Annotated in this window: 53 protein-coding genes, 1 other RNA gene and 3 pseudogenes (1 of these 57 only partly in view); 26 read left to right on the top strand and 31 right to left on the bottom strand. The window is 66.0% G+C overall.

The features are described from left to right. The 5 genes from OC184_RS05705 to OC184_RS05685 form a co-directional block, all read right to left on the bottom strand. Positions 1-18, bottom strand: partial view of an ABC transporter ATP-binding protein gene (locus OC184_RS05705; protein WP_265506219.1) — the beginning only. 1,710 nt of this gene lie to the left of the window's left edge; the window shows 18 of its 1,728 coding nt (coding positions 1-18); the start codon lies at positions 16-18; the stop codon falls past the left edge of the window. Next, positions 15-1,118, bottom strand: coding sequence for an ABC transporter permease (locus OC184_RS05700; protein WP_265506218.1), 1,104 nt, complete (start codon positions 1,116-1,118; stop codon positions 15-17). The genes OC184_RS05705 and OC184_RS05700 overlap by 4 nt, the downstream gene beginning before the upstream one ends. After that, positions 1,118-2,197, bottom strand: coding sequence for a microcin C ABC transporter permease YejB (locus OC184_RS05695; protein WP_265506217.1), 1,080 nt, complete (start codon positions 2,195-2,197; stop codon positions 1,118-1,120). Before OC184_RS05695 ends, OC184_RS05700 begins: the two co-directional genes overlap by 1 nt. Before the next feature lie 97 nt (positions 2,198-2,294). Beyond that, positions 2,295-4,181, bottom strand: coding sequence for an extracellular solute-binding protein (locus OC184_RS05690; RefSeq protein WP_265506216.1), 1,887 nt, complete (start codon positions 4,179-4,181; stop codon positions 2,295-2,297). Between the two features lie 152 nt (positions 4,182-4,333). Continuing rightward, a complete protein-coding gene (locus OC184_RS05685) occupies positions 4,334-4,876 on the bottom strand; it encodes a c-type cytochrome (protein WP_265506215.1) in 543 nt (180 codons plus the stop codon). A 121-nt stretch (positions 4,877-4,997) separates the two neighbouring features. On the opposite strand from OC184_RS05685, the gene OC184_RS05680 reads away from it, so the two are divergent. Further along, the gene (locus tag OC184_RS05680) at positions 4,998-5,855 is read left to right on the top strand and encodes a prephenate dehydratase (RefSeq protein ID WP_265506214.1); all 858 of its coding nucleotides are present in this window, start codon (positions 4,998-5,000) and stop codon (positions 5,853-5,855) included. A 4-nt stretch (positions 5,856-5,859) separates the two neighbouring features. Here OC184_RS05680 and OC184_RS05675 read toward each other — a convergent pair whose 3' ends face one another. Beyond that, positions 5,860-6,420 (bottom strand): hypothetical protein, encoded by a 561-nt coding sequence (locus OC184_RS05675; RefSeq protein WP_265506213.1) that lies wholly within the window; start codon positions 6,418-6,420, stop codon positions 5,860-5,862. A gap of 286 nt (positions 6,421-6,706) precedes the next feature. On the opposite strand from OC184_RS05675, the gene OC184_RS05670 reads away from it, so the two are divergent. The 5 genes from OC184_RS05670 (at position 6,707) to recR (ending at position 11,489) form a co-directional block, all read left to right on the top strand. Beyond that, positions 6,707-8,518 (top strand): bifunctional 2',3'-cyclic-nucleotide 2'-phosphodiesterase/3'-nucleotidase, encoded by a 1,812-nt coding sequence (locus tag OC184_RS05670; RefSeq protein WP_265506212.1) that lies wholly within the window; start codon positions 6,707-6,709, stop codon positions 8,516-8,518. A 62-nt stretch (positions 8,519-8,580) separates the two neighbouring features. Next, an RNA gene (gene ffs / locus OC184_RS05665) (signal recognition particle sRNA small type) lies at positions 8,581-8,677 on the top strand. Between the two features lie 75 nt (positions 8,678-8,752). After that, the gene (locus OC184_RS05660) at positions 8,753-10,537 is read left to right on the top strand and encodes a DNA polymerase III subunit gamma/tau (RefSeq protein WP_265506240.1); all 1,785 of its coding nucleotides are present in this window, start codon (positions 8,753-8,755) and stop codon (positions 10,535-10,537) included. 3 nt (positions 10,538-10,540) lie between these two features. Next, the gene (locus tag OC184_RS05655) at positions 10,541-10,885 is read left to right on the top strand and encodes a YbaB/EbfC family nucleoid-associated protein (protein WP_265506211.1); all 345 of its coding nucleotides are present in this window, start codon (positions 10,541-10,543) and stop codon (positions 10,883-10,885) included. A 4-nt stretch (positions 10,886-10,889) separates the two neighbouring features. Beyond that, positions 10,890-11,489, top strand: coding sequence for a recombination mediator RecR (recR, locus tag OC184_RS05650; RefSeq protein WP_265506210.1), 600 nt, complete (start codon positions 10,890-10,892; stop codon positions 11,487-11,489). A 96-nt stretch (positions 11,490-11,585) separates the two neighbouring features. On the opposite strand, the gene OC184_RS05645 is transcribed toward recR, so the two are convergent. The 4 genes from OC184_RS05645 to OC184_RS05630 form a co-directional block, all read right to left on the bottom strand. Next, on the bottom strand, positions 11,586-12,038 hold the full coding sequence (locus OC184_RS05645; RefSeq protein WP_265506209.1) for an Hsp20 family protein: 453 nt from the start codon (positions 12,036-12,038) through the stop codon (positions 11,586-11,588). Between the two features lie 126 nt (positions 12,039-12,164). After that, positions 12,165-13,463, bottom strand: a complete 1,299-nt coding sequence (gene glcF / locus OC184_RS05640; RefSeq protein ID WP_265506208.1) for a glycolate oxidase subunit GlcF — start codon at positions 13,461-13,463, stop codon at positions 12,165-12,167. Continuing rightward, positions 13,463-14,497: an FAD-binding protein gene (locus OC184_RS05635; RefSeq protein ID WP_265506207.1), complete on the bottom strand. Its 1,035-nt coding sequence runs from the start codon at positions 14,495-14,497 to the stop codon at positions 13,463-13,465. The genes glcF and OC184_RS05635 overlap by 1 nt, the downstream gene beginning before the upstream one ends. Further along, entirely contained in the window at positions 14,487-15,947 is a 1,461-nt protein-coding gene (locus OC184_RS05630; protein ID WP_378926470.1) for an FAD-linked oxidase C-terminal domain-containing protein, read from the bottom strand. The genes OC184_RS05635 and OC184_RS05630 overlap by 11 nt, the downstream gene beginning before the upstream one ends. Before the next feature lie 79 nt (positions 15,948-16,026). Between OC184_RS05630 and OC184_RS05625 the strand changes: the two genes are divergently transcribed. Further along, positions 16,027-16,791: a DUF599 domain-containing protein gene (locus OC184_RS05625; RefSeq protein WP_265506206.1), complete on the top strand. Its 765-nt coding sequence runs from the start codon at positions 16,027-16,029 to the stop codon at positions 16,789-16,791. Here the strand turns inward: OC184_RS05625 and OC184_RS05620 are convergent. Together OC184_RS05620 and OC184_RS05615 are read right to left on the bottom strand one after the other, a co-directional pair. Next, positions 16,709-17,896, bottom strand: a complete 1,188-nt coding sequence (locus OC184_RS05620) for an MFS transporter (protein WP_265506205.1) — start codon at positions 17,894-17,896, stop codon at positions 16,709-16,711. The genes OC184_RS05625 and OC184_RS05620 overlap by 83 nt on opposite strands. A gap of 96 nt (positions 17,897-17,992) precedes the next feature. Then, positions 17,993-18,391: a hypothetical protein gene (locus OC184_RS05615; RefSeq protein ID WP_265506204.1), complete on the bottom strand. Its 399-nt coding sequence runs from the start codon at positions 18,389-18,391 to the stop codon at positions 17,993-17,995. Between the two features lie 54 nt (positions 18,392-18,445). Here OC184_RS05615 and OC184_RS05610 point away from each other — a divergent pair, with 54 nt between their 5' ends. Continuing rightward, complete coding sequence (locus OC184_RS05610; protein WP_265506203.1) at positions 18,446-19,231, top strand: alpha/beta fold hydrolase; 786 nt, start codon at positions 18,446-18,448, stop codon at positions 19,229-19,231. Positions 19,232-19,245: 14 nt separating this feature from the next. Here the strand turns inward: OC184_RS05610 and OC184_RS05605 are convergent, their stop codons facing one another. The 4 genes from OC184_RS05605 to OC184_RS05590 form a co-directional block, all read right to left on the bottom strand. Then, positions 19,246-19,545 (bottom strand): hypothetical protein, encoded by a 300-nt coding sequence (locus OC184_RS05605; RefSeq protein ID WP_265506202.1) that lies wholly within the window; start codon positions 19,543-19,545, stop codon positions 19,246-19,248. Between the two features lie 43 nt (positions 19,546-19,588). Next, a complete protein-coding gene (locus tag OC184_RS05600; protein ID WP_265506201.1) occupies positions 19,589-19,948 on the bottom strand; it encodes a cell division protein ZapA in 360 nt (119 codons plus the stop codon). A 1-nt stretch (position 19,949) separates the two neighbouring features. After that, positions 19,950-20,438, bottom strand: a complete 489-nt coding sequence (locus OC184_RS05595; protein ID WP_265506200.1) for a hypothetical protein — start codon at positions 20,436-20,438, stop codon at positions 19,950-19,952. Positions 20,439-20,542: 104 nt separating this feature from the next. Further along, entirely contained in the window at positions 20,543-22,327 is a 1,785-nt protein-coding gene (locus OC184_RS05590; protein WP_265506199.1) for a BCCT family transporter, read from the bottom strand. Between the two features lie 202 nt (positions 22,328-22,529). Here OC184_RS05590 and OC184_RS05585 point away from each other — a divergent pair, with 202 nt between their 5' ends. The 5 genes from OC184_RS05585 to ade all read left to right on the top strand — a co-directional run bounded on the left by OC184_RS05585 (position 22,530) and on the right by ade (position 27,947). Continuing rightward, positions 22,530-23,186, top strand: coding sequence for a potassium channel family protein (locus OC184_RS05585; RefSeq protein ID WP_265506198.1), 657 nt, complete (start codon positions 22,530-22,532; stop codon positions 23,184-23,186). A 41-nt stretch (positions 23,187-23,227) separates the two neighbouring features. Next, entirely contained in the window at positions 23,228-24,562 is a 1,335-nt protein-coding gene (locus OC184_RS05580) for a TrkH family potassium uptake protein (protein ID WP_378926131.1), read from the top strand. Between the two features lie 45 nt (positions 24,563-24,607). Beyond that, positions 24,608-25,195 carry an imidazoleglycerol-phosphate dehydratase HisB gene (gene hisB / locus OC184_RS05575; protein ID WP_265506197.1) on the top strand — a complete coding sequence of 196 codons (588 nt, stop codon included), beginning with the start codon at positions 24,608-24,610 and terminating at the stop codon, positions 25,193-25,195. Beyond that, positions 25,195-25,824: an imidazole glycerol phosphate synthase subunit HisH gene (gene hisH, locus OC184_RS05570; RefSeq protein WP_265506196.1), complete on the top strand. Its 630-nt coding sequence runs from the start codon at positions 25,195-25,197 to the stop codon at positions 25,822-25,824. Before hisB ends, hisH begins: the two co-directional genes overlap by 1 nt. A 431-nt stretch (positions 25,825-26,255) precedes the next feature. Continuing rightward, positions 26,256-27,947, top strand: coding sequence for an adenine deaminase (gene ade, locus OC184_RS05565; RefSeq protein ID WP_265506195.1), 1,692 nt, complete (start codon positions 26,256-26,258; stop codon positions 27,945-27,947). Positions 27,948-27,954: 7 nt separating this feature from the next. Here the strand turns inward: ade and OC184_RS05560 are convergent, their stop codons facing one another. Further along, positions 27,955-28,545 carry a (d)CMP kinase gene (locus tag OC184_RS05560; RefSeq protein WP_265506194.1) on the bottom strand — a complete coding sequence of 197 codons (591 nt, stop codon included), beginning with the start codon at positions 28,543-28,545 and terminating at the stop codon, positions 27,955-27,957. A 293-nt stretch (positions 28,546-28,838) separates the two neighbouring features. Here OC184_RS05560 and OC184_RS05555 point away from each other — a divergent pair, with 293 nt between their 5' ends. Next, on the top strand, positions 28,839-29,609 hold the full coding sequence (locus tag OC184_RS05555) for a helix-turn-helix transcriptional regulator (RefSeq protein WP_265506193.1): 771 nt from the start codon (positions 28,839-28,841) through the stop codon (positions 29,607-29,609). Between the two features lie 484 nt (positions 29,610-30,093). Here OC184_RS05555 and tsf read toward each other — a convergent pair whose 3' ends face one another. Both tsf and rpsB read right to left on the bottom strand, forming a co-directional pair. Next, a complete protein-coding gene (gene tsf, locus OC184_RS05550) occupies positions 30,094-30,972 on the bottom strand; it encodes a translation elongation factor Ts (protein WP_265506192.1) in 879 nt (292 codons plus the stop codon). Positions 30,973-31,056: 84 nt separating this feature from the next. Next, positions 31,057-31,836 (bottom strand): 30S ribosomal protein S2, encoded by a 780-nt coding sequence (gene rpsB / locus OC184_RS05545; protein ID WP_265506191.1) that lies wholly within the window; start codon positions 31,834-31,836, stop codon positions 31,057-31,059. A 248-nt stretch (positions 31,837-32,084) separates the two neighbouring features. Between rpsB and eda the strand changes: the two genes are divergently transcribed. Together eda and OC184_RS05535 are read left to right on the top strand one after the other, a co-directional pair. After that, positions 32,085-32,729, top strand: a complete 645-nt coding sequence (eda, locus tag OC184_RS05540; RefSeq protein WP_265506190.1) for a bifunctional 4-hydroxy-2-oxoglutarate aldolase/2-dehydro-3-deoxy-phosphogluconate aldolase — start codon at positions 32,085-32,087, stop codon at positions 32,727-32,729. An 11-nt stretch (positions 32,730-32,740) separates the two neighbouring features. Continuing rightward, entirely contained in the window at positions 32,741-33,955 is a 1,215-nt protein-coding gene (locus OC184_RS05535) for an MFS transporter (protein WP_265506189.1), read from the top strand. 65 nt (positions 33,956-34,020) lie between these two features. On the opposite strand, the gene xseA is transcribed toward OC184_RS05535, so the two are convergent. Beyond that, positions 34,021-35,589, bottom strand: coding sequence for an exodeoxyribonuclease VII large subunit (gene xseA, locus OC184_RS05530; RefSeq protein WP_265506188.1), 1,569 nt, complete (start codon positions 35,587-35,589; stop codon positions 34,021-34,023). A 62-nt stretch (positions 35,590-35,651) separates the two neighbouring features. Between xseA and purD the strand changes: the two genes are divergently transcribed. Then, the gene (purD, locus tag OC184_RS05525) at positions 35,652-36,908 is read left to right on the top strand and encodes a phosphoribosylamine--glycine ligase (protein WP_265506187.1); all 1,257 of its coding nucleotides are present in this window, start codon (positions 35,652-35,654) and stop codon (positions 36,906-36,908) included. A 52-nt stretch (positions 36,909-36,960) separates the two neighbouring features. Here the strand turns inward: purD and OC184_RS05520 are convergent, their stop codons facing one another. Beyond that, the gene (locus OC184_RS05520; RefSeq protein WP_265506186.1) at positions 36,961-37,980 is read right to left on the bottom strand and encodes a ribose-phosphate pyrophosphokinase; all 1,020 of its coding nucleotides are present in this window, start codon (positions 37,978-37,980) and stop codon (positions 36,961-36,963) included. 84 nt (positions 37,981-38,064) lie between these two features. On the opposite strand from OC184_RS05520, the gene OC184_RS05515 reads away from it, so the two are divergent. Then, positions 38,065-38,658, top strand: a complete 594-nt coding sequence (locus OC184_RS05515; RefSeq protein ID WP_265506185.1) for a 2-hydroxychromene-2-carboxylate isomerase — start codon at positions 38,065-38,067, stop codon at positions 38,656-38,658. Then, positions 38,655-39,431: an alpha/beta fold hydrolase gene (locus OC184_RS05510; RefSeq protein ID WP_265506184.1), complete on the top strand. Its 777-nt coding sequence runs from the start codon at positions 38,655-38,657 to the stop codon at positions 39,429-39,431. The genes OC184_RS05515 and OC184_RS05510 overlap by 4 nt, the downstream gene beginning before the upstream one ends. On the opposite strand, the gene OC184_RS05505 is transcribed toward OC184_RS05510, so the two are convergent. From OC184_RS05505 to OC184_RS05475, 7 genes are all read right to left on the bottom strand, one after another. Further along, positions 39,428-39,775 (bottom strand): H-type lectin domain-containing protein, encoded by a 348-nt coding sequence (locus OC184_RS05505; protein WP_265506183.1) that lies wholly within the window; start codon positions 39,773-39,775, stop codon positions 39,428-39,430. The two genes, OC184_RS05510 and OC184_RS05505, sit on opposite strands and share 4 nt — an antisense overlap. Positions 39,776-39,871: 96 nt before the next feature. Next, complete coding sequence (locus OC184_RS05500; RefSeq protein WP_265506182.1) at positions 39,872-40,321, bottom strand: F0F1 ATP synthase subunit epsilon; 450 nt, start codon at positions 40,319-40,321, stop codon at positions 39,872-39,874. Positions 40,322-40,330: 9 nt separating this feature from the next. Beyond that, positions 40,331-41,755 carry a F0F1 ATP synthase subunit beta gene (atpD, locus tag OC184_RS05495; protein ID WP_265506181.1) on the bottom strand — a complete coding sequence of 475 codons (1,425 nt, stop codon included), beginning with the start codon at positions 41,753-41,755 and terminating at the stop codon, positions 40,331-40,333. 23 nt (positions 41,756-41,778) lie between these two features. Further along, entirely contained in the window at positions 41,779-42,648 is an 870-nt protein-coding gene (locus tag OC184_RS05490; protein ID WP_265506180.1) for a F0F1 ATP synthase subunit gamma, read from the bottom strand. Between the two features lie 12 nt (positions 42,649-42,660). Then, the gene (gene atpA / locus OC184_RS05485; protein ID WP_265506179.1) at positions 42,661-44,196 is read right to left on the bottom strand and encodes a F0F1 ATP synthase subunit alpha; all 1,536 of its coding nucleotides are present in this window, start codon (positions 44,194-44,196) and stop codon (positions 42,661-42,663) included. Further along, positions 44,196-44,762, bottom strand: a complete 567-nt coding sequence (locus OC184_RS05480) for a F0F1 ATP synthase subunit delta (RefSeq protein WP_265506178.1) — start codon at positions 44,760-44,762, stop codon at positions 44,196-44,198. Before OC184_RS05480 ends, atpA begins: the two co-directional genes overlap by 1 nt. A 266-nt stretch (positions 44,763-45,028) precedes the next feature. Next, on the bottom strand, positions 45,029-45,820 hold the full coding sequence (locus tag OC184_RS05475; RefSeq protein WP_265506177.1) for a class I SAM-dependent methyltransferase: 792 nt from the start codon (positions 45,818-45,820) through the stop codon (positions 45,029-45,031). 57 nt (positions 45,821-45,877) lie between these two features. On the opposite strand from OC184_RS05475, the gene gloB reads away from it, so the two are divergent. Both gloB and clpA read left to right on the top strand, forming a co-directional pair. Next, positions 45,878-46,624: a hydroxyacylglutathione hydrolase gene (gloB, locus tag OC184_RS05470; protein WP_265506176.1), complete on the top strand. Its 747-nt coding sequence runs from the start codon at positions 45,878-45,880 to the stop codon at positions 46,622-46,624. A gap of 221 nt (positions 46,625-46,845) precedes the next feature. Continuing rightward, complete coding sequence (gene clpA / locus OC184_RS05465; RefSeq protein WP_265506175.1) at positions 46,846-49,167, top strand: ATP-dependent Clp protease ATP-binding subunit ClpA; 2,322 nt, start codon at positions 46,846-46,848, stop codon at positions 49,165-49,167. Positions 49,168-49,355: 188 nt separating this feature from the next. Here clpA and OC184_RS05460 read toward each other — a convergent pair. Then, positions 49,356-49,774 (bottom strand): annotated as a pseudogene (locus OC184_RS05460) (hypothetical protein); the annotation flags it as partial. Between the two features lie 111 nt (positions 49,775-49,885). Between OC184_RS05460 and OC184_RS05455 the strand changes: the two are divergent. Further along, positions 49,886-50,239, top strand: a pseudogene (locus OC184_RS05455) (integrase core domain-containing protein); the annotation flags it as partial. 954 nt (positions 50,240-51,193) lie between these two features. Here OC184_RS05455 and OC184_RS05450 read toward each other — a convergent pair. Next, entirely contained in the window at positions 51,194-52,120 is a 927-nt protein-coding gene (locus OC184_RS05450; RefSeq protein WP_265506174.1) for a class I fructose-bisphosphate aldolase, read from the bottom strand. Positions 52,121-52,332: 212 nt separating this feature from the next. Between OC184_RS05450 and OC184_RS05445 the strand changes: the two genes are divergently transcribed. After that, complete coding sequence (locus OC184_RS05445; RefSeq protein ID WP_265506173.1) at positions 52,333-52,587, top strand: hypothetical protein; 255 nt, start codon at positions 52,333-52,335, stop codon at positions 52,585-52,587. Here the strand turns inward: OC184_RS05445 and OC184_RS05440 are convergent. After that, positions 52,584-53,786 (bottom strand): phosphoglycerate kinase, encoded by a 1,203-nt coding sequence (locus tag OC184_RS05440; RefSeq protein WP_265506172.1) that lies wholly within the window; start codon positions 53,784-53,786, stop codon positions 52,584-52,586. The genes OC184_RS05445 and OC184_RS05440 overlap by 4 nt on opposite strands. Positions 53,787-53,958: 172 nt before the next feature. On the opposite strand from OC184_RS05440, the gene OC184_RS05435 reads away from it, so the two are divergent. From OC184_RS05435 to OC184_RS05425, 3 genes and pseudogenes are all read left to right on the top strand, one after another. Then, complete coding sequence (locus OC184_RS05435; RefSeq protein ID WP_265506171.1) at positions 53,959-54,465, top strand: peptidylprolyl isomerase; 507 nt, start codon at positions 53,959-53,961, stop codon at positions 54,463-54,465. Then, positions 54,458-55,075 (top strand): peptidylprolyl isomerase, encoded by a 618-nt coding sequence (locus tag OC184_RS05430; protein ID WP_265506170.1) that lies wholly within the window; start codon positions 54,458-54,460, stop codon positions 55,073-55,075. Before OC184_RS05435 ends, OC184_RS05430 begins: the two co-directional genes overlap by 8 nt. A 111-nt stretch (positions 55,076-55,186) precedes the next feature. Then, positions 55,187-55,401, top strand: a pseudogene (locus OC184_RS05425) (IS110-like element ISMmg1 family transposase); the annotation flags it as partial.

Raw genomic sequence — 55,401 nt, 5'->3', positions numbered from 1 at the left:
GTCGTCAGGGCGACTCATCGGAAGGTCTTTCGCGGGTCGAAGGCGTCGCGCACGCCCTCGAAGATGAACACCAGCAGCGACAGCATGATCGCAAAGGTGAAGAAGGCCGTAAAGGCCAGCCAAGGCGCCTGCAGGTTCTGCTTGGCCTGCAACGCCATCTCCCCAAGTGAAGCAGACCCTGCCGGCAGGCCGTAGCCAAGGTAATCCAGCGCCGCGAGGCCGCTGATCGTGCCGGTCACCACGAAGGGCAGCATGGTCAGCGTCGCGACCATCGCGTTGGGCAGGATATGGCGGAACATGATCTTGCGGTCGCTGACGCCAAGCGCACGGGCGGCCCGGACATATTCGAAGTTCCGCGCCCGCAGGAATTCCGCCCTGACGACCCCCACCAACGCCGGCCAGCCGAACAGGATCGTCACGAAGACCAGCAGCCAGAAGCTGCGTCCCAGGATAGCGAAGAGGATGATGATGACGTAGAGGCCAGGGGTCGAGGCCCAGATCTCCAGCACCCGCTGGAACACCAGGTCCGTGCGTCCGCCGAAATAGCCCTGGATCGCCCCCGCCGCGATGCCGATGGTGGATGCGATGACCGTCACGATCAGCGTGAACAGGATCGAGGTACGGAACCCGTAGATCACCCGCGCCAGGACGTCCCGTGCCGTGTCGTCGGTGCCCAGCCAATGCGCCGCATCGGGTGCGCTTGGCGCGGTGCCCACATTGTTGATGGTGCGGTAGTGATAGGGGATCGGCGGCCAGATCATCCAGCCCTGCTCGGCCTTTGGAATGTCGCTGGTGCCGGTGTCAATGGCCTCGACCAGCCCCTCGGGGTCGTCCCAGCAGTCCTGGCTGCCGCCCGACACGATCAGGCACTGGACCGCCGGGTCGCGATAGATCGCCTCGGTCCCGAAATCGCCGCCGAAGGCGGTTTCGGGGTAGAAGTTATAGGCGGGCCAGTACAGTTCGCCGCGATAGCTGACGACAATGGGCTTGTCGTTGGCAACCACCTCGGCAAACATGGCGACGACGAACAGCACGCTGAAGATCACCAGCGACCAGAAGGCACGGCCGTTGCGGCGGAAGTTGCGCCAGCGGCGGCGGTTCAGTTCCGACATCGCCATCAGCCGGCCCTCTTCTCGAAGTCGATGCGGGGATCGACGAAGACATACATCAGGTCAGACAGGATGCCGACCACCAGCGACAGCAGGCCAAAGACGTAGAGCGTGCCGAAGATCACCGGATAGTCGCGCTGGACCGCCGCCTCGAACCCCAGCCGGCCGAGGCCGTCCAGCGAGAAGATCGTCTCGATCAGGATCGACGACCCGAAGAAGACGCCCAGGAACATCGCCGGAAAGCCCGCGATCACGATCAGCATGGCGTTGCGGAAGACGTGGCCGTAAAGAACGCGCCGTTCCGCCAGGCCCTTGGCGCGGGCGGTCATCACGTATTGCTTGTTGATCTCGTCCAGAAAGCTGTTCTTGGTCAGCAGCGTCAGCGTGGCAAAGCTGCTGATCGTGGCCGCCAGAACCGGAAGGGTGGCGTGCCAGGCATAGTTTTTGATCTTGCCCCAGGTGGAGAGGTCGGCGAAGTTGTCGCTGGTTAGGCCGCGCAGAGGGAAGATCTGCCAATAGCTGCCGCCAGCGAACAGCACCATCAGCATGACCGCGAACAGGAAGGCCGGGATCGCATAAGCCATGATGATTACGCCCGAGGTCCAGGTATCAAAGCGCGTCCCGTCCCGCGTCGCCTTCCGGATGCCGAGCGGGATCGAGATCACATAGGCGATGACGGTGGACCACAGGCCAAGGGTGATCGACACGGGCATCTTCTCGATGACTAGGTCGACGACGCTGACGGACCGGAACCACGATGTGCCGAAATCGAACCGCAGATAGTTCCAGAGCATGGTCAGGAAGCGCTCGACCGGCGGCTTGTCGAAGCCGAACTCCTTTTCCAGCTGGGCGATGAACTCGGGCGGGAGGCCTTGCGCGCCTTCATAGCCGGAAGGCGCGGCCTGCTGTCCTGCCTCGGCGCCGCCGCCCGAGATGTTGCGGAAGGCGTCGCCTTCGCCCTGGATCTGCGCGGCGATCTGCTCGATAGGGCCGCCGGGCACGAACTGCGTCAGCGTGAAGTTGACCAGCATGATGCCGATCAAGGTCGGGATGATCAGCAGCAATCGCCGCAGGATATAGGCGCCCATCAGCCTGCCCCTCTGCCGCCCTGGCGGGAATACGGGGGCCTTGCCGGCCCCGTCTGGTTGATGCGCCTTGTCGGCAATCCCAGCCCGGAAATCAAGCTCAGTTCCGCAGGGCGCCAGCCGCGCGCAGGGCCTCGGCCTTTTCCTCGTCGTACCACCAGAAATCCAGTTCGCCCAAGGCGTAAGGGGGCAGTTCCTCGGGGCGGCCGAACATGTCGTAATAAGCGACGAGGTGATTGGCGTTGTACCATTGCGGCACCCAGAAATGCAGGCTGCGCAGCGCGCGATCCAGCGCATGGACACGCGTCGTCAGTTCCTCCTGCGTCTCGGCCTCTTCAACCTGGGTGATCAGTGCATCGACGGCGGGATTGGCCAGGCCCATGGAGTTGAAGACATCGCCGACATTGGCCGAGCCGAAATACTGCTGCAACCCCGCCCCCGGAATTTCCGACTGGCCCAGATGGTCGCCGATCATGTCGAAATCGAAGCTGCGGCGGCGGTTCTCGTATTCGGCATTGTCCACGCGAGAGTTGCGGGCGTCGATGCCAAGTGCGCGAAGGTTTTCGACGAAGGGGTTGATCACACGGTCGAAAGTCTGGCTGTCATTCAGGATCTCGAGCGTCAGGACCTGGCCCGCTTCGTTCCGGCGAAGACCGTCAGAGCCGGTGACCCAGCCTGCCTCCTCCAAAAGCGCCGCCGCGCGGCGTAGGTTCTGGCGGTCGGTCTGGCGGGCACCACTTTCGGGCGCGGTCACGACCTCATCGGTCAGGATCCCCTCTGGCAGGTCGGCGGCCAAAGGTTCCAAAAGCGCCAGCTCAGCCTCCGAGGGCGGACCGGACGCCTCCAGCTCGCTGTTTTCCCAGAAGCTGTCAACGCGGTCGTATAGACCGTAGAACAGCGACTCGTTCGACCATTCGAAATTGAAGGCCAGGCCGATCGCCTCGCGGACGCGCGGGTCCTGGAACTTGGGCTTGCGCAGGTTCAGCACCCAGCCCTGCCCCGAGGCGATGTTGCCGTCGGGCAGCGTTTCCATCTTGACCCAGCCGTTCTGGACGGCCGGAAAATCATAGCGCGTGGCCCAGATGATGCTGCTGACCTCACGTCGGAAGGTGTATTCGCCGGCCTTGAAGGCCTCGAACGCCGCGTCGTAGTCCGAAAAGTACTCATAGCGGATGCGGTCGAAGTTGAACCGCCCGCGATTGATCGGCAGGTCGGCGCCCCAGTAGTCCGGATCGCGGCGATAGCTGACGTTGCGGTTCAAATCGGCGCTGTCGAAGACGTAAGGCCCTGACCCGACGAACGGCACCTGCATCGTCTGTTCCAGATCGCGGTCGTTGGCCTCGAAATCGGCCCGGCTGAAGACCGGCAGGCTGCCGACCGACTGGATGAGGTCGCGGCGCGGGTAGTCGGGCGTGAAGTCGAAGCGGATGCGGTGGCCGTCCAGCACCTCGGCCTTGGCGACCTGCTGTCCGATGACGGTGCGAAAGCTGGACAGTCCCTTGTCGCGCAGCGTCTCATAGCTGAACAGCACGTCATGCGCGGTCAGTGGCGTGCCGTCGCTGAACGTCGCCTCGGGGCGCAGGTTGAAGATCACCCAGTCACGGCTCTCCGGGTACTCGATCGTCTCGCAGAGCAGGCAATAGGCCGCGCCGACTTCGTTGGCGGGCGCGGTCAGCACCGTCTCCAACATGATCGTGGACAGCGCCGCCGCCCGGCCGCGGAAGGTGAAGGGATTGTAATTGTCGAAGCCGCTGGAGTTCGGGATCGACTGAGAGATCTCGCCCCCCTTCGGCGCGTCAGGATTCACGTATGGCAGGTGTTCGAAATCCGCTGGCAGCGCCAGCTCGTCGAAGATCGAGACGCCATGGGCCGTGATGACACTGCCTTCCTCGCTGCTGCGGGCGGGGGCAGGATCATCCTGCGCGGCGGCCTGACCCGCAACGGCCAGAGCGGCAAGAATGGCGGCGGACAGGGTGGCGTGTCGCATGGGCAGGCTCCTTCTGACGTTGCCGCAGGCTAGGCCAGCAGCCCCCGCCCCTCAAGCCGCGTTTTCGTGAGCGTCGGGCGATCTTCGCGGGGTGGCGCCATGCAAAAAGGCGCCGCCCTATTGGCGACGCCCTCTCATTCGGTGGACAGCAATCAGGAGTTCGACTGCAGGTAGGCGATGAGGTTGGCGCGTGCCTGCGGGTCCTTGAGGCCTGCAAAGCTCATCGCGGTACCGGGCACGACGCCTCGAGGGTTTTCGATGAAGTGCTGGATGGCATTGGGATCCCAGACCGGAGCCTCCGCAGCGTGTGCGACCATCGCGTCGGTATAGCCGAAGCCCGCAACGCTGGCGACTTCGCGGCCGACAACGCCATTCAGATGCGGGCCGACGCCGTCGCTGCCGTCCAGTGCGTGGCAGGACCGGCACTTGGCCCATTCGCGTTCGCCCGCTGCGGCGTCGGCCGAAGCCATCAGCTCTTCAAAGTTGATCTCGGGCGCTTCCTCGGCACCGCCTTCGGCCGTTTCGGGCACCGGGATCGTATAGGCCTGCGTGATCTCTTCCTCGCCATGACCCCCGCCGTGGCCGGTCGGGCCAACGTGGAACAGCGCGGTGGCGCCCCAGTTGGCCAGCATCAGGAACAGCAGCGCGCCAATGAAGGCTCCGGCTGCCTTGGTCAGGGTCATGGTGTTGAACATCGCGTGCGGTTCCCGCCTTGGTAAGCTCGTCAAGTCGAGCGGTATGTATCCGCTTTCGCTTTGCAGGATCAAGGTGTAGTTACCCCGGCACGCTCAAAATTCGAACTTACGGGGCCGCGCCATGACCACGAATCGCATTGCCTTCCAAGGTGAACCGGGCGCCTACAGCCATGAGGCCTGTCGCAAGGCGCGCCCCGACATGGAGCCCCTGCCCTGCCGCACCTTCGAGGATGTGATCGAGGCCGTGCGCAGCCATGACGCCGATCTGGCGATGCTGCCGGTCGAGAATTCGACCTATGGCCGCGTCGCCGATATCCATCATTTGCTGCCCGAATCTGGCCTGCACATCGTGGACGAGGCGTTCGTGCGCGTCCATATCAGCCTGCTGGCCGTGCCCGGCACTCGGCTGGAGGAGGTGCGCGAGGCAATGAGCCATACCGTCCTTCTAGGCCAGTGCCGCGGCTTCCTGCGCCGCCATGGGATCCACCCGGTGACAGGTGCCGACACTGCCGGTTCCGCCAAGGACGTGGCGCAGCGCGGCATAGCGTCGCTGGCGGCCCTGGCTGCGCCCCTGGCGGGCGAGATCTATGGCCTCGACCGCCTGGCGGACAAGATCGAGGACCGCCAGAACAACACGACGCGGTTCCTGATCATGTCGTGCGACCCCGACTTCAGCCGTCGGTCGGAACGGATGCTGACCAGTTTCGTCTTCCGCGTCCGGAACATCCCGGCGGCGCTCTACAAGGCGATGGGCGGCTTTGCCACGAACGGCGTCAACATGACAAAGCTGGAAAGCTACATGGTCGATGGCGTCTTCACGGCGACGCAGTTCTATGCCGATATCGAGGGGCATCCCGAGGACGCCAACGTGCGGCTGGCGATGGACGAGCTGTCCTATTTCACCTCGAGCCTGAACGTGCTGGGAGTGTATCCCGCCGATCCCCTGAGGGAAACGCAGCGGCAGGGCGAACCCAACTGAAGGGTCAGGCGCCCTCTCCGCTCATCTGGTCGACGAATTCGCGGATCCGGCGGTGATAGCGGCGGTCCAGCTGCGCCTTGCCCAACTTGGCCGTCTGCAGCATCAGCCGCGCCTTCATGTTCCGTGGGCGAACCTCGGTCTCGAAGATCAGGCGGGACTTCGCGCGGCTCAACGCGACAACGGTCGCGTTCACGGCGACGTCGATCGCCTCGGACCGGCCGACCATCGTCACCAGTTCCGGACGATCGAACCGCGTCACCGCCAGCCGCAGGCTGCGCGCACGGCCGCGCCAATCGAAGCCGATGTTCCAGCCCATGCCAATTCCCGGCTCCCTCGCGGGGTCGATCCGCGCGACGCTGGCGCCCCGCCCGATCAGCAGCCGCTCGAGCGCGGTGAAATCGCCGATCGCCTGAAACATCTTTTCAGCCGGAAGGTCGCCGTCAATGCGTGTCGAGAACTTCATTCGTAACAACCCGCCGACCTTGCTCGAGGAGTCCTGGGGTCCGGGAACCTCTCCGGGCTGATAGTCCAAATCTGCATTCGTGTTCAACCAGGTCGTCAGCATTCCTAGCCCTCGCTCGCCGCAGGGTCATCAATGAGACACATCGGCGTTGGCGTCTTGTAATACTATTTAAGATTAACTCGATTTCCACCCGCTATCCATGCAAAATTTCCTGAATCGCAATCTTGGGTTGTTGTTTCCTTACTTGCTACGCTAACTCTGGAACAAATTGGCCGTATGTGGGCAATCAACGGACATGACCCTACACGCAAAGCCCGATGCTGCTTCTGTTCCGGCCCAGAGATACGGCCCGCCCGGCATCAGTTCTTCCGGCTGCCGCGGGTCTGGCATGCAACTGCGGATCCTGGCGACCAGCGACGTCCACATGCACCTGATGCCCTATGACTATCTTGCGGGCCGCGCTGGCTCTGGGCAGGGTCTGGCGCGTGCCGCATCACTGATTGCGCGGCTGCGGACCGAGGTCGCCGCATCGATCCTGCTGGACAACGGTGACTTCCTGCAGGGGGGTCCGATGGGGGATGTCGCAGCGCGACAGATCCAGCCCGGCCAAACGCATCCCGCAATAGCGGCCATGAACGCGATCGGTTACGACGCCGCAGCAATCGGGAACCACGACTTCAATTATGGGCTGACGTTTCTGCGACGCGCGGCCGCACAGGCCCGGTTCCCGATGCTGGCCGCGAACCTGTCGCTGCGGCGTGGACCGGATTTCGCCAGCCATGCCGTGATCGAACGCCGCCTGAGCGGGCCGGACGGCCAAAGTCACGACCTGCGGATCGGCGTGATCGGCTTCCTTCCGCCGCAGACCGAGGAATGGGACCAGGACCTGCGCGCCGAGATGCAGACCGAGGATATTGTCGACAGCGCGCGCCGACTTTTGCCGCGCCTGCGAGGTATGGGCGTGAACCTAGTCATCGCCCTGGCGCACAGCGGCATCGGCGCCCCCGATCCGTCCCCCAGGATGGAACATGCGGCGACGGCACTGGCCGCACTGCCCGGCATCGATGTCGTCATCGCCGGCCACACGCATGAGGTCTTCCCCTCGCCCCGCTGGCACGGCCGTCAAGGCATCGATGCCGCGCGCGGAACGCTGGCCGGAAAGCCGGCGGTAATGCCGGGCTTTGGCGGGTCTCATGTCGGGATCGTCGATCTGCAATTCGCCGCCGATCCGGACGGCGCGCTGCGCGTCGCCGACTTCCGCGTCCGGGCAGAGCCTGTCGCGCCCGATGTCCCGGCCTCGCCTCTGGTGCTGCGCCCGCTCCACGAGGCCCACCGGGAAACGGTGCGGCAGCTTGGCATGGGCATCGGTCGGACCGAGACCCCGCTTTGCAGCCATTTCACGGTGATTGGCCACGATCCTGGCCTGCGCCTGGTGAACCGCGCGCAGCGGTGGCACGTCAGGCGGCGGCTGGCCGGAACAAGGGTCGCGGATCTTCCCGTGCTCTCGGCCTCGGCCCCCTATCGGGCGGGGGGGCGCGGCGGTATCGATCACTTCACCGACATCGCGGCGGGCCGAATCGACCTGCGGCACCTGGCCGACCTCTATTCCTTCCCGAACCGCGTGACTGCCATCCGGCTGAACGGGCGGCAGCTGGGCGACTGGCTGGAGCGATCGGCCAGCATGTTCGATCAGGTCGTGCCGGGCCAGGCCGACCAGCGCCTGCTGAACCCCGAGTTCCCGGCCTACAACTTCGACGTCATCGAGGGGGTCGAGTGGCGCATCGACCTGTCGCAGCCCCCGCGGTTCCATCCCGACGGGCGGCCGGCATCAGCCGGAAGCCGCCGGATCTTCGACCTCCGCTGGCGCGGCCGACCGGTGGCCGAGGATCAGAAATTCATCTTGGCGACGAACTCTTACCGCCTGGCGAGCTGCGGGCTTTTCAGCCCACTGGTTTCATCGGACGCGGTGGTCCTGGGACGCGATGCCATGACGCTGGATGTGCTGCGCCGCTATGTCCGCCAGCAGCGCAGGCTGCGGGTGCCGGAAATGGCGCACTGGCGGTTCGCCCCCCTGCCTGGCACCAGCGTGTTGTTTGAAACCGCCCCAGATGCGATAAACCGCCCCCTGCCATCGCAGCACAGGCTGGAGCCGGCGGGAACATCGTCCGCAGGATTCGCCCTTGTCAGGCTTCGACTCTAGACGGCTGTTTCCGGTCTGGACGGGGCTTGCATCCCGCGGCGGCCCGCCCTATGTCAGGCGGCGAGAGGTTGGCGCGGGTAGACGCCCCGCCAATCCGGTCAGGTCCGGAAGGAAGCAGCCGTAACGGGTCCCGTTTGGGTCGTTGTCCAGCCTCTCACCTCTCCTCCAATCTCAGGCAATCCGGTTGTCGCCCCCTGCGGGCACGGCTAAGGTGACGCGATGCCCGAGGGACCCATGACAGACACGCCGACCGCCTATCAGGTTCTGGCCCGAAAATACCGACCCGAGACGTTCGCCGACCTGGTCGGGCAGGATGCGATGGTCCGCACGCTGAAGAACGCTTTTGCCGCCGACCGGATCGCGCAGGCCTTCATCATGACCGGCATCCGCGGCACAGGGAAGACGACGACCGCCCGCATCATCGCCAAGGGCATGAACTGCATCGGGCCAGATGGCACAGGCGGCCCCACAACCGAACCCTGCGGCACCTGCGAACATTGCGTCGCCATCAGCGAGGGGCGCCATGTCGACGTGATGGAGATGGATGCCGCGTCCCGCACCGGCGTCGGCGACATCCGAGAGATCATCGAATCGGTGCATTACCGGGCGGCATCGGCGCGCTACAAGATCTATATCATCGACGAGGTTCACATGTTGTCCACCAGCGCGTTCAACGCGCTGCTGAAGACGCTGGAAGAGCCGCCTCCGCATGTAAAATTCATTTTTGCCACGACCGAGATTCGGAAGGTGCCGGTGACGGTCCTGTCACGCTGCCAGCGCTTCGATCTTCGCCGGATCGAGCCCGAGGTGATGATCGCCCTGCTGACGCGCATCGCCACGGCCGAGGGTGCGCAGATCAGCGGTGACGCGCTGGCGCTGATCACGCGGGCGGCCGAAGGATCTGCTCGCGACGCGACAAGCTTGCTTGACCAGGCGATCAGCCACGGGGCGGGCGAGACAACGGCGGATCAGGTTCGTGCCATGCTGGGCTTGGCGGACCGGGGCCGCGTCCTCGACCTCTTCGAGATGGTGCTGCGCGGCGATGCGGCGGCGGCGCTGACGGAGTTGCAGTCGCAATATGCCGATGGCGCGGATCCCGTGGCCGTCCTGCGCGACCTGGCCGAGGTGACGCACTGGATTTCCGTCGTCAAGATCACGCCGGATGCGCTGGACGATCCGACGATTTCGCCGGATGAGCGGCTGCGGGGCAAGGATCTCGCCGAACGCTTGCCGATGCGGGTCATGTCGCGGATGTGGCAGCTGCTTCTGAAGGCGCTCGAGGAAGTCTCGGCCGCGCCGAACGCGATGATGGCGGCCGAGATGGCAATCATCCGCCTGACGCATGTCGCTGACCTGCCCGACCCGGAGGCGCTGATCCGTCGCGTCCAGCAGGCGCAGGCGGCCGGGGAATTCGCCCGTGGACCTTCGGTGGCGGGCGCCGGAGCGACCGAAGCCCCGCAGGCCGCCCGCCGCGCCCGCCCTGCACCGGCGGTCCAGCATCAAGCCAACGCGGCGACCGCGCTTGCCGTCGCACCAGAGCTGGTCGAGACGTTCCCCGACTTCGGCTCGGTTGTCGAACTGATCCGCCGGATGCGCGACATGACGCTTCTGGTGATGGTGGAACGACACGTGGCGCTGGTCCGCTACAGCCCCGGCCGGATCGAGTTCGAACCGCGCGCAAATGCTCCTGCGGACCTCGCGCAGCGGCTGGCGGAGCGGCTGCGCGGCTGGACTGGCGGTCAGCGGTGGGCTGTGACGGTGACGAATGCCGGCGGTGCGCCGACGATCGCCGAGGCGCGGGAGGCCGAGGCCCAAGTGGCACGGCAGCGGGCCATGTCCCTGCCGATCGTCCAGCAGGTCCTTGCGGCGTTTCCCGGCGCGACGTTGACCAGCATCACCCGTGCCGCACCCCAGGTGCAGGTCGAGGACCTGGCCGAAGGCGCGGCTAACCCGCATGACGGAACCGACGGCCCGGTGGCCGAGGTCGAGGAATGGGACCCCTTTGAGGATGAGGACTGACAGATGATCAAGGGATTGGGCGGCTTTGGCGACATGGCCAAGATGATGAAGGCCGCCAAGGAAATGCAGGACAAGATGGCCCAGATGCAAGAGGATCTGGCCGGCATCACCGTCACCGGGGAATCCGGCGCAGGGCTGGTCAAGGCCACCTGCACCGCCAAGGGCGAACTGACGGCGCTGGACATCGACCCGTCGATCTTCGTGCCGTCCGAGAAGGAAGTGGTCGAGGACCTGATCCTGGCCGCCATCAAGGACGCGCAGCGCACGGCCGAGGAGAGGATGCAGTCGGAAATGGCCCGGATGACCGAGGGCCTCGGCCTGCCGCCGGGCATGAAGCTGCCGTTCTGACATCGTGACCGAAGGCAGCGACGACATCCAGGCGCTGATCGCGATGATGGCGCGGCTGCCCGGCCTTGGCCCGCGGTCGGCCAGGCGCATCGTCCTGCAGCTGATCCGCAAACGTGGGCAGAACATGACGCAGATGGCGCAGCTTCTGGGCCGGGTGGCGCAGAATTCCCGCGAATGCGCCGTCTGCGGCAACATCACCGACCGCGAGGTCTGCGGCATCTGCACGGACCCTGAACGGGCGACCGGAGAGATCTGCGTCGTGCAGGACGTCGCGGACTTGTGGGCGCTGGAACGGGGGCAGGCGTTTCGCGGGCGGTATCACGTGCTGGGGGGAACCCTCTCGGCCCTGGACGACATCGGGCCTGATGATCTGGGGATCCCGGCGCTGCTGACGCGCGTCGGCGACGAGCGTATTTCGGAGGTGATCCTTGCGCTGAACGCCACGGTGGATGGGCAGACGACTGCCCATTACATCGCCGACGCGCTGGAAGGGGCGGCGGTCAAGGTGACCGGCCTTGCGCAGGGCGTGCCCATCGGGGGTGAACTGGACTATCTGGACGACGGCACGATCAGCGCCGCCCTTCGCGCGCGGCGAAGTCTCTGATATGCGAAAGGGCCGCGCACGGCGCAGCCCGTTCTTCCTGTCATTCATCGACCCGGTCCGGGGGATGCACGATCCCCCGGGGGTCGCGAGACGCGGTCAGGCGTCCAGCTTCTCGACCTTCGGGGTGGTCTTGGCGATCTCGATGCGGCGCGGCTTCAGCGCCTCGGGGATCTCGCGCACCAGGTCGATGTGCAGCATACCGTCGGCATGGCTGGCGCCGTCGACACGGACGTGGTCGGCAAGGGTGAACTTGCGCTCGAACGCGCGGGTCGCGATACCGCGGTGCAGGTAGATCCGGCCGTCATCCTCATCCGCCTTGCGGGCCGAGACGATGACCGCACCGTCACGAACCTCGACGTTCAGGTCATCGGCGGCAAAGCCTGCCACCGCGATCGAGATGCGATAGGCATCGTCGCCAGTCTTCTCGATATTGTAGGGCGGATAGGTCGAGGCCGACACGTCGGCGGTCATGGCGCGGTCCATCACGTCGGCCAGGCGGTCGAAGCCCACAGACGCACGATAGAGCGGGGTCAGATCGAAGTTACGCATTTGGTCACATCCTCAGAAAAGCGATGTCATGGGCGCCCCCCGGAGACCGGGCGGGCTGTCCACCGACGCCGTTATGGCCGCCGGTCCCCATGATCTGGGATGGGAAAAACCGGTTTCAAGACCCAGTCATGCAGAAATCAGCGCCCGCGGCTGCGGCCCGCCGGTGGCCCAATCCAGCAGCTCGACCGTATGGACCACCGGCACGTTCGTGCCGCCGCCAATCTGCATCATGCAGCCGATGTTTCCGGCCGCGATCACCTGCGGCGCCAATGCCTCGAGCGTGCTGACCTTGCGGGATTTCAGCTCGGCCGACAGCTCGGGCTGCAGCAGGTTGTAGGTCCCCGCTGACCCGCAGCAGAGATGCGCGTCGGCAGGCTCGACCACCTGAAAACCGGCGGCCGTCAGCAGGTCCTTGGGCGCCGACCGGATCTGCTGACCATGCTGCAGGGAGCAGGCGGAGTGATAGGCCACCCGCATCTTCTGTTTCGGCTGGTCGGCGATGGCCGGCAGGCCGAGCTGCGCCATGAACTCGGTCACGTCGCGCGCCAGCGCACTGACGCGGCGGGCATCGGCTTCGACGGCATCGCCCGCGAAGAGGTGGCCATAGTCCTTGATCGTCGTCCCGCAGCCCGAGGTGTTGATGATGATCGCATCCAGCGGCCCATCCGCCTCGGCGGCCAGCAGCCGGGCGATGCTGTCCCTGGCGCGGGCCTTGCCGTCAGCTTCAAGCCCCATGTGCAGCGTCAGCGCGCCGCAGCAGCCGAAGTCCTGCGGGATGACCACTTCGCAGCCCGCCCGACGCAGCAGGCGGATCGTGGCGTCGTTGATGTCGGTGTTCAGCGCCCTTTGCGCGCAGCCGATCATCAGCGCCACCCGGGCACGGCGCTCACCGATCGCAGGGAGCGTCTGGCCTTCGTCGTTGCGGCTGACCGGGGGGATGGTCGCCGGCGCCATGCCAATCATCGCCCGAAGGCGCTTGTCCGGCATCAACTGCGCGAAGGGCTTTGCCACCTTCGCCCCCAGCAGCGCCAGCCGGAACCGGCTGGGATAGGGCAGCACCTGCCGCAACACCCAACGCAGGGTGCGGTCGCGCCACGGGCGGCGATAGGTCGCCTCGATATGCTCACGCCCGTGTTCCAGCAGGTGGGCATAGTGGACGCCCGACGGGCAGGTCGTCATGCAGGACAGGCAACCCAGGCAGCGGTCGATATGCTTGACCGTCTTCGCATCGGCGGGACGACCGGATTCCAACATCTCCTTCATCAGGTAGATTCGGCCGCGCGGGCTGTCGAGTTCGTCGCCCAGGACCTTGTAGGTCGGACAGGTCGCGGTGCAGAACCCGCAGTGGACGCAGGTGCGCAGGATCTTGTTCGACCTGGCGGTCAAGGGGTCCGACAGCTGTTCCGGCGTGAAATGCGTTTGCATCAGGCAGCCCCTGCGAAGATGCCGCGCGGGTCGAGGCGCGACTTCACGTCACGTTCCAGACGGGCGGTGATTGGATCCGGGGCGGGAACGACCAACGGCTCGGCGCCCGAAATCCGGCGGGCGTGGCCCGAGAATGGCGGCAGTTCGGGAAAGCAGTCCACCGGCAGATCGACATGGATCAGCGCCCCGCCCCAGTCCAGTGACGACGGCGCGGGAAGATGGGCCAGCAGCGTCGCAGCCTCGCCCGGCCGGCAGACGATGCGCCAGGTCTCGTGCGACAGGGCCGCAGGCCGAAGCAGCGACCAGGCATCGGGATCGCCTTCGCTAACGGTTCCAAAGACCGAGAGCCGCGCGGTCAGATCGGCGACCCGCGCCTTGACCGAAGCCGCAAGCCCCTCAAGCCGGATCAGCGCGCCATGGCCCGGAAGCCAGGCCGCGCCAGAGACGTCGAATGGGCCACCAAGGGCACTGGCAAGCGCCGGAATGGCCGCGGCGGCGTCCAGATCCGCCAGCGCCAGGGTCGCCGCAACCGGCGGGATCGGGGCGGTGCGCAGGCTGACCTCGGTCAAGGCGCCTAATTGTCCGCGGCTGCCGGCCATCAGCTTGACCAGGTCATAGCCCGTGACGTTCTTCATGACCCGGCCGCCGTTCCGCACCACGTCGCCCTGACCGTTCACGAAGCGCACCCCGATCAGCGCGTCGCGCGCCGCCCCAGCCTGCACCCGACGCGGCCCCGAGGCATTGGCGGCCGCCACGCCGCCGATGGTCGACCCCTGCCTGCCCCACGGCTCGAACGCCAGCATCTGGCCTTCCGCGGCCAGGACCTGCCGGACATCTTCCAGCGCCGTGCCGGCGCGAACGACAAGGGTCAGCGCCTCGGGCTCGTAGAGCGTGACACCGGCCAGGCCGGTCATGTCCAGACGCTCGCCCTGCCCTTCGCCGGGCCAGAGGCGTGTGCCGCCACCGATGATCGACAGGGGCGCGGCGGCATCGCGGACCAGTTCGGCCAGTTGGCCCTCAGTCTCAGGCCGCATCGGCGGGCCGGTTCAGGCGGCGTTCGCGGCGGGAGGCGCTGACCTCCAACGGAAAGACCTTGGCCGGGTTCAGCAGCCAGTCGGGATCGAAGGCGTCCTTGACGCGCATCTGCGCCTCCATGTCGGCGGGGGCGAACTGTTCGGACATCAGGTCGCGCTTTTCGATGCCAACGCCATGCTCTCCGGTCAGGCAGCCGCCCGCCTGGACGCAGAGCCGCAGAATGTCGGCGCCAAAGGCCTCGGCCCGGTCGAGATCACCGGGCTTGTTGGCGTCATAGATGATCAGCGGGTGCATGTTGCCGTCGCCTGCATGAAAGACATTGGCGACCGACAGGCCATAGTCGCGCGACAGCCGGCCGATGCCCGCCAGCACCTGCGGCAGCGCGGTGACGGGAATGGTGCCGTCTAGGCAGATATAGTCGCCCATCTGCCCCATCGCGCCAAAGGCCGACTTGCGGCCCAACCAGATACGGCGGGATTCGTCCTCGGACCGGCTCTCGCGGAACTCGATAGGGTCGAAGCGCGTGGCGATGTCGCGGATCAGGGTCAGCTGCTCGCCGATCTCGGCGGCGGTGCCTTCGACCTCGACGATCAGCAGCGCCCCGCAGTCGGGATAGCCGGCGCCGGCATGGGCTTCGGTGGCGCGGATGCAGGGGCTGTCCATGAACTCGATCGCGACGGGGATGATGCCCGCACGGATGATGGCGGCGACGCAGGCACCTGCCGTTTCGCTGCTGTCGAAGCCGATCAGCACCGGGCGCGCGCCTGCGGGCTTGGGCAGGATGCGCAAGGTCGCCTCGGTCACGATGCCCAACTGGCCCTCGGAGCCGCAGACGACGCCCAGCAGGTCCAGCCCCGACCCTTCGCCCATCGGGCCGCCGAGTTCGACGACCGACCCGTCCATCAGGACCAGCGTGACGCCCAGCAGGTTGTTGGTCGTCACCCCGTATTTCAGGCAATGCGCCCCGCCCGAGTTCATGGCGATGTTGCCGCCGATGGCGCAGGCCAGCTGGCTGGAGGGGTCGGGCGCGTAGAAGAACCCCAGCCCGTCCACGGCGCCGGATACCGACAGGTTGGTGCGCCCGGCCTGCACGCGGATCAGCCGGTCGCCCGGCGCGATCTCGAGCACCTCGGTCATGCGCGACAGGCCGATGATCACGGCATCCTCGGTCGGCATGGACCCGCCGGCCAAGCTCGTCCCCGCCCCCCGGGGCACCACAGGTACCCGCAGATCGTGGCAGAGCCGCATCAGCCGCGACACCTCCTCAGTGGTCGAAGGAAGCACCACCGCCAGGGGGGCGCAGCGATAGGCCGACAGCGCGTCGCATTCATAGGCGCGGGTCTCGGCCGCGTCGTCGATGACGGCCCCGGGCAGCGCGTCCCGCAGCGCCTGGACGATGGCCTGCCGCTGCGCCAGCACGGACGCATCGGGTGGGGGCATCTGGATCATGGCCGGTCTCCTCCTCCCAAGACGATAGGCCGGTGCAGGGGGGCTTTCAAGGCGCGGGACGCGGGCCTAATGTCGCGTCATGAGCCTTCCTGACCTCCTTGCCACCTTCCCCATCTCATCCGGCGATGCGATCGCGCTGGCCTGCCTCTTCGCCGCCTGGCTAGGCATCGGCTGGTTCACGGAACGTCCGCCCGCGGGGCGGCCTTCGGTGTCGGTCCTGATGACACGGTTCCGACGCGAGTGGATGCGCCAGTTCGTCGAACGGGATCCGCGCATCTTCGACGGCAACATCCTGGCCAGCCTGCGCGAGGGGACCGCCTTCTTCGCCAGCGCGTGCATGATCGCCACTGGCGGCCTTCTGGCGCTGATCGGCAACGGCGAGCGGCTGCGCAGCATCGCCAGCGGGTTAGAGCTGTCCCCCGCCGCCGACGCCGAGTGGGAGCTGCGGCTGCTGGTGACGATGTTCTTTGTCGTCAACGCCTTCCTGAAATTCGTCTGGGCGCACCGGCTGTTCGGATATTGCGCGGTGATGATGGCCTCGGTCCCCAACGACAAGGACCACCCCGACGCGATGGAGCGGGCGATGCAGGCGGCCGACCTGAACATCACCGCGGCGCGCAGCTTCAACGCGGGGTTGCGCAGCGTCTACTTCGCGCTCGGTTCGCTCGGCTGGCTGATGGGGTCCTGGACGCTGCTGATCGGCACCGCGATCGTGTTGTGGGTGACGTGGCGGCGGGAATTCGCCTCGACTTCGCGGCAGGTCATCCTGCGGTCGCTACCGCCGCCCCTGCTTTCCGATCGCGTCGCACCGCCAGCGCCAGCACCACGGCGCCCGCAGCCGTAAGCGCCACGCCGACCAGCCCCGGCGCCCGCCAGCCCCAGCCCGCCGCCAGCGCCATCCCGGCTAGGAACGGCCCCAAGGCATTGGCCGCATTGAAGGCCGCGTGGTTCATCGCCGCCGCCATGTTCTGCGCGGGGCCCGCCACGTCCATCAGCCGCGTCTGCAACGGGATGACCAGCCCTGCCCCCGCCGCGATCAGGAAGGACGACAGGACCATCAGCGGCCAGTTGCCCACGACCAGCGCCGCAAAGCCTTGCGTCGCGGCCATGGCCGCCAGCGACAGGAAGGCGGCGCGGTCGATGCCCACGATCTCGGTCACGCGGCCGGCGCCCCAGGTGCCAAGCGTGCCGCCGACGCCGAAGACCGCCAGTGTCAGCGGGATGACCCATCCCGGCGCATCGGTGGTGGCCAAGATCCCGGCCGTCAGGAACGCATAGACGGCGAACAGCCCGCCGAAGCCGATGGCCCCCACGGCCAGCACCCACAGCACGCGCGGGTTCTTCAGGGCGTGAAGCTCGTCCCAGGGGCGGGCGTCGGGGTTGCCGCCGACGCGCGGCGCGACCTTCAGGATCAGCCAGGCCGATGCCAGCGCCAGCAGACCCGGCAAGGCGAAACCCCACCGCCAGCCGATGCTCTGCCCCATCCAGCCGGCCAGGGGAACACCCACGATGTTCGCAACCGTCAGTCCCAACAGCACCCGCGCCGCACCGCGCGCCCGCTGCCCCGCCGGCAACGCATCGGCGGCATAGAGCATCGAAACTCCCAGGAATCCCCCATGCGGCAGGCCCGCCAGGAACCGCATCCCAGTCAGCGATGACAACCCCGGCATCACCGCTGCAGCCAGGTTCACAACACCATAGAACGCCATCAGCGCCGCCAGGTAACGCCGCCGCGGCAGCCTAGCCCCCAGCATCGACGTCAGCGGCGCGCCGACGACCACCCCAAGCGCATAGGCGCTGATGACATGCCCGGCCTGCGGCTCGGTCAGAGACAGGTCGGCGGCGAAATAGGGCAGCAGGCCCATCGCCGCGAATTCCGATGTGCCGATGGCGAAGGCGCCAAGCGCCAGCGCCAGGATCGCGGCGCGAAGATCGGGGGTCTGGGTCATGATCGCTCCTGCGTGGCTGTTAGCCCTCACACCAGCTTGCGGATACTTTGGCAAGGCCCGCGACCGGGTGTCAGGGTTGCAGCCCGTGCAAGCCGGTCACAGGAGACCGCGCTGAACCGCGATCCAGACGCCGATCGCCGCGAGCACGATCAGCCCGAAAGCGACCGAGGCCGCGAAGCTGACCGCCCGCCCCTGCCAGCGGGCAATCTCTCCCAGTGGCTGCAGATGCGCCAGAAGGGCGGCGTGGTCGCGGGCCAGTTCGGCGACCGGCAACTGCCGCGCGACGCGGGGCTGGGCGGCCCGCAGGTCGGCCTGCGCCAGACGCGCGGCGCGACGACGCAGCCGCGGCGGCAAGGCCCCCCCCCGGCGCCGCAGCATGACGTGCAGCGGCGGACGCTCTCCGCGCCGGGCACCGCCGAAGCGCGACGCGATCAGCGCGGCGATCTGGTCGGCCATGCGCGGAATGTCCTCGAAAGTGGGAACAGTACGGGTCATGGCCGCAGGTTAGACGGGATGGAACACCGGCGCCAGACACCGTAAGCTGCGCGCATGAAGCTTCATCATGTCATGTCCGGCCCGCAGCAGGGCCTGCCCGTCCTTCTGGTCCACGGCTTGTTTGGTCAGGGCCGCAATCTTGGCGCACAGGCGCGCAGGCTGGCGGAGACGCGGCCCGTCGTCACCGTCGACCTGCGCAACCACGGCGAAAGCCCGCATGACGCCGACGCCACCTATGCGGCGCTGGCGGGCGATCTGGCCGGACTGATCGACGATCTGGGCGGGCGGGTCGACCTGGTCGGTCACTCGATGGGTGGCAAGGCGGCGATGGTGCTGGCACTGACGCAGCCGTCGCTGGTGCGGCGCCTGGTGGTCATGGACATCGCGCCGCTGGCCTATGGCCACGACCAGACGACCCATATCGACGCGATAGAGTCGCTGGACCTGACCGGCATCACGCGGCGCAGCGAGGCTGACCGGGCGCTTGCAATGCGCGTCGAGGATCGAGGCGTCCGCGCCTTCCTGCTGCAGAGCCTCGATTTGAAGTCCAGCCCGCCGGTCTGGCGGCTGAACCTGGCCGCCTTGCGACAGCAGATGCCGCAGATCGTAGGGTGGCCCGGCGATTTGCCGCGCGGCAGCTTCACCGGCAAGACGATGGCACTGCGCGGCTCCAGCTCGGACTACGTGGGCGAGGCAGGAGAGGCCGCGCTGCGCGAATTCTTCCCGCAGGTCCGCATTGTCACGCTGAAGGGCGCCGGCCATTGGTTGCATGCCGACGCCCCCGAAGCCGTGGCCGAGACCTTGGCGCCCTTTCTGGGCGACGGCCGGGACCCGGCCTGACGGACTGGCATCCATCAGCCGCAGCGCAGGTTCACACGCGCCACGGCCGAGTTCGATCCGCCCACCGCACGAAAGCTGTGGGCGATGGGGGTGCAGCCCGTCGCCTGTTCGGCGGCTCGCACCATCCGGTCAGGAATCGCCGCCAGTTCCGCCCGCGGCAGGGTGTCCAGGCGAATCACCTCGGCTTCGTTGCCGCGGCGGAAGACGGCGAAGCGGGTTCCGCCGACGACGACATCCTGGCGCGGCACTGACAGGAAACCCGGCGACGGTGTCGCGCAGGCGCTTGTCAGCGCCAAGGCCAAAAGTGAGATCATCCGCATCATACTCAGAGGATGAGGCCGAAAGCTTAACGAACGGTTACTTCTGCTGTTCTTCCAGCCGGTCGGCCAAGGACTCGGCGCGCGCGGCCAATTCGGCCATGGCCTCGCGCAGGTCCGAAGGGATCACCGGCACCTCGACCCGCGGCGGGTTCTGCTGCAGGCGGTTCACGTGCCGTTCGGCCTTCTCGGCACGCTCCTCGAGCGTGGCATAGCGGTCGGCCAGCATCAGCCCTGCCAGCAGCAGCAGCCGAGGCTCCGGCACCCGGCCCGCCTGTTCGAGGATCTGGCGCGCTTCGTCGTCCAGAATCTGAGCGGCGCGCTGCAGCAGCCGCTCTTCGCCGTCCTGGGCGCCGACGCGGTATTCCTTGTGTCCGATGGTGAATTCGACCTCGGCCATGTCAGACCCCCTTGTCTGCGACAGCGGGCACCGCGGCCTGATCTTGGGCCAGCAGACGCTCCAGCTCGGCCATGATTTCGCTCATCTGCGCCATCTCGGCCTCTCGGGCGGCGCGCAAAGCGCCAATCTCGGCCTCCAGCGCCTCGCGACGCTCATCCTCGCCGACGCCGCCGGTCTCTTCGGCGTCGATCAGGTTGCGGTTGGCGGCCATCAGATCCTCGTTGGCGGCCGAAAGGCGCGCCGATTGCTCGGTGGCGGTTTCCAGCCGTGCCTGCAGATCGGAAAGCTGGGACATGTCCGCGGCGGGCTGACCCTCGGACAGCTGCCGTTCAAGATCGGCGTTGCGGCCTTCAGCCTCGGCCAGACGGCGGGTCAGGTCGGCCAGCGCATCGGGATCGCCGCCGCCCCGCTTCTGCCCAGCCTCGAGCAGCTGGTCCAGACGGTCAAGCGCCGCGCTGAGCCGGCGTTCGCTGGCGGTGATATCGCTCATCGGCGTCGGTCCTTCGATAGCGTTTCAGGGGTTTTCGCACCCCCGCTGCGATATGACAAGGACGGCCGGCCGATGCCGCCCGTCCCGTGGTCGTTGTCCTGCGTTCAGGCAAGTTCCCGCCGCTCGGCCATCAGCCCCTGCACCAGCGCGTAGCAGGCGCCCAGCAGCACGATGGTGAACGGGAAACCGGTTGACACCGCCATCGCCTGCAGCGCGACAAGACCGCCGCCCAGCAGCAGTGCAATGGCGATCAGCCCCTCGGCGCTGACCCAGAAGATCCGCTGCGGGACGGGCGCATTGATCTTGCCACCGGCCGCGATGGTATCGATGACCAGCGACCCCGAGTCCGACGAGGTCACGAAGAACACGATGACCAGCGTGATGCCCACGAAGCTGGTGATGGCCGACAAGGGCAGTTGGCCCAGCATCGCGAACAATTCCAGCTCCAGCGGGGCCTCGGTGATGCCCGAGAAGCCGCCGACGGTGATGTCGATGGCCGTCCCGCCAAGCGCCGTCATCCACAGGACCGAGATCAGCGACGGCACGATCAGCACCGCGATCAGGAACTGTCGCACCGTCCGGCCGCGCGACACGCGGGCGATGAACATGCCGACGAAGGGCGACCAGCTGATCCACCACGCCCAGTAGAAGGCCGTCCAGCCGTGGCGGAAGTTGTCATCAGTCCGCCCGAACGGGTTCGACAGCGGGATGAGATCCGCGGCATAGGTGCCAAGGTTTGTGAAGAAGCCAGACAGGATCGTCAGGGTCGGGCCGACGAAGATCACGAAGACCAGCAGAAGCACCGCCAGAATCATGTTCAGCTCGGAGAGCCGCTTGACGCCCTTCTCGACCCCCAGCACGACCGAGGCGCCCGCGACGCAGGTGATCAGGACGATCAGCACGACCTTGGTCAGGCTGCCGTCCGATATGCCGAACAGGTAGGCCAGACCACCAGTCGCCTGCTCGGCACCCAGGCCAAGCGACGTTGCAAGCCCGAAGATGGTCGCCAGAACCGCAAGGATGTCGATGACGTGGCCAGGCCAGCCCCAGATGCGTTCGCCGAAGATCGGGTAGAAGACCGACCGCAGCGTCAGGGGCAGCCCCTTGTTATAGGCGAAAAGCCCTAGTGCCAGCGCCACCACGGCATAGATCGCCCAGGGGTGCAGGCCCCAGTGGAAGATCGTCGCCGCCATGGCCAGGTTGCGTGCCGCCTCGGCATCGCCGCCAGCGCCGTCGAGCGGCGCCCAGTCGGTGCGCAGACCGCCCTCAAGCACCTGACCGCTCAGCGCAGCCTCGAAATGGCCCAGAGGCTCGCTGACACCATAGAACATCAGGCCGATACCCATGCCTGCCGCAAACAGCATCGCGAACCAGCCGGTCAGGCCGAAATCGGGCGTGGCATCGGGACCGCCAAGGCGGACCGAACCCAGCGGCGACACGATCAGCGCCAGGCACAGCAGGACGAAGACATTGCCTGCCAGCATGAAGAACCAGTCGAGGTTCGACGTCAGCCCGTCACGCAGCCCCGAGAAGATCGGCTCGACCTGCGTGGGAAACAGCAGCGTGATCACCGTGAAAAGGGCGACCGCACCTGCCGAGATACCGAAGACGGGGTTGTGGATGTCGAAGGCGAAGGGGGCCGTACCTTCGATGTTGTCCTGCCCGATCGTATAGTCGGTCTCGATGATCTGGGTCGGACCCTCGGGTTCGGGCAGAGGTTCAACGGCAGGGTCGATTTCCGGCACCGGTTTGGGTTCAGGCTCTGGCTGCGGTGCGGTCTTTTTTGTCCTGCCGGGGAAACGGCCGCGAAGGGCCTCCTCCTCGCGTTCTTCCTGCGGCGTGCGCCGGCCGCCCTTGCCTGTGGGGGTGTTCGTGGGTGTCTTTGACATCGGTGCCTTTCGATCGGAATTGAAATTCGGCTTCGTTCTGCGGACCCTGCGAGCCGCGCGAATATCGTCGGCGACATCACGCTATCTCACAATTCATCAAAGAACGCCACAACCGCGGATTCGGCGCCGCAGCGTTCCGCCTTGACTTCTGCGATATCCCGGATGAAGCATCCGCGCGTTTTGCCCGTTGAAAGAGGCTTTCATGGGAAAGGTGAGTCGCAGCTTCGTCGTCATCGGCCTCGGCGCGTTCGGCAGCGTCGTCGCGTCCGAGCTTGCGCGTTTCGGCAATCAGGTGCTCGGGATCGACAAGGACCCGCGTCGGGTGTCGATGCTGGCCGACCAGCTGCCGTCGGTGGCCATCCTTGACGCGTCGGACGAAGGGGCGCTGCGCGAGGCGGGCGTCGACCGCTATGACGTGGGGCTGGTGTCGATCGGCAACGATCTGGAAAACAGCGTCATCGCCGCGATGAACCTGCGCCTGATCGGCGTCGGCACGATCTGGGCCAAGGCCGAGAGCCGTACCCATCACCGTATCCTGTCCAAGATCGGCGCAGACCGCGTGATCCTGCCGGGGCTGGAGATGGGGCGCCACGCCGCGCAGATGCTGAACAACCCGGCCGTGCAGGACTATGTCGCACTTGGAAACGGGTTTTCCGTCGTGAACCTGATGATCCCGCAGCGGCTGTCGGGCCGCAAGCTGTCGGACCTGCATGTCGGCGACGGCGTCGAGGTTCTGGGCATGATGCGCGGGACCGAGTTCCGCCAGACCCGCGACGACGACCCGGTGCTGCAGACGAACGACCGCCTGCTGCTGTTGGGCAAGCGGGTGGACCTGACCCGCTTCGGCGACCAGCTGTGACCCGGACGCCCAGGGGCCGGCAGCGGCCCGGCCTGCTGGGGTTGCGCCGGGCGCTGGCCCGCTGGCTGTCCCGGACGCCGCCGCCTGCCGTCCTGGCATCGGGCTATCTGGCGCTGGTCGTGCTGGGGGCGGTCCTGCTGCTGCTGCCGCCGATGACGCGCCAGCCGATCACGCTGATGGACGCACTGTTCACCTCGACCTCGGCGGTGACGGTGACCGGGCTGGCGGTGATCGACACGGAACTGGTGCTGACCTTCTGGGGGCAGCTGGTCGTGGCGGTGCTGATCCAGTTGGGCGGCCTTGGCCTGATGACCATCGCGGTCCTGGTCTGGTCGGCGCTCGGCCTGCCGGTCGGCATCACCCAGGGCACCTACCTGCGCGAGGACCTGAATCAGACGTCATACGTACGCCTGACGCGACTGGTCTGGACGATCTTCCGCGTGGTCATCGTGGCCGAGATCGCGGGCGCCATGCTGCTGTGCCTGTCCTTCATGCCGAACCACGGACTGGCGCAGGGGCTGTGGCATGCCGTCTTCCATTCAGTGTCGGCCTTCAACAACGCGGGCTTCTCGACGTTTTCTCCGGGGTTGACCGGCTATGCGCTGGACCCCATCGTGAACGTGGTGATCCCCGCGCTGTTCATCGTCGGAGGCATCGGCTATGTCGTCGTCTCGGACATGTGGACGCGCGTGTTCTGGCGGGGGTGGAGCCTGCACACCCGCCTGATGATCATCGGAACGGCGGTGCTGATCGTGCTGGGCGTCGGCCTGACCGCCGCGCTGGAGTGGTCAAATCCGCGCACCCTGGGCCAATACGACAGCTGGGTCGCGCGGATGACCGTCGCCTGGTTCCAGGGCGTCACCACGCGGACCGCCGGCTTCAACAGCACGGACATCGGCGGGCTGCACGATTCGACCTCGCTTCTCTACATGGCGCTGATGATCATCGGCGGCGGCCCGACATCGACGGCGGGCGGTCTGAAGGTGACGACCATCGTGGTGATGGTCCTGGCGACGATCGCCTTCCTGCGCCGCCGGACCGAAATCTGGGCCTTCGGCCGTTCGATCGCGCTTGGCGACGTGCTGAAGGCCATGGCACTGATTTCAATCGCATCTGCGGTGATCTTCACAGCGGTCTTCCTCATGGCGCTGAGCCATGACGGCGAATTCATCGACATTGCGTTCGAGGTGTCATCGGCCTTCGGCACCACGGGCCTCTCGCGCGGCTACACGGCCGAGCTGTCGGATTTCGGCCGCATCGTCATCATGGTGGTGATGTTCCTTGGCCGCGTCGGCCCGCTGACGCTAGGGTTCTTCCTGGCCACGCGGATGATGCCTCGCGTGCGCTATCCCGCAGGTCAGGTGCATCTTGGCTGATCGCGCCCGTCGGCCTATAAGGCCCGCGAACACGAAGGACACCCCATGCGCCAGGCCACGATCACCCGCAACACCTCGGAAACGCAGGTTCAGGTCACGCTGAACCTGGACGGCACCGGGGTCTATGACAACCAGACCGGCGTGGGCTTTTTCGACCACATGCTGGACCAGCTGTCGCGGCATTCGCTGATCGACATCACCATCCGCGCCGAGGGCGACCTGCATATCGACGACCACCACACGGTCGAGGATACCGGCATCGCCATCGGCCAGGCGCTGGTGCAGGCGCTTGGCGACAAGAAGGGCATCCGCCGCTATGGCAGCTTCCTGCTGGCGATGGACGATTCGCTGGTCCGTGCGGCGCTGGACCTGTCGGCGCGGCCCTATCTGGTCTGGAACGTCGACTTCCCGTCATCGTCCATCGGCACCTTCGACACCGAACTGGTGCGCGAATTCTTCCAAGCGCTGTCGACGCATGGCGGCATCACCCTGCACATCGACCGCATCCACGGGCTGAACAGCCACCATATCGCCGAGGCCGCCTTCAAGGCCGTCGCCCGCGCTCTGCGCGAAGCGGTCGAGCCCGACCCGCGCATGGCGGGTGTCCTGCCCTCCACCAAGGGGGCGTTGTGATGCGGGTCGCCCTGGTCGATTACGACAGCGGAAACCTGCATTCGGCGGAAAAGGCGTTCCAGCTGATGGGCCGCGACGTGGGCGCCGAGGTCGTCGTCACGTCGGACCCCGATCTGGCCGCCCGCGCCGATCGGATCGTCCTGCCGGGCGACGGCGCGTTTCCCGCCTGCCGCACTGCGCTCGGCCAAGTGGACGGCATGGCCGAGGCGATCCAGGATGCCGTGATCAACCGAGGCGTGCCCTTCATGGGCATCTGCGTCGGTATGCAAATGCTGGCCACCACCGGCCACGAATACCGACAGACCCCCGGCCTCGACTGGATTGGAGGAGAGGTTCAGGCTATCGCCGCGCCCGGCCTCAAGGTGCCGCACATGGGCTGGAACGACCTGGTGATCGACACCCCACACCCCGTGCTCGAAGGTATCTCGACGGGCGATCACGCCTATTTCGTGCACAGTTGGCAGTTCCGGGTGGCCGATCCCGAGCATCTGCTGGCGCATGTGGATTACGGCGGGTCCGTCACGGCCGTGGTGGGTCGCGACAATATCATCGGCACGCAGTTCCACCCCGAGAAATCCCAAGCGGTCGGCCTTCGCCTGATCACGAACTTTCTGCGCTGGCATCCCTGATTTTTGTTTCCGAAGGCTCTTGAGAGGTGGACCGGCCCTCACAGGTGGCTTGGCCCCTACCCTCCGACATGATGCCTCGGCTCTGCCACACGCTGAACCACTGGACCGCCGATCCTGGCCCTTGGAATGATCCCGCCCAGTGTGCCAGTGGCAAAAGGTGACGCACCAGCGTGAAGTCGCTTGCGCGGAAAGCCTCCCACCACAGCCGCATCACCTGCACCAAAGATTGACACCACCGTCCGGTCGCACGATGCCAGTTCGCCGTCAGATGAACCAGCACACGGTCGTTGCAATTGTCACGAGCACTGCTTTGGTGGCAGCCATCGCCTTCGTCTCGATCCGGGACAGGCCCACCTAATCACAAGGGCAAGTCGCTCTGGACGCTGCGCGGCGGATCAGGTTCTGTCGTCGCAAAGACGAAGGAGAACGACATGGACGATCTGGAGCGCCGCATCGCGCAGGCACGGGGCGACGAGCCCGCCGATCTTGTCCTGCGCGGCGGGCGGGTCTTCGACCTGGTGACCGGCGCAATGACCCGCGGCGACGTCGCCATCTGCGGCGACCGGATCGCAGGCATCGGCGACTACGACGGCCGGCAGGTGATCGACGTCGCAGGCCTGACACTGGTGCCGGGCTTCATCGACACGCACCTGCATGTCGAAAGCAGCCTCGTCACGCCCTTCGAATTCGATCGCTGCGTCACGCCCCGCGGCGTCACCACAGCCATCTGCGACCCGCACGAGATCGCGAACGTGATTGGACTGGAGGGCATCCGCTATTTCCAGCAGGCATCCGAACACCTGCTGATGGACCTGCGCGTGCAGCTGTCGTCCTGCGTGCCCTCGACCGAGATGGAGACCTCGGGCGCACGGATCGAGGTCCATGACCTGGCGCAGGTGATGGGTCATCCTTCGGCCATCGGCCTGGCCGAGTTCATGAACTATCCCGGCGTCATCCACCGCGACCCGGCCGCCATGGCCAAGCTGCGCCTGTTTGCAGGCGGCCATATCGACGGCCACTGCCCACAGCTGACAGCACTCGATTTGAACGCCTATGTCGCCGCCGGCATCCGCACGGAACACGAGGCCACCACCGCCGAGGAAGCATTGGAGAAGCTGCGCAAGGGCATGCGCGTCCTGATCCGGGAAGGTTCGGTCAGCAAGGACATGGACGCGCTGCAGCCGGTGCTGACCGACATCACCAGCGCCTACATGTGCCTGTGCACCGACGACAGGAACCCTTTGGACATCGGTGAACACGGGCACCTGGACTACATGATCCGCCGGCTGATCGCCCTCGGCACTTCACCCCTGGCCGCTTATCGCGCCGCCAGCCTGTCGGCGGCCGAGGCGTTCGGGCTGAAAGATCGGGGCCTGATCTCGCCGGGGCTGCGCGCCGACATCGTGGCGCTGGACAGCCTGGACAGCTGCCGCGCCCAGCTGGTGCTGACCCGCGGGCGCATTGTCGACGACGCCGCCTTCGCGTCGCGCAGCCATGTCGAGCCGGTGGGCCGCGCCTCGGTCAAGGCGCCCGCCCTGACGCCGCAGCATTTCCGCTGTTCGGGCAATCGGACGGAAACACCGGTCATCGGCATCCTGGAAGGCAAGATCATCACCGAACACCTGACGGTCGACATCGCCCCGCAGGACGGCGACAAGCGCCCCGACCCGGCCCGCGACCTGACGCGCATCGCAGTGATCGAACGCCACGGCCGGAACGGCAACATCGCCACCGGCTTCGTGCGCGGCTTCGGGCTGACGTCGGGGGCCATCGCCTCGACCGTCTGCCACGACCACCACAACATCGCCGCGGTCGGCATGGACTATGACGACATGGCCCTGGCCGCCAACCGCCTGTCGCAGATCGAAGGCGGCTTCGTCGTCGCCCAGAACGGCCGCATCATCGCCGAACTGCCCCTGCCGGTCGCCGGCCTCATGAGCCTCGATCCGTTCGAAAAGGTGCGCGACCGGCTGTCAGACCTGCGCCGGGCCGCGCGCAGTCTTGGCACCACCCTGGAAGAGCCGTTCCTGCAGCTGGCATTCCTGGCGCTGCCGGTGATCCCCGCGCTGAAGATCACCGACTGCGGCATGGTCGACGTCGCCCGGTTCGAGATCATTCCGTAAGGGCCGCTCAGCGCCCCTGCCGCGCCAGATCCACCGCCGTGATCGCCCGCGAGATCGCGTCAGCGATGCTCAGGTCGCTGGTGTCCAGAACCACCGCGTCATCCGCGGGTCGCAGCGGCGCCGTCGCCCGCTGGCTGTCGCGTTGGTCCCGCTCGCGTAGTTCGACCAGCATCTGCGCCGGATCGGCCCCCAGCTCGGCGGCCCTCCGCGCCGCCCGCACCTCGTCCGAGGCGACGACATAGAGCTTCACTTCGGCGTCCGGGCAGATCACGGTGCCGATGTCGCGTCCATCCAGAACTGCGCCGGGGTCCTGCGCAGCAAAGCGGTGCTGAAAGGCAACCAGCGCCGCCCGGACCTCGGGGATGGCGGCTATGCGGCTGGCGGCCTGCCCGGCCTCGGCACTGCGCAAATCGGGCCGCGCCAGATCCGCGGGCGTCAGGCCCCGCGCGGCAGCGACCGGATCGCCGCCCTTGGCGCCGGTCGCGCGATAGAGAAGCCCGGTATCCAGGTGATGAAAGCCGAAATGCTGGGACAGTGCGCGGGCGATGGTGCCCTTGCCAGATGCCGCCGGTCCGTCGATGGCGATGATGAAGGGCATGTCAGACGATGAAGACCTGTGTTTGGTGCGTGGTCATGCACCCTTCGCACAGGGCGGCACCACAGGTCCAGCGCCCTGCCCGCCGGGCCTCCACTGTACGGAGATGCCAAACCTTGTAGCGGAGCCATGATAAAGGCATATGGCTTTAAAGGGCGAGATCGTGCGGCCAGCGAGGCAAGTTTGGGGCAAGCGGCTGATCGATCCACTAAACGTGTGTGCGATTTGCACTTGGCAAACTTCGCCCCGCACGGTCCAATACGATTTTGACGACCGCATTTGAGCATTTTGCATTTATGTTGACACGTTGCATCGAGCGCCTTCTGGACGCACGTAATACACAAGAAATCCGAAAGATCTTCATCGAGGCGGTGAATGATCTCGGCTTCGACTACGCATTCTATGCGGCCTATTTCATGCTGACCGTGCCGCGCGCCCTTGTCCGAGAGCGTCCGGTGATCCTGACGAACCTGCCTGATGCGCTGGTGGATGATGCACGCCAGCTTGGTCCCTTTGAGCGGGACGGCTGGGTGCAATGGGTGCTGGATCACGACGGCGACATCTCGGGGGATGAGCTGATGCGGCTGGGGGGATCGCCCTCGCTGGAACTGGCGGCCAGTCGGGGGTTCGGCGCCACGCATATCCTCAGCCTGCGAGACAAGGTTCTGCACAGTGCCGGTGGGGTCGTCCTGATGGCCGGGCAAGGCATGGATCGCGATCACGTCGGCAGCCTTTGGAATCGCACCGGCCGCGAGTTGCGGGTGCTGTGCTGGGTGATGCACATGCGGATGGCGACGATGCACCGCAAGCCCAGCTCGGCCACGCTGACCGCCCGACAACGCGAGGTTCTGGGCTGGCGTTCGGCCGGCAAGACGGTCAGCGAAGTGGCGACGATCCTTGGGATCACGCCGGCGACGGTCGAAAAGCACATGCGCCTGGCAAGAGAGGCTTTGGGGGTCGAAACGACGCCTCAGGCGGTTCTCAAGGCGCATGTCACGAACCAGCTGTTCCAGCCGGGCGCTCCGGGCCTGCCGCTGGCGCGGCGCGCGCCGGACCTGGAGGGGTAAGGGTTTCCCCCGTTTCCTCGGCCGCGCAATTGACGTCAGATTGAGCAGTTCCGTGAGTGGTGACACGCAAGTGTCAGGAACAGGCGGCGTGCGACCTTGTTGCCTTGGCTGCACGCCGCCACCGGCTCATGTCCCGCTTGCATCCTGTGGACTACCTGCAGTTAGCACTTGTAAGACCAGCCATTTCCACCCCTTGGCATGGCCGTTGAGCATGTGCAGCACGGTCAGCAGTGCTGGTACCTGTGCGTATCGCTGGCTTGGTGCGGCGGCACTGTTGCAGTCGCTGTCGGCGAATTAGATTCCCGGAACGTCGCCGTGTGGTTGAACATGGGGAAGCTCGCATCATCACGGAATGCCGCTGCCAGACAATTGGTCCTTGTGTCGATCCCCATTCGTACAAGAACAAACAGCATCGCTCTGCTGGCCGAGAAGCAAAATGCCGGCCCAAGGGGCCGGCATCTGCAAGATCGGAGTCGAAAGGAAATCAGGCGCCGCTGAGGGTCTTGGCAACCTCGGCTGCGAAATCCTCTTCCTTCTTCTCGATACCTTCGCCGACGGCGACGCGGGCAAAGCCGGTGACGGTCGCGCCCTGTTCCTTGGCGGCCTCGGCCACGGTGAGGTCCGGGTTGATGACGAACTTCTGGCCGGTCAGGGTGACCTCCTCGAAGAACTTCTTCATGCGGCCTTCGATCATCTTCTCGATGACGGCCTCGGGCTTGCCCGATTCACGCGCCTGCTCGGTCAGGACCTGCTTTTCGCGCTCGACCAGCGCCGGGTCGAGGTCGGCCTCGCCAAGCGAGGCGGGCGAGGTCGCGGCGATATGCATGGCGATCTGGCGGCCGATCTCCTCGTTGCCGCCTTCCAGGCCGACCAGCACGCCGATCTTGCCCATGCCTTCTGCAGCGGCGTTGTGGACATAGTGCACGACGGTCGGCGCGGTGACGACGACCATGCGGCGCAGAGTCATGTTCTCGCCGATCTTGGCGATGGCGTCGGTCAGCACTTCGGACACGGCCTTGCCGTCGACCTGCTCGTTCTTCAGCGCCTCGATGTCGTCGACGTTCAGCGCAGCCTGGGCGATCTTGCGGACCATGGCCTGGAACTCTTCGTTCTTGCCCACGAAGTCGGTTTCCGAGTTCACCTCGACCGCGACGCCCTTGCCGGCCTTCACAGCCACGGCAACCAGACCCTCGGCAGCCACACGGCCGGATTTCTTGGCGGCTTTCGCAAGGCCCTTGGTGCGCAGCCAGTCGACCGCCGCTTCCATGTCACCGTCGGTTTCGGTCAGGGCCTTTTTGGCGTCCATCATGCCTGCGCCGGTCGTTTCGCGCAGTTCCTTCACCATCGCTGCGGTGATTGCCATATCCGTCTCCTCTGTGTTCAACACGTCAGGCGGGGCATATCCCCGCCTGACGACAATTCGATGAATCTGCGATCCGTGGAGGGATCAGGCCTCGGCCGGCGCGTCCTCGGCGGCTTCGTCCAGCATCTCCTCGGGCGCGTCCGACAGCGAACCCAGGTCAACGCCGGCGGCGCCCATCTGTGCCGACATGCCGTCCAGCGCGGCGCGGCTGGCCAGGTCGCAATAGAGCGCGATGGCGCGGGCGGCGTCATCGTTGCCCGGAATGATGTAGTCCACGCCTTCGGGCGAGCAGTTCGTGTCGACCACGGCGACGACCGGAATGCCCAGCTTCTTGGCTTCCAGGATGGCCAGGTCTTCCTTGTTCACGTCGATGACGAACAGCAGGTCCGGCAGGCCGCCCATGTCGCGGATGCCGCCAAGCGAAGCCTGCAGTTTCGCCTGCTCGCGCTCAAGCTGAAGACGCTCTTTCTTGGTGAGGCCCTCGGCGCCGCCGGCCATCGTCTCGTCGATCGCCTTCAGGCGGTTGATCGACTGGCTGACGGTCTTCCAGTTGGTCAGCGTGCCGCCCAGCCAGCGGTGGTTCATGTAGAACTGGGCCGACTTTTCGGCGGCTTCGGCGATGGCCTTCTGGGCCTGCCGCTTGGTGCCGACGAACAGCACGCGGCCGCCCTTGGCGACGGTGTCGCGAACGACCTGCAGGGCCGCGTCCAGCATCGGGACGGTCTGCGTCAGGTCGAGGATGTGGATGCCATTGCGATCGCCATAGATGAACTCGCCCATGCGGGGGTTCCAGCGCTGCGTCTGGTGGCCGTAGTGGACGCCAGCTTCAAGAAGCTGACGCAGCGAGAAGTCGGGAAGCGCCATAACGTGTTCCTTTCCGGTTTGCGCCTTGGCAGGGGATCTCAGGGCGAATGCCCCAACCGGTGGACGTCTTGCGGATGTCTCCCGCAAGGGCCCGCCCCTGCCTGTGAAGTGTGCGCGCCATAGCCTCGAACGCGCCCCGGCGCAAGCGGATTCGTGGTGATAGCGATAGCGGGGGGCATTGCTTTCCCTTGCATCGCTTGCGGCTTTGGGGTCAGGTCGGGGCGAATTTTCCTGACCGAAGGTGCGCCATGACCCCGCAGATCCAGTCCCAGCAGACGAAAGCCCTGTGCCAGCTGGCCCCCGTCATCCCGGTCATCGTCATCAAGGACGCGGGCGCCGCCGCGGACCTGGCGCGTGCGCTGGTGTCTGGCGGGTTGCCGGTGCTGGAGGTGACGTTGCGCTCGGACGCGGCGCTGGACGCCATCCGCGCCATGAGCGGGATTGAGGGCGGCCATGTCGGCGCAGGGACCGTCCTGACGCCGGACGACGCGAAACGCGCCAAGGATGCCGGGGCCAAGTTCGCGGTCTCTCCGGGCCTGACCGATCGCCTGATCGCCGCCTGTGAGGAGATTGAGCTGCCTCTGCTGCCGGGCGCCGTGACGGCCTCCGAGGTGATGCGCGCCGCCGATGCCGGTTTCGACATGCTGAAGTTCTTTCCGGCCGAGGCTGTCGGCGGCGCACCGGCGCTGAAGTCGCTGGCCGGTCCGCTGCCGAGGGTCAGCTTCTGCCCGACTGGCGGCGTGTCGGTTCAGAATGCCGCAAGCTATCTGTCGCTGCCGAACGTGATCTGCGTCGGCGGCAGCTGGATCGTGACGGACGCGGATGTCGCGGCCGGAAACTGGGCAACCATCGAGGACCGCGCCCGCACCGCCGCAGCCCTTCCCCGAGGCTAAGATCCGTGGACATGACCACGGACATCGCGTCGGACCTGCCGCGTGCGCGGCGGAACGTGGTCATCCTCGTGCTGGCGCAGGCGATCCTGGGCGCGCAGATGTCGGTGATCTTCATCGTGGGCGGGCTGGCCGGGCGCATCCTGTCGCCGCATCCCTGCTTGGTGACGCTGCCGCTGTCGATGATCATCCTCGGCTCGACCCTATCGGCCCGGCCGCTGGCCAGGTTCATGCAGCAGCGCGGGCGGCAGGCGGGCTTCCTTTTGGCCGTGGCGGCAGGCGCCCTTGGCGCGGCCATCGCGGCCACGGGGCTGTGGCAGGGGTCTTTCGGCCTTTTCATGGCAGGGTCGGCGCTGACGGGCGTCTACATGTCGGCACAAGGCTTCTATCGCTTCGCCGCGACCGACATGGCACCCGCGGATTATGCTCCTCGGGCGATTAGCTGGGTCATGGCGGGGGGGCTGGCCGCCGCGATCATCGGCCCGTCGATCGTCCGTCTCACCAGCGACATGACGGCGGTGCCGTTTCTGGCGACATACCTGGCCGTGATCGCGCTGAACCTTGCTGGGCCGTTCCTGTTCGCCTTCCTGGACATCCCGCGGCCGCCAGCACCCATGCCGGGCGCGGCCACGGGGCGGCCGATGGGACAGATCCTGCGGACACCCCCGATCCTGGTCGCGATGATCTGCGGGATGGTGTCCTATGCGCTGATGAACCTGGTGATGACCTCGACCCCGCTGGCGGTCGTGGGCTGCGGATACGAGACCCGGGATGCGGCCAACATCGTCAGCGCGCATGTGCTGGCCATGTTCGCGCCAAGCTTTTTCACCGGGCACCTGATCGCGCGCTTTGGAGCCCCGGCGATCGTCGGGTTGGGGCTGACCATCCTGGGCGCGGCGGGGGCGGTGGCGCTGTCGGGGGTCGAGCTGGAGCAGTTCTTCCTGGCCCTGGTGCTGCTGGGACTGGGCTGGAACTTCGGCTTCATCGGCGCGACCGCCATGCTGGCCCGCGCCCACGCCCCAGAAGAAAGAGGCCGCGTCCAGGGCATGAACGACTTCGTCGTCTTTGGCGGTGTATTCCTGGCATCGCTGTCGTCGGGGGGGCTGATGAACTGTTCCGGCGGGTCGGTGCAGGCCGGGTGGAGCGCCGTGAACCTGGCGATGCTGCCCTTCCTGGTCCTGGCTGGCGGAGCGCTGATCTGGTTGGTGATGCGACCGAAACCGGCCTGAGAGCCGTGGCGGCCGGGGGCTTCACGCCCCCGGACCCCCGTGGGACATCTGGTGACCAATGCAGGTCAGAGGAGGGTTTTCTGATCCGACGGTGGCGATCTGCGGCGCTTGGGCTTCTCGGACCCTTCGGGGCGCACGGCGACACGCCTGCTGCCGGCGAACTGAAGCTCCAGCCGCGGCATTTCGGCGGCGGCGTCAGGTGAGGTCACGACGCTGTCGCCCGATCCGCGCACGATGACGAAGCCGCGCTGCAGCGTCTCCTCGGGTCCGAGCGACTGGCGCATCCGATCCAGGCGGACGAGCGCGTCGCGGCGCTGCGTCTGGCCTCGGTGCAGGGCGGCATCAAGACGTTGAGCCAGGTCCGTCAGTCGCGCCTGCTGCTGGTCGATGGTGCGGCGCGTGGTGGCACCGACCCGGCGGAGCGAACTTTCCAGCCGTTCCTGCAGATGCGCAAGGCGATCTTTCGGCCGTTCCAGGCGGCGGCTGCGGGCCGTGTCCAGCCGCGAAGCCATGCGGTCCAGCCTGTGTGACTTGGCTTGCGTGAACTGCCGCAGGGTGGCCGCGGGGACCGGCCGCGCGTCCAGCCGGTGCCGCCGGTTGCGCACCAGTTGGCGCAACGTAGGTTCCAGACGGGCGCCCTGCAGGTCCAGCCGCTGGCGCGCACCATCGGTCAGCGCAGCGGGGCGGCCCATCGCGCGGGCGAGGTCGCGCAGCCGTTGGCGCGGACGCTGGATCGCCTGCGCGTTGCTGCGCGCCATCCGCGCGCCCAGGTCGGCCAGGCGGGCAGTCAGGTCGGCCCGCACCGGGACGGCCATCTCGGCCGCGGCGGTGGGTGTCGGCGCACGGCGGTCAGAGGCGAAATCGATCAGCGTCGTGTCGGTCTCGTGCCCGACGGCCGAGATCAAGGGAATGGAGCTGTCGGCGGCTGCGCGGACGACGACCTCCTCGTTGAAGCCCCACAAGTCTTCCAGGCTGCCACCGCCGCGGGCGACGATGATCAGGTCTGGGCGCGGGATGGGCCCGTCCTGCGGCAGCTGGTTGAAGCCGCGGATGGCGGCACTGACCTGCGGCGCGCAGGCCTCGCCTTGAACGACCACGGGCCAGATCAGCACACGGGTCGGAAAGCGGTCGCGAAGCCGGTGCAGGATGTCGCGGATCACCGCCCCCGAAGGTGAGGTCACGACGCCGATCACGCGCGGAAGAAAGGGCAGCGGGCGCTTGCGGCCTTCGTCAAATAGCCCCTCGGCTGCCAGCGCCTTGCGGCGTTTTTCCAGCATCGCCATCAGCGCGCCGGCACCCGCCGGCTCGATCTGGTCCACGATCATCTGGTACTTGGACTGGCCCGGAAAGGTCGTCAGGCGTCCGGTGGCGATGACCTCCATCCCCTCCTCGGGGCGCTGCGCAAGCCGTGCCGCCTGCCCTTTCCACGTAACGGCGGCCAGGCAGGCGCGGTCGTCCTTGAGGTCGAAGTAGAGATGCCCCGATCCCGGCCGCGACACGCGTCCGACCTCGGCCCGAACGCGGACGCGGCCGAACTGGTCCTCGATGCTGCGCTTCACCGCGCCGGACAATTCCGAGACGGTGAATTCGTGGGCGTTGCTGCCCGGCTGCGGGTCGTCTTCCAGAAGGTCCATGCGGCTTGTTCCCTTTCGCGGCCCAGACTAGAACGCCGCCAGACCAAGCGAAAGGGCGGCAGATGAATATCCTGATCCTCGGCGGCGGCGGGCGCGAACATGCGCTGGCCTGGGCGATCCGGCAGAACCCGAAATGCGACCGCCTGATCGTCGCGCCGGGCAATGCAGGCATCGCAGGCGTCGCGGAATGCGCCCGACTGGACATCCAGTCGCGGGCCGAGGTGCTGGAGTTCGCGCAGGAAAACGCCATTGACTTCGTGATCGTCGGCCCCGAGGCGCCGCTGGCCGCCGGGGTTTCTGACGCGTTGCGCGACGCCGGCTTCCTGGTCTTCGGCCCGTCGCAGGCTGCGGCGCAGCTGGAGGCGTCGAAGACCTTCACCAAGGAGGTCTGCGATGCCTGCGGCGCCCCGACTGCCGCTTGGGCACGGTTTACCGACGCCGTTGCTGCCCGCGACCATGTCAGCGCGCAAGGCGCTCCGATCGTCGTCAAGGCCGACGGGCTGGCCGCCGGCAAGGGCGTCACCGTGGCGGAAACGGTCGAGGACGCCCATGCCGCGATCGACGCTATCTTCGACGGCGAGTTCGGCGACATGTCGGTGATGATCGAGGAGTTCATGGCGGGCGAGGAGGCCAGCTTCTTCATCCTGTCGGACGGCACGGATTGCCTGGCCGTCGGCACCGCCCAAGACCACAAGCGCGTGGGTGATGGCGACACCGGGCCGAACACTGGCGGCATGGGCGCCTATAGCCCTGCCCCGGTCCTGACGCCTGACCTGCAGGACCAGGTGATGGAGCGTATCGTCCGCCCCACCATCGCCGAAATGGCGCGCCGGGGAACGCCCTTCCAAGGTGTCCTCTACGCCGGGCTGATGATCAGCGACGGCGAGGCGCGGCTGGTCGAATACAACGTCCGCTTCGGCGACCCTGAATGCCAGGTGCTGATGATGCGCCTTGGTGCGCAGGCGCTGGACCTGCTGCAGGCCTGCGCCGAGGGTCGCTTGGCCGAAGCCTCGGTGACCTGGGCGGACGATCACGCCCTGACGGTGGTGCTGGCCGCCAGCGGCTATCCCGGCAGCTATGGAAAGGGCAGCGTGATCCGTGGCCTTGATAAGCTGCCCGAGAGCAGCTTCCAGATGACCTTCCACGCCGGCACGGCAGACCGCGACGGCGCGATCACCGCCACCGGCGGCCGCGTCCTGGCCTGCACGGGACGCGGAGCTACCTTGGCCGAGGCGCATCAGCGCGCCTATGCGCTGGTCGAGGCCATCGACTGGCCCGAGGGGTTCTGCCGCCGCGACATCGGATGGCGAGCGCTCTGACGACAAAAGCCGCGCCAAAGGGCGCGGCTATCTTGAAAGGTGCCAGAGGTTCTCAGGCGGTGGTGTAAAGACCTTCGTAGATCGGCAGAAGCGTGTCGGTCTCGAACAGGCTGCTGACCGAGGTGCCGTTCCAGATGTTCAGGATCGCTTGCGTGAACATCGGTGCGGTGGGCACGATGCGGATGTTCGGCGCGTTCTTCACCGCCTCGGTTGGCTGGATCGAATCGGTGATGACCAGGGATTTCATGACCGATTTCGACACACGCTCGACCGCGGGACCGGACAGGACGCCGTGGGTGATATAGGCATGAACCTCGGTGGCGCCATTGTCGGTCAGCACCTGCGCCGCCTTGCAGAGCGTTCCGGCCGTGTCGCAGATGTCATCGACGATGATGCAGGCCTTGCCCGCGACGTCGCCGATCACGGTCATTTCGGCCACCTCTCCGGCCTTTTCGCGTCGCTTGTCCACGATCGACAGTGGCGCACCGATCCGGGTCGCCAACTCGCGCGCTCGCGCCACGCCACCAACGTCCGGGGACACGACCATCAGGTCATCCATACGCCCCTTGAAGTGGTGCTGCACGTCTAGCGCGAAGACCGGCGCCGCATAGAGGTTGTCCACGGGGACGTCGAAGAAGCCCTGGATCTGCGCCGCGTGCAGGTCCAGCGTCAGCACTCGGTCGACACCCGCCTCGGTCAGCAGGTTCGCCACAAGCTTGGCGCTGATCGGCGTGCGTGCCTTGGCGCGCCGGTCCTGCCTGGCATAGCCGAAATAGGGAATTACCGCCGTGATGCGAGAGGCCGAGGACCGGCGCAGCGCGTCGGTCATGATCAGAAGCTCCATCAGGTTGTCGTTGGCCGGGTTCGACGTCGGCTGGATGACGTACATGTCCTCGCCGCGGACATTCTCATAGACTTCGACAAAGATTTCCTGGTCGTTGAACCGCTCGACCCGGGCGTCCAGCAGGCTGACGCTCATCCCGCGGTGCATCGACATGCGCCGCGCGATCGACTGCGCCAGCGGGCGGTTCGCGTTTCCGGAAATCAGCTTGGGTTCGGTCATGACGGGCATGGGACGGGCCTTTGGCGGGTTCGGTCAGATTGCGGTTGCCTTAGCACCGGGTTAGCCTCTGGGCAAACTAAGAAGGACATGGCGATGGCACATATCGACTATTACCTCGGGACGATCAGCCCGTGGTGCTATCTGGCGGGCGACAGGCTTGAAAAGATCGCAGCCCGCCACGGGGCGCAGGTCACCTACAAGCCGCTGGACCTGCTGCAGTTGTTCGACCGCACCGGGGGGGTTCGCCCGGCCGACCGCCATGCCAGCCGGATGGAGTACCGCGCGCAGGAACTGCCCAGGTGGGCGGACCACCTTGGTATGGCCCTGAACCTGAAACCGGCGCATTGGCCGGTGAACATGGCGCCTTCGTCCTATGCCATCATCGCCGCGCAAGAGGCCGGCGGGAATGTCGGTGGTCTGGTTCAGGGCTTCCTGCGGGCGGTCTGGGCCGAGGAGCGCGACATCAGCGATGATACGGTCATCCGCGACCTCCTGGAGGCCTACGGCTTCGACCCGGCGCTGGCCGACAAGGGCCTGTTCGTCGGCGCCGAGATCTATGGCCGCAATCTTGAACAGGCGGTCGAGGCCGGGGCTTTCGGTGCGCCGTTCTATGTCGTGCGCGAAACCGGGCAGCGCTTCTGGGGTCAGGACCGGCTGGACTTCCTCGACCGGCACCTCGCCGGATGAGCGGGATCCACCTCCACCATTGGCCCGGCGACCCCGACCGGCCTGCGCTCGCGCTGCACTGCATGCTGGGAAGCGGGTCCTATTGGGGTCCGATCGCCCGGCACTTGGACGGACGCATCGACCTGCGCGGCTTCGACATGCCAGGACATGGCCGCAGCGACGACTGGGATCCGGCCGCCGACGACCCGGACCTGCACACGGCCGTCACCCGGATCGCCGCCAGCTTCATCCAGCGGCCGCTGGACCTGATCGGCCACAGCTTCGGCGCGACGGTCGCGCTGCGCATCGCCGTGGCCGCCCCCGATGCGATCCGCAGCCTGACCCTGATCGAGCCGGTACTGTTCGCCGCGGCGCCCGATGCCGCGCAGGATGCGCTTGACGATCGCATGGCCGAAGCGGTCCGGGCGGGTGACGACGAGGGTGCGGCCCGCGCCTTCCTGTCGGTCTGGGGGGCCGAGGATCCGACGACCCTGCCCCCGGCCGTCATGGAGCAGATGACCCGACGCATCGGCATGGTCGTCCAGACGCAGGACGCACTGCACGGCGACAGCGGCAGGATCCTGAGGGAGGGCGGCCTCGAAGCCATCGACGCGCCGGTGCTGATCATCTCGGGCGCCGACAGCCCGCCGGTGATCCGCAATATTGCCGATGCCTTGGCGGCGCGCCTGCCGGACGTGGGTCGCGCCAATGTTCCGGCGGCGGGGCACATGCTGCCCGTGACGCACCCGCACGAGGTGGCGGGCCTCATCGCGGTGAACCTGGACCGCGCCTAGAGGACGAAGTCCTGTTCGTCGGGCAGCCTGCCGATGGCGATCCACTGGACCCGCAGGCGTGCGACGCGCGTGTCGCCCCAGGTGCTGAAGACAAGGTCGAAGCCTGAGGGCGTCACGTTCTCGACCCTCAGGTCACCGCGCTGGTTGCGTTCGCTGTCCAGGTCCCACATGCCGATGCCCAGATGCACAATGGGTGACGTCAGGAACCTCTCCTGGAACGTGACGTGCTGGCGTGTCATGCGCGCGCCATCACCCATCCACATCGGCCCCTGGACGTCATAGTCTGACACGATCAAGCTTTCGCCCTGGACGATCCCAATCTCATTGCTGGCAAATCGCAGCATGGCAATCTCCTGTGCGCGGCCCAGTCTGAGGAACAGTCAGGCAAAAGAAAAGCCCCGGTTGCGACCGGGGCTGTCCTGTATGCCGAATGCGTTGGCTCAGTCGGGAACGGTCGACTGGTTCGGGTCCAGCCCGATATGTGTCCCCATGGCCTGCATGTCGCCAAGCAGCTTGGCGGTGGCGGTCACGAACTCTTCTCCGACAGTGTCACGACGGTCGGTCGCATTGCGATGGGCGCGATGGGCGTCCTTCATCATGTCGTTGAAGACGTCCTGCGTGATCTCCTCGCGCGGGTGGCCGCGCTCGGCCAGCAAACTGACGCTGTCGGCGTTGATCTCGGCAAAGCCGCCGGTCACGGCGAATTCCTTCTGGGTGCCGTCGGCCCCCACAAGGATCACCATGCCGGGACGCAGAGTCACGATCGTGGGCGCATGGCCGGGCATGGCGGTCAGGTCGCCGTCATTGCCCGGCAGGCGCACCTCGCGCACGGGAACGGAGGCGAGGCTCCGTTCCGGCGACACGAGGTCGAACTGCATGGTATCGGCCATCCTGCCCCCTTACGCGGCTTCGGCCGCGAGACGCTGCGCTTTGGCCTTCACGTCCTCGATGTCACCGACCATGTAGAAGGCCGACTCCGGCAGGTGGTCGTATTCACCAGCCACAACCGCCTTGAAGGACGCGATGGTCTTTTCAAGCGGAACCTGGACGCCGTCCGAACCGGTGAAGACCTTCGCCACGTCGAAGGGCTGTGACAGGAAGCGCTGGATCTTGCGGGCGCGGGCCACGGTCAGCTTGTCCTCCTCGGACAGTTCGTCCATGCCCAGGATCGCGATGATGTCCTGCAGCGACTTGTACTTCTGCAGGATGCCCTGCACGTCGCGCGCCACCTGGTAGTGCTCTTCGCCGACAACGGCCGGGTCGAGGATACGGCTGTTCGAGTCCAGCGGGTCCACGGCCGGGTAGATGCCCAGTTCCGAGATCGCGCGCGACAGAACTGTCGTGGCGTCGAGGTGGGCGAAGGTCGTGGCAGGCGCCGGGTCGGTAAGGTCATCGGCCGGGACGTAGACGGCTTGGATCGAGGTAATCGAGCCGTTCTTGGTCGAGGTGATGCGTTCCTGCATCGCGCCCATGTCAGTGGCCAGCGTCGGCTGGTAGCCCACGGCGGACGGGATGCGGCCCAGAAGCGCCGACACCTCGGAACCCGCCTGCGTGAAGCGGAAGATGTTGTCGACGAAGAACAGAACATCGGTGCCCGAGGCGTCGCGGAACTGCTCGGCCAGGGTCAGACCGGTCAGGGCGACGCGCATCCGCGCCCCCGGCGGCTCGTTCATCTGGCCGTAGACCAGTGCCACTTTCGACTCCGACAGGTTGTCGGGGACGATCACGCCCGATTCCACCATCTCGTGGTAAAGGTCGTTACCTTCACGGGTCCGCTCACCGACGCCCGCAAAGACCGAGTAGCCCGAGTGCACCTTGGCGATGTTGTTAATCAGTTCCATGATCAGAACGGTCTTGCCCACGCCGGCGCCGCCGAAGAGGCCGATCTTGCCGCCCTTGGAATAGGGTGCCAGAAGGTCGATGACCTTGATTCCGGTGACCAGGATTTCCGAGCTGGTCGCCTGGGCAGCGAAGTCCGGGGCCTGCTGGTGGATGGCGCGGGTGTCGCTGGCGGCCAGCGCCTCGCCCTCGTCGACGGGCTCTCCCACGACGTTCAGGATGCGTCCCAGGGTCACGTCGCCGACCGGCACGGTGATCGGGCCGCCGGTGTCGGCGACCGCCTCGCCGCGCACAAGACCTTCGGTCGAGTCCATGGCGATCGTGCGGACGGTGTTTTCGCCCAGGTGCTGCGCGACTTCCAGCACCAGCTTCTTGCCGTTGTTGTCTGTCGTCAGCGCGTTCAGAATTGCGGGCAGGTGGTCTTCGAACTGCACGTCAACGACGGCGCCGATCACCTGCGTGATTTTACCAGTGGCCTCTGCCATGTCATCACCCTCTAGCGTTACGGTCAGAGCGCCTCGGCGCCCGAAATGATTTCGATGAGTTCCTTGGTGATCGCGGCCTGACGCGAGCGGTTGTACTCGGTCGTCAGACGGTCGATCATGTCGCCTGCGTTGCGCGTGGCGTTGTCCATGGCACTCATCCGCGCGCCCTGCTCGGACGCCGCATTTTCCAGAAGCGCCGCAAAAATCTGCGTGGCGACGGACCGCGGCAGGAGGTCGGCCAGAAGCTCCTCCTCACCCGGCTCGTAGTCATACAGCGCGTTCGCAGTGGCGCCTTCGGGCACCTCGGCGGGAATGACCTGCCGGGCAGTGGGGATCTGGCTGATCACCGACTCGAAGCGGTTGTAGAAGATCGTGGCCACGTCATAGTCGCCGGCGTCGAAGCGGTTCAGAACCTCGTCCGCGATGCCGCGGGCGGTGTCATAGCCCACGCGCTTCACCTCGGACAGATCGACGTGATGCACGAACAGGCTGCCATAGTCGCGCTTCAGCTGTTCGCGGCCCTTCTTGCCGACGGTCAGGATCGCGACCTCTTTCCCCTCGCCCCGCAGCCGCTCGGCATGCTGGCGGGCCAGCTTGACGATCGAACTGTTGAAGCCGCCGGCCAGGCCGCGCTCGGCGGTCATGACCACCAGCAGGTGACGCTTGTCGTCGCCCGTGCCGGCCAGCAGGCGCGGCGCGCCGGCCTGGCCTGCCGCATTCGCGGTCAGGCCGGCCATGACGGCCTGCATGCGGTCGGCGTAGGGACGCGCAGCCTCCGCCGCCTCTTGCGCGCGGCGCAATTTGGCGGCGGCGACCATCTGCATCGCCTTGGTGATCTTCCGCGTGTTCTTGACGCTTCCGATCCGGTTCTTGAGATCCTTGAGACTGGGCATCTATTCCCCCTCTCAGGCGCGGGTGCGGTTGTATTCGTCCAGCACCGCCTTGATCGAAGCTTCCAGTTCACCGCTGACCTTGCGGTCGTTGCGGGTCATGTCGTCCAGAAGGTCCGACTTCTGGCTGCGCAGGAACTGGATCAGGCCGTCTTCCCAGGCCACGACTTCGCGTACCGGCACGTTGTCGATGTAGCCCTTGGTGCCGGCATAGATCACGATCACGATCTCGGCGTTGGTCAGCGGGCGGTACTGCGGCTGCTTCATCAGCTCGGTCAGGCGGGCACCGCGGTTCAGCAGGCGCTGCGTCGCGGCATCCAGGTCCGAGCCGAACTGGGCGAAGGCCGCCATCTCGCGGTACTGCGCCAGTTCCAGCTTGACAGGACCCGCGACGGATTTCATCGCCTTGGTCTGGGCAGCCGAGCCCACGCGCGACACCGACAGGCCGGTGTTCACAGCCGGGCGGATGCCTTGGAAGAACAGTTCCGTCTCAAGGAAGATCTGGCCGTCGGTGATCGAGATCACGTTGGTCGGGATATAGGCCGACACGTCGCCCGCCTGCGTTTCGATGATCGGCAGAGCGGTCAGCGAACCCGCACCGTTGGCTTCGTTCAGCTTGGCCGAACGCTCCAGCAGGCGCGAATGCAGGTAGAAGACGTCGCCCGGATAGGCTTCGCGTCCGGGCGGACGACGCAGCAGCAGCGACATCTGGCGATAGGCCACGGCCTGTTTGGACAGGTCGTCATAGATGATCAGCGCGTCCATGCCGTTGTCGCGGAAGTATTCCCCGATCGCGGTGCCCGAATAGGGCGCCAGGAACTGCATCGGTGCCGGGTCCGACGCGGTGGCGGCCACAACGGTGGTATAGGCCATGGCGCCAGTCTCTTCCAGCTTCTTGACCAGCTGGGCGACGGTCGAACGCTTCTGACCCACGGCCACGTAGATGCAGTGCAGCGTCTTCATGCCCTCGGCCTCGCGGCCGTTGTAGTTCTGCTGGTTCAGGATCGTGTCCAGCGCGATGGCGGTCTTGCCGGTCTGGCGGTCGCCGATGATCAGCTCGCGCTGACCGCGGCCGACGGGGATCATGGCGTCGACGGACTTGAGGCCGGTCGCCATGGGCTCGTGCACCGACTTGCGCGGCATGATGCCCGGGGCCTTGACGTCGGCCACACGGCGCTCGGTCGCCTCGATCGGGCCCTTGCCGTCGATCGGGTTGCCGAGGCCGTCAACGACGCGGCCCAGCAGGGCCTTGCCGACGGGAACGTCCACGATCGAACGCGTGCGCTTGACGGTGTCGCCTTCCTTGATCTGGCGGTCGTCGCCGAAGATCACGACACCGACGTTGTCGGTTTCGAGGTTCAGCACCATGCCGCGGACGCCGCCGGGGAATTCCACCATCTCGCCGGCCTGGACCTTGTCCAGGCCGTAGACGCGGGCAATCCCGTCGCCGACCGACAGCACCTGGCCGACCTCGGCAACTTCGGCGTCCTGGCCGAAGTTCTTGATCTGCTCCTTGAGGATCGCCGAGATCTCGGCAGCCTGGATTCCCATTATCCGACCTCTTTCATGACATTCTGCAGGGAAGCGAGCTTCGAGCGGACCGAACTGTCGATCATCTTCGAGCCCAACTTGACAATCATGCCGCCGATGAGGGTCTCATCGACGCGCGTGTTCAGCTTGACCTTCTTGCCCGACTTCTCGGAGAGTGTCGCCTTCAGCCGCTCCTGCTGCGCGTCGGTCAGGGCGACGGCGCTGGTGACGTCGGCCGTGACCTCGCCTCGCTCGACCGCGATCAGGTCAGCCAGGCGGGAAGTCAGCTGCGGCAGCACGAACAGACGGCGGTTCTTCGCCATCAGCTGCAGCGTGTTCGACAGGACCGGCGACAGCTTCATCTTCGCGGCCAGCGCACCGACGGCGCGCGACTGCTGGTCGCGCGAATAGATCGGGCTGGCAATCAGGTCGCGCAGGTCCGCGCTGTCCTTCAGCGCGGCATCCAGATCGGCGGTCTGCTGGGCAAGGGCGTCAAGCCCCCCATCTTCCTTCGTGATGTCGAAGACGGCCTGCGCATAGCGTCCGGCGATGCTCTGGGACATGGAAACAGAGTTGGCCACGGTCATCCTTTACGGTTTGCGCAAACCCCGCTGGCGGGCCGGGCTGCTGCCTGGTCTGTCGCGGGGCGCGGGTCGCGGTCGCACGGCTGATGGAGGGTCGTGCAAATCTGCGGCGTCTCTAGCAGGTGATTTCACCCCCGGCAACCTTCTAGGGCACGGAAAGGGCAGCCTTTGCGACCTTTGGGCGCGATTGAGGAAATCGGGCCACGGCCAGCGCTAACAGCGTTCGAAAACCACGGTTCCGCACCTGTGGCAGGATGTCGCATCGCTGCTTATGCGGGCGGCAGTCGGCCCAGCCGGCCTGTGCTCTGCGGGGAACGCACCGGCCGTGGCCGCGCGACCCCGTCCAGGATCTCCAGCGGGCTGGGGACGTGGATCTTGATGCCGGGGCCGATGGGCGCCCTGCTCTGCTTCGACATCTCGACCAGGATCACGCCGGCGATCAGGACGCGGCTGATCCGCGCGCCGGTCCGTTCCCAGAACTGCGCGCTGCGCAGCCAGAACCGGCGGTCCGAGGGCGGGATATAGATGGCCGAGCCTTGCCATTCGGGCTGGAACCCCGTGCGGCGGATTTGCATCGTGATCTGCGTCGTCGTGTAGGACCGGCCAAAGCCGAAGGGCGTGCGGTCCGTCGCGGCCCAGAGCCCTGCCCGGTTCGGCACCATCACCATCATCCTTCCTCCGGGGCCCAGGCAGCGCCAGGCCTCGGCCAGCAGCTCGCGCGGGTGGTCGCTGGTCTCCAGCCCGTGCAGCATCACAAGGCGGTCGATGCTTCCGGTCTCGATCGGCCAGGCGGTCTCGTCGCAGAGGACCGAGTGGTTCGGAAGGCCCGCCGGCCAGCCCATCACCCCCTGCGGGCCCGGCATCAGCGCCGTCACCCGCCGCGCGTGCGGAAGATACGGCCGCAGCATCGGCGCCGCAAAGCCGAAACCGGCCACGGTCATCCCCGCGCAGGACTGCGCCGACCACCGCCCCGTCAGCCGGTCGCGCAGGATCCGCTGCACCACCCGCCCAAGCGCCCGCTGGTAATAGAAGCGACGCAGCTGGTCGATGTCGTGATGCATTGCGTGCGGGTCCCGGTTTTGACAGGCTCAGGTGACCACATGGGGAAGGATTTGCCAATGCCGCTGGACCTTGTCACGCTGCGCTGTCTTCAGGACAACTACGCCTATCTTCTGCACGGCGAGGCCGGCACCGTGCTGATCGATGCCCCCGAGGCATTGCCCATCCTGACCGAGCTGAACGCGCGCGGCTGGCGGCTGGACGCGATCCTGCTGACGCACCATCACGACGACCACGTCCAGGCCGTGCCGCAGATCGTGGCGGAAACCGGGGCGCGGGTCATCGGCGCGGATGCCGATGCCCATCGCCTGCCTCCGCTGGACCTGCGCGTCCGGCCCGGAGAGCCGCTGGAGGTTCTTGGCGAACAGGTGGCCGTGATCGACGTGTCCGGACACACCGTGGGCCACGTGGCGTTTCATTTCCCCGACAGCGGCATGGCCTTTACCGGGGACAGCCTCATGGCGCTTGGGTGCGGCCGCCTCTTCGAGGGCGATCCCGAGATGATGTGGGCCAGCCTGATGCGGCTGAACGCGCTGCCCCCGGATACGCTGATTTGCTCTGGCCATGACTATTGCACTGGCAACGGCGCCTTCGCCATGTCCGTCGACAAGGACAACCAGGCGCTTCAGGACCGTCTGGCGGCCATCGCCGAGGCACGCGAACCCTGCGCGCCAGCCACCTTGGAAACCGAAGCGGCCACCAACCCGTTCCTTCGGACAGAGGCGCTGTGCGAGGCTTTGGGAATGCACGGTGCGACCGACTCGCAGGTGTTCGCGCGACTTCGCCGGATGAAGGACGAGTTCTGAAAATCGCCCGCTGCGACCGGCCGTCGCGGCCCCGTTCACTTGCCGCTTGAAATGAGGGCTATGCGACATCACATCTGCCTCAACCGTGGGAAAAACGTGGCATCTGACGGAAAAACCACTTGATGCCGGGCGAAATCCACCAAATCTTAAATGCATCGTGACAGTCTGGGCAGGTGGGCAACGTCAGGCCCATACCGCCAGCCGACTGACAGGAGACGACCGTGCCAAGTTTCTCGACCTCTCTGGAACAGGCCATTCACCAGGCGCTCGCGCTGGCGAACGAACATCGACACGAGCTTGCGACGCTGGAACACCTGCTGCTGGCCCTGACCGAGGAACCCGATGCGGTCAAGGTCATGCGCGCCTGCAACGTGGACCTGGAAGAGCTGCGCAAGACCATCAGCGATTTCATCGAAGATGACCTTTCCACCCTCATCACCGACGTCGACGGCTCGGAGGCCGTGCCGACGGCGGCCTTCCAGCGCGTGATCCAGCGTGCCGCGATCCATGTACAAAGCTCGGGCCGGCAAGAGGTCACGGGCGCCAACGTGCTGGTCGCCATCTTTGCCGAACGCGAATCGAACGCTGCGTATTTCCTTCAGGAGATGGACATGACCCGCTATGACGCGGTCAACTTCATCGCGCATGGCGTCGCCAAGAACCCCAGCTTCAACGAACCCCGGAAAGTCGCGGGCTCCGATGAACCCATCGAGCAGAAGCAGGAGACCGCGCAGGAGCAGAAGGACGAGACGGCCCTTGGCAAATACTGCGTCGATTTGAACGCGAAATCCAAAAAGGGCGACGTGGACCCGCTGATCGGCCGCGAGGCCGAGGTCGAGCGCGCGATCCAGGTTCTTTGCCGCCGTCGCAAGAACAACCCGCTTCTGGTGGGCGACCCTGGTGTCGGCAAGACAGCCATCGCCGAGGGGCTGGCGCTAAAGATCACTCGTGGCGAGACGCCGGACGTGCTGGCCGGGGCCACGATCTTCTCGCTGGACATGGGTGCGCTTCTGGCGGGAACCCGGTATCGCGGCGACTTCGAGGAGCGGCTGAAGGCCGTAGTCAAGGAACTCGAGGCGCATCCCGACGCGATCCTGTTCATCGACGAGATCCACACGGTAATCGGCGCGGGCGCGACGTCTGGCGGTGCCATGGATGCCTCGAACCTGCTGAAGCCCGCGCTGGCGGGTGGCAAGCTGCGCTGCATGGGCTCGACCACCTATAAGGAATATCGCCAGCACTTCGAGAAGGACCGCGCCCTGTCGCGGCGGTTCCAGAAGATCGACGTGAATGAGCCCTCTGTGCCCGACACGATTAAGATCCTCATGGGCTTGAAGCCGCATTTCGAGGCACATCACGACCTGCGCTACACGAATGATGCGATCAAGTCGGCGGTCGAACTGGCCAGCCGCTACATCAACGACCGCAAGCTGCCCGACAGCGCCATCGATGTTATCGATGAGGCAGGTGCGGCCCAGCACCTAGTGGCCGAAAGCAAGCGCCGCAAGACCATCAGCCCTAAGGAGATCGAGGCCGTGGTGGCCAAGATTGCCCGCATCCCGCCCAAAAACGTCAGCAAGAACGATGCCGAGGTTCTGCGGGATCTGGACGCGGCGCTGAAGCGGGTGGTTTTCGGCCAGGACAACGCCATCGATGCGCTGTCCAGCGCGATCAAGCTGGCGCGGGCCGGTCTGCGGGAGCCGGAGAAGCCCATCGGCAACTATCTGTTTGCGGGCCCGACCGGCGTCGGCAAGACCGAAGTTGCCAAGCAGCTGGCCGCCAGCCTGGGCGTCGAACTGATCCGCTTCGACATGTCTGAATACATGGAGAAGCACGCCGTCAGCCGCCTGATCGGCGCGCCTCCAGGCTATGTCGGTTTCGATCAGGGCGGTCTGCTGACGGACGGCGTGGACCAGCACCCGCACTGCGTCCTGCTGCTGGATGAGATCGAGAAGGCGCATCCCGACGTCTTCAACATCCTGCTGCAGATCATGGATGCCGGGCGCCTGACCGACCATAACGGCCGGACGGTCGATTTCCGAAACGTGGTGCTGATCATGACCTCGAACGCTGGGGCTGCGGATCAGGCCAAGGCGGCCATCGGCTTTGGCCGCGACCGTCGCGAGGGCGAGGATACCGCCGCGATTGAGCGGACCTTCACGCCAGAGTTCCGTAACCGCCTGGACGCGATCATCAGCTTTGCGCCGCTGTCGCGTGACGTGGTGATCCATGTGGTCGAAAAGTTCGTGCTGCAGCTCGAGGCTCAGCTGATGGACCGGAATGTCCACATTGAACTGACCCCGGAAGCCGCGAACTGGCTGGCTGAGAAGGGTTACGACGACCGCATGGGCGCCCGCCCGCTGGGGCGCGTCATTCAAGAGAGCATCAAGAAGCCTCTGGCCGAGGAGTTGCTCTTCGGTCGCCTGACCAAGGGTGGCGTTGTCGTGGTCAAGATCGAGGATGACAAGCCCGTCTTCGACATCACCGGCCCCGACGCTCCCCGTATCGGCAGGTCCAAGACGCCGCTGCTGACGGCCGAATAGGGCGGTACGGCTTCATCCGCCCGTCCAACCCTGCTACCGACAAAAAAGCTGCGTCTGCCCCACATCGGGGTGGACGCTTTCGCAGGCTCTTCCCGTGCGGGTATTCAGGTCTGATCGAGTGTAACAAGCACAGAGAAGCCGATATGCAAGGCGCTGCTAGACCTCTAGCCGCGGCCGAGGCAGCATCCTTACGCAATCGACAATACACGAAACCAGGTGTTCCGTCGCGGCATCTGCTGGATTGAGTTTAGGATGAATCTGTCTGGCTCGCATGTCCAGATCTTGCAGATGTATCCAAAGGGCGTAAGGGCCAGCCCTGATCCGCCATGGGTTTAAGGACTATGGCTCCCGAGGGTCTTGAGCCGGCGCGCAAAGTTATAGGCGGATATGAAGTCCGCAGGTGGGTGTGGAACTGGTTATGACGGGCGTAATGGAAGCGCTAGACGGTTGCTTGCTTGATCGTGCGGTTCACTAGCTCTACCTGACCATTTGTCCAAGGATCCTTCACTTCTCTCAGCCTGTGCTCGATCTCCTGTTCCCGGCATACGCGGTCAAAGATGTGCTCGAAGGCGCTTGCATCGCAGTTTCGATTTGTGAAGTGGACTCCGTAGCATGTTGGGGAGAACACGCCGGAGAAGGTCATGGCGGTCTGCTGCGCAACTTGAGGGCTACGCACGCGGCCATAGCCTGCTTCAGCGCTTCGTTCCCAACATGCTATGGTCCGGAGTGCTTTGCCATGGCGGTTCGGGACGGGATGGCCGCGGTCGGTGCAAAGGTCTATGTTGACCTGGTGATCGCCTTGGAAGAACAGCTTTTGTCAAAGCTTCAACGCGAAGCCTAGGGGCGAGTTGCTGAACGAGGAAATCTTCTACAGCTCAACCGAAGCGCGGATCGTCATCGAGGAATGGCACAAGTATTGCATACCAGACGCCCGCACTCATCACCGGCTTATCGGCCGCCAGCTCCGGAGGTCGTGCAATGGCCGGCTTCGCCATCCAAAGCCGCTTCGCCGGCCATCCCGACCATAGCTCCCAGTCGTCTCATGGCTAAGACTGACACCGGACCACTTTAGTGGGGCAGGTCACGTCGTCAGGCCGAGCCGGTGACGACAACAGATTTCCTCCGCCATTCTATCGATACGACGCGTCGATCCTATCCTCGATCATTTCGATGAGCCGCGCTTCGGCGGAGTGGAATCTGCGCAGACCCGGTCTCGTGGGGCGGGTTCTTGCATGCGGCAGGCCAAAGCAAGATGCCGCACCCCTCGCCGCCGCTGCCCAGGTCGTGCAGTGTCTTCGACGTCGATGCAACGGGATCCCGCGAGCCGATCGCCTGCTGTCGTAGTCCGCTAGAAGACGCTGACGATGCGTGTCTTGTTGGCGTCAGCCTCGTACGCGACGTTGTCGACAGCCGCACATGCCCTGCATGCGACTGGTCTGAGTAGAACGATACACGTCGTGCAGGTTTTGCTGTGCTGCCGAACGTGCAGAGTGTTCATTTAGCCAAAGTGCTACTTATGCCACCGCATTCCAGTTCGGCTTCGTGACTGATGCCGTTGTCGCGGCATGAGATACCGGCCTCGCAGCGGTAACAACTGTGCTATGCGCAGGCCATTCTGCCCACCACCAGGAAAGCTTCTGCTGGTAGGATACATCGGATCCTATCGTGACGGAGACTCAGCGGGAAAGCTCTCACTCGAAAAAGCCATCAATGTGCTAAGTGGTAAGCCCTGCGCGGATCATCAGGCCCATCATGGGCGAGAGCGCGGCGAGCTCCATACACGGCTCAACGCTATGGCGCATCGCAGCCTATCACCCTCTGCTTTTACCCGTGTATCAACCATCGCCGCTACACCAGCGATAAGCCTGATGAAGTTAGAGATATTGCGTCACCGGCAGGGGACTGTTGCTGTTCTGATGCCTCCGCATGCAGCGCCCGGATGGTCCAGCGGCGGGCGCTGCTTGACCGGCACGCTTCGATCTGGCCGCGCCCCGCCAAACGTGCGACGCGCGACCAGAGGACGGGTTCAGGCGCCCTTGTAGATATCGACCAGCTTCTGCAGCATCTCAAGCGCGTCGGTGCGCGAGCGTTGGAAGCTGTTGCGACCGATGATCGACCCGTTGCCGCCGCCGTCGCGGATCGCGCGGGCGTCGTCGAAAACGGCATCGGCGCCCTTGGCCGCGCCGCCCGAGAAGACGACGATCCGGCGCCCGCCGAAGCTTGCCTCCATGCAGTGTCGGACGCGGGCTGCCTGGGTGGCGATATCAATGCCCTTCTCCTCATAGACCTTCTTGGCCTCGGGGAGCATCAGGTGGTCGGTCGACAGCTTGATCTTGATGATATGGGCGCCGATCAGCGCCGCGATCTGGGCGGCATAGGCGGCGACGTCGATGGCCGTCTCGCCATCCTTCGTGATCGCCTCGCCCCGCGGATAGGACCAGATGACGGTGGCCACGCCCTTCGCGGCGGCCTCCTTGCGCATCTCGACGATCTCCTCGAACATGTCGAGCGCCATGTCCGAGCCCGGATAGATCGTGAAGCCGATCGCCGCGCAACCAAGCCGCAGCGCGTCGTCCACCGATGCGGTGAGAGCCTGATTCTTGCCCGCCGTGTTCGACATCAGGCTGTTGGCGCTGTTGACCTTCAGGATGGTCGGGATCTGACCCGCGAATGTGTCGGCCCCCGCCTCGATCATGCCAAGGGGCGCGGCATAGGCGTTCAGCCCGGCGTCGATCGCCAGCTGGTAGTGATAGTGCGGGTCATAGCCGGCCGGGTTCGGCGCGAATGACCGCGCCGGGCCGTGTTCGAACCCCTGGTCCACGGGCAGGATGATCATCTTGCCGGTGCCGGCCAGCTGGCCCGTCATCAGCATCCGCGCCAGCTGCGCCTTTACGCCCGGCGTCTCGCCTTCGTAGTTGGCCAGGATGCGGCGCACCGTATCGGTCATCTGCATGTGTCTTCTCCTTTGGTGTGGCCGTTGGATAGCATGCGTCGGACCCGCATCAATGCTGGTTACGCTAACAATGTCCGTCACCTGAGAAATGACGCTCCACCGCGTCAATCGCCTTCGACGGAGCCGGTAAAATTCTATGAAAACAGAAGTCGATTACGACAGAAGTTTTCAGCATATCTGGTCTTGTGAACCGTCCAGAGGAGAGGGAAACCATGCGGCTGACGACCAGCCTTGCGCATTACCAGCTGCCCCGGACCGATGTCCTGCCGGTCCGCCCGGCCGTGCCCGGCGGCCAATCACTAACTGAAACCGCACCCCAGATGGCCGCCGACACGCCCGAGCGGGTTCTGCCGCCAATGGCCTACAAGCAGTGGCTGAAGCTGCTGACGGGATACGAGGCAGGCGCGCAGCTTGCCCCGAACGCACCATCGGCCGGGGACGCCGTCCCCGGCCGGACGGAACTCTAGCGCTTCGAACTTTCCAGCGCCGCCACGCCCGGCAGCTCCTTGCCTTCCATCCACTCGAGGAAGGCGCCGCCTGCGGTCGAGATGAAGGTGAAATCACTGGCGACGCCCGCCTTGTTCAGCGCCGCCACGGTGTCGCCGCCGCCGGCGACCGAGATCAGGCCGCCATTGCGCGTCAGCTCCGCCGCAGCCTGCGCCGCCGCATTGGTGGCGCGGTCGAACGGCTCGATCTCGAAGGCACCGAGCGGGCCATTCCAGATCAGCGTCCGGCAGGCGGTCATCGCCTGGCGCAGCGCCTCGACAGTTTCGGGACCCGCGTCCAGGATCATCGCGTCGACCGGGCACTGATCGACCGGCAGCGTCTCGGACGCGGCACCGGCCTTGAATTCGCGCGCCACGACGATGTCGCCCGGCAGGTGAATCCGACAGCCCGTCGCCGCGGCCTTGTCGATGATCGCGCGGGCGGTGTCGGCCATGTCGCGTTCGGCCAGCGACTTGCCGACCTCGATTCCTTGCGCGACCAGGAAGGTGTTGGCCATGCCGCCGCCGATCACCAGGTGATCAACCTTCTCGACCAGGTTCTCCAGCAGCTCCAGCTTGGTCGAAACCTTGGCCCCGCCCACCACGGCCATCACCGGCCGCTGCGGATTGCCCAGGGCTGCGTCCAGCGCCTTCAGCTCGGCCTCCATGAGCCTGCCCGCGCCCGCGTTCAGCAGCCGGGCCAGCCCCTCGGTCGAGGCATGAGCCCGGTGCGCCGCCGAGAAGGCATCGTTGACATAGGCGCCACCCAGGGCGGCCAGCGAGGCCGCGAAGGTGGCGTCGTTGGCCTCTTCGCCTCCGTGGAAGCGGGTATTCTCCAGCAGCGCGACCTGCCCCGGCTCCAGCGCAGCGACGGCGCGCTTGGCGGGGCCGCCGATGCAATCCTCGGCAAACACCACCGGCTGGCCAAGCGCCGCCTCCAGCGCGGGGATGATCTGCTTCAGGCTCATGCTTTCGACGCGCCTGCCCTTGGGACGGTCGAAATGCGCCAGCAGGACAGGGATGCCGCCCTTGGCCTGGATATCCTTGACCGTGGGCACGATCTTGTCGATGCGCGTGGTGTCGGTCACGCGGCCGGCCTCGACGGGCACGTTCACGTCGACGCGGGTCAGCACCACCTTTCCGTCAAGGTCCATGTCGTCGATCGTGTGGAACCTGGTCATCCTTGCTTCCTTCCGGTCTGAGGTTGGCAGGGTTGTCCCGCATGGGGCGGCCGCCGTCAACTGCGCCCGACCTCGCACGATCTTGCCGGTCGGGCGGCGTCACGGTTTCGCGCGTTGCCCTTCGCCGGGCAAGCCCCTAGATCAAGGGGAGAACCTGTCAAAGGAGGGCCTCATGGCCGATATCAAAGACCCCGAGAACACCATCATCATCGAGCTGAAGGACGGCCCCGTCGTCATCGAGCTGCTGAACGATGTCGCCCCCAAGCATGCCGAGCGCATGAAGGAACTGGCCCGCGCCGGCGCCTACGACAACGTCGCCTTTCACCGCGTGATCGACGGCTTCATGGCCCAGACCGGCGACGTGGCCCATGCCAACATGGAAAAAGGCTACAACCCCGGCCGCGCCGGTACGGGCGGTTCGGACAAGCCGGACCTGCCGGCCGAATTCTCGAAGCTGCCGCATGACCGCGGGACGCTTGGCGCGGCGCGTTCGCAGAACCCCAACAGCGCGAACAGCCAGTTCTTCATCAACTTCAGCGACAACCACTTCCTGAACGGCCAGTACACCGTCTATGGCCGCGTCATCGAGGGGATGGAGCATGTCGACAAGATCGCCCGCGGCGAGCCGCCCGCGCAGCCCGACCGTATGATCAGCGTGAAGGTGGCCGCCGATGCATAAGTTTGTCCTGATCCCCGCCGTCCTGGCGCTTGGCACCTCTGCCGCTCTGGCTCAGGGCACCAACCCCGAGGTCGAGGACACCGAAGGCCCGAACATGGTCATCGAGGTCGCTGACGCCGAGGGTAATTCCAAGGGCACGATGGTCCTCGATCTGCGCGAAGACTTGGCCCCGAACCACGTCGCCCGCCTGGTCGAGCTGACGGAACAGGGCGCCTATGACGGCGTGGTGTTCCACCGCGTCATCGACGGCTTCATGGCGCAGACCGGCGACGTCGCGAACGGCCAGCAGGGTGGCGACACCTCGATGGCCGGCATGGGCGGGTCGGATCTGCCCGACCTCGAGGCCGAGTTCAGTGACGCGACCTTCGACCGCGGCACCGTCGGCATGGCCCGCGCTGCCGATCCGAACAGCGCCAACAGCCAGTTCTTCATCGACCTGGCCCCGGCGCAGTTCCTGGACGGCCAGTACACTGTCGTCGGCCAGTTGATCGAGGGATGGGAGGTTCTGGACAGCATCAAGAAGGGCGACGCCGCCGCCAATGGCGCGGTCGAGGAACCGGACTACATGCTGGACGTCACCATCCAGAACGCCGAGGACGAAGGCGCCTGAAGCTCCGCAACCGAACCTGAAGAAGGGGGCCACGCCCCCTTCATGGATGGCCCATCCCTGCCGGCGGTCTTTGTGCAGGATGTCGGTGTTCGATGGAGGAAGGAGCGGATCATGAGCCTTGTGATCGTTGGCATCGACCTGGGCAAGGACAGCTGCAGCATCGCCGGTCTTGACGGCATGGGGATTGTGACAGTGTGACGGCGAATGCGTCGTGACGGCGTCATCGCCTTCGCGGCGAAGCTGCCGGCCTGCATCATGGCTATGGAGGCGTGTTGCGGCGCTCATCACATGGGACGGACGCTGGCAGCACTGGGGCATGAGGTCCG

The sequence above is a fragment of the Paracoccus rhizosphaerae genome (genome assembly GCF_026162645.1).
GTDB classification, from domain to species: Bacteria; Pseudomonadota; Alphaproteobacteria; order Rhodobacterales; family Rhodobacteraceae; genus Paracoccus; species Paracoccus rhizosphaerae.
This window is presented reverse-complemented; position numbering and strand designations above follow the sequence as displayed.

Coding starts and splice junctions, on each gene's coding strand:
- OC184_RS05700 (WP_265506218.1), bottom strand. CDS start 1,118: ATGGCGATGTCGGAACTGAACCGCCGCCGCTGGCGCAACTTCCGCCGC.
- OC184_RS05695 (WP_265506217.1), bottom strand. CDS start 2,197: ATGGGCGCCTATATCCTGCGGCGATTGCTGCTGATCATCCCGACCTTG.
- OC184_RS05690 (WP_265506216.1), bottom strand. CDS start 4,181: ATGCGACACGCCACCCTGTCCGCCGCCATTCTTGCCGCTCTGGCCGTT.
- OC184_RS05685 (WP_265506215.1), bottom strand. CDS start 4,876: ATGTTCAACACCATGACCCTGACCAAGGCAGCCGGAGCCTTCATTGGC.
- OC184_RS05680 (WP_265506214.1), top strand. CDS start 4,998: ATGACCACGAATCGCATTGCCTTCCAAGGTGAACCGGGCGCCTACAGC.
- OC184_RS05675 (WP_265506213.1), bottom strand. CDS start 6,420: ATGCTGACGACCTGGTTGAACACGAATGCAGATTTGGACTATCAGCCC.
- OC184_RS05670 (WP_265506212.1), top strand. CDS start 6,707: ATGCAACTGCGGATCCTGGCGACCAGCGACGTCCACATGCACCTGATG.
- OC184_RS05660 (WP_265506240.1), top strand. CDS start 8,753: ATGACAGACACGCCGACCGCCTATCAGGTTCTGGCCCGAAAATACCGA.
- OC184_RS05655 (WP_265506211.1), top strand. CDS start 10,541: ATGATCAAGGGATTGGGCGGCTTTGGCGACATGGCCAAGATGATGAAG.
- OC184_RS05645 (WP_265506209.1), bottom strand. CDS start 12,038: ATGCGTAACTTCGATCTGACCCCGCTCTATCGTGCGTCTGTGGGCTTC.
- glcF (WP_265506208.1), bottom strand. CDS start 13,463: ATGCAAACGCATTTCACGCCGGAACAGCTGTCGGACCCCTTGACCGCC.
- OC184_RS05635 (WP_265506207.1), bottom strand. CDS start 14,497: ATGCGGCCTGAGACTGAGGGCCAACTGGCCGAACTGGTCCGCGATGCC.
- OC184_RS05630 (WP_378926470.1), bottom strand. CDS start 15,947: ATGATCCAGATGCCCCCACCCGATGCGTCCGTGCTGGCGCAGCGGCAG.
- OC184_RS05625 (WP_265506206.1), top strand. CDS start 16,027: ATGAGCCTTCCTGACCTCCTTGCCACCTTCCCCATCTCATCCGGCGAT.
- OC184_RS05620 (WP_265506205.1), bottom strand. CDS start 17,896: ATGACCCAGACCCCCGATCTTCGCGCCGCGATCCTGGCGCTGGCGCTT.
- OC184_RS05615 (WP_265506204.1), bottom strand. CDS start 18,391: ATGACCCGTACTGTTCCCACTTTCGAGGACATTCCGCGCATGGCCGAC.
- OC184_RS05610 (WP_265506203.1), top strand. CDS start 18,446: ATGAAGCTTCATCATGTCATGTCCGGCCCGCAGCAGGGCCTGCCCGTC.
- OC184_RS05605 (WP_265506202.1), bottom strand. CDS start 19,545: ATGATCTCACTTTTGGCCTTGGCGCTGACAAGCGCCTGCGCGACACCG.
- OC184_RS05600 (WP_265506201.1), bottom strand. CDS start 19,948: ATGGCCGAGGTCGAATTCACCATCGGACACAAGGAATACCGCGTCGGC.
- OC184_RS05595 (WP_265506200.1), bottom strand. CDS start 20,438: ATGAGCGATATCACCGCCAGCGAACGCCGGCTCAGCGCGGCGCTTGAC.
- OC184_RS05590 (WP_265506199.1), bottom strand. CDS start 22,327: ATGTCAAAGACACCCACGAACACCCCCACAGGCAAGGGCGGCCGGCGC.
- OC184_RS05585 (WP_265506198.1), top strand. CDS start 22,530: ATGGGAAAGGTGAGTCGCAGCTTCGTCGTCATCGGCCTCGGCGCGTTC.
- hisB (WP_265506197.1), top strand. CDS start 24,608: ATGCGCCAGGCCACGATCACCCGCAACACCTCGGAAACGCAGGTTCAG.
- hisH (WP_265506196.1), top strand. CDS start 25,195: ATGCGGGTCGCCCTGGTCGATTACGACAGCGGAAACCTGCATTCGGCG.
- ade (WP_265506195.1), top strand. CDS start 26,256: ATGGACGATCTGGAGCGCCGCATCGCGCAGGCACGGGGCGACGAGCCC.
- OC184_RS05560 (WP_265506194.1), bottom strand. CDS start 28,545: ATGCCCTTCATCATCGCCATCGACGGACCGGCGGCATCTGGCAAGGGC.
- OC184_RS05555 (WP_265506193.1), top strand. CDS start 28,839: ATGTTGACACGTTGCATCGAGCGCCTTCTGGACGCACGTAATACACAA.
- tsf (WP_265506192.1), bottom strand. CDS start 30,972: ATGGCAATCACCGCAGCGATGGTGAAGGAACTGCGCGAAACGACCGGC.
- rpsB (WP_265506191.1), bottom strand. CDS start 31,836: ATGGCGCTTCCCGACTTCTCGCTGCGTCAGCTTCTTGAAGCTGGCGTC.
- eda (WP_265506190.1), top strand. CDS start 32,085: ATGACCCCGCAGATCCAGTCCCAGCAGACGAAAGCCCTGTGCCAGCTG.
- OC184_RS05535 (WP_265506189.1), top strand. CDS start 32,741: ATGACCACGGACATCGCGTCGGACCTGCCGCGTGCGCGGCGGAACGTG.
- xseA (WP_265506188.1), bottom strand. CDS start 35,589: ATGGACCTTCTGGAAGACGACCCGCAGCCGGGCAGCAACGCCCACGAA.
- purD (WP_265506187.1), top strand. CDS start 35,652: ATGAATATCCTGATCCTCGGCGGCGGCGGGCGCGAACATGCGCTGGCC.
- OC184_RS05520 (WP_265506186.1), bottom strand. CDS start 37,980: ATGCCCGTCATGACCGAACCCAAGCTGATTTCCGGAAACGCGAACCGC.
- OC184_RS05515 (WP_265506185.1), top strand. CDS start 38,065: ATGGCACATATCGACTATTACCTCGGGACGATCAGCCCGTGGTGCTAT.
- OC184_RS05510 (WP_265506184.1), top strand. CDS start 38,655: ATGAGCGGGATCCACCTCCACCATTGGCCCGGCGACCCCGACCGGCCT.
- OC184_RS05505 (WP_265506183.1), bottom strand. CDS start 39,775: ATGCTGCGATTTGCCAGCAATGAGATTGGGATCGTCCAGGGCGAAAGC.
- OC184_RS05500 (WP_265506182.1), bottom strand. CDS start 40,321: ATGGCCGATACCATGCAGTTCGACCTCGTGTCGCCGGAACGGAGCCTC.
- atpD (WP_265506181.1), bottom strand. CDS start 41,755: ATGGCAGAGGCCACTGGTAAAATCACGCAGGTGATCGGCGCCGTCGTT.
- OC184_RS05490 (WP_265506180.1), bottom strand. CDS start 42,648: ATGCCCAGTCTCAAGGATCTCAAGAACCGGATCGGAAGCGTCAAGAAC.
- atpA (WP_265506179.1), bottom strand. CDS start 44,196: ATGGGAATCCAGGCTGCCGAGATCTCGGCGATCCTCAAGGAGCAGATC.
- OC184_RS05480 (WP_265506178.1), bottom strand. CDS start 44,762: ATGACCGTGGCCAACTCTGTTTCCATGTCCCAGAGCATCGCCGGACGC.
- OC184_RS05475 (WP_265506177.1), bottom strand. CDS start 45,820: ATGCATCACGACATCGACCAGCTGCGTCGCTTCTATTACCAGCGGGCG.
- gloB (WP_265506176.1), top strand. CDS start 45,878: ATGCCGCTGGACCTTGTCACGCTGCGCTGTCTTCAGGACAACTACGCC.
- OC184_RS05450 (WP_265506174.1), bottom strand. CDS start 52,120: ATGCAGATGACCGATACGGTGCGCCGCATCCTGGCCAACTACGAAGGC.
- OC184_RS05445 (WP_265506173.1), top strand. CDS start 52,333: ATGCGGCTGACGACCAGCCTTGCGCATTACCAGCTGCCCCGGACCGAT.
- OC184_RS05440 (WP_265506172.1), bottom strand. CDS start 53,786: ATGACCAGGTTCCACACGATCGACGACATGGACCTTGACGGAAAGGTG.
- OC184_RS05435 (WP_265506171.1), top strand. CDS start 53,959: ATGGCCGATATCAAAGACCCCGAGAACACCATCATCATCGAGCTGAAG.
- OC184_RS05430 (WP_265506170.1), top strand. CDS start 54,458: ATGCATAAGTTTGTCCTGATCCCCGCCGTCCTGGCGCTTGGCACCTCT.